Genomic DNA, 57,671 nt, shown 5'->3' on the forward strand with positions numbered 1-57,671 from the left:
AGGCAGCGCGCTCATGAGGCCGTCTCGAACGCGCTACAGCCCAATTCTCCGGGAAGCTACAACATCGAATACCGGACCGTCGGCATCGAGGATGGCGTCGAGCGCTGGATCGCCGCAACGGGCCACACGATCTTTTCCAATGGTCAGGCCACACGATTCATCGGGACTGTGCTCGATATCTCCGTCCAAAAGAAGACCGAACGTCATCTGCGAATCCTCAACGATACGGGAGCATCGGTCGCCCGCGAACGCGATCTCGACAAGATCGTCCAGATCGTGACCGATGCCGGCGTCGAGCTGACGAGTGCCCAGTTCGGAGCGTTCTTTTATAACGTCCTGTCGGCGGACGGCGGCAGCTACATGCTGTATTCGCTGTCCGGCGTGCCGCGATCCGCTTTCGAAAACTTCCCGATGCCGCGCGCCACCGCCGTGTTCGAGCCGACGTTCAAAGGCACGGGCGTGGTGAGGTCGGACGACATCCTGCAAGACCCGCGCTATGGCAAGAATGCGCCGCGGAAAGGCATGCCCGAGGGCCATCTTCCGGTCCGGTCATACCTGGCGGTCCCCGTGGTCTCGCGCAGCGGCGAAGTGCTCGGTGGGCTTTTCTTCGGTCATGCGGAGGTCGGTCGATTCCACGAAGAGCACGAGGCCGCATTGCTCGGCATTGCCGGCCACGCCGCGACCGCGATCGACAACGCCCGGCTGCTGACCAGGCTCGAAGCGCTCAATGCCGAGCTGGAGCAACGTGTCGCCGACGAGATCGCCGAGCGCATGAAGGCCGAGGAGCAATTGCGGCAATCGCAGAAGATGGAAGCCGTCGGGCAATTGACCGGAGGGATCGCCCACGACTTCAACAACATGCTGGCCGTCATCCTCGGCAGCTTGAATCTCGCCAAACGGCGGCTCGGCAAGGGCGAGCTCGACATTGACCGCTTCCTCGAGAGCGCCATGGATGGTGCGAACCGCGCCGCCACCTTGACGCAAAGGTTGCTGGCGTTCTCGCGACAGCAGCCTCTTGCGCCCGAGGTCGTGGACATCAACAAGATGGTCGGTGAAATGAGTGAGCTGCTCGAGCGCTCGCTCGGCGAGCTCGTCCGTCTCGAGACGGTGCTGGCGGCCGGCCTATGGCGCGTCAAGGCAGACCCCGCGCAGCTCGAAAGCGCTCTCGTCAATCTTGCGGTCAATGCACGCGATGCCATGCCGAAGGGGGGCAGGCTGACGATCGAAACCGCCAACGCCTCGATAGACCCAAAATATGCCCGCGAATACGCGCTGCAGCCCGGGCAGTACGTTCTCGTTGCGGTGACGGACAACGGCACGGGCATTGCGGCGGACGTGCTGGGAAAGGTCTTCGATCCGTTCTTCACGACCAAGATCGTCGGCAAGGGGACTGGCCTTGGCCTCAGCCAGGTCTACGGCTTCGTGCGGCAGTCCGGCGGCCATGTCAAAATCTATTCGGAGGTGGATGTCGGTACGACCGTGAAGATCTATCTTCCACGCTTCGCGGGCGAGGAGCCTGTCTCAACTCCGTCGCACGGCGTACCACATCCCGGTGCAAGTCTGCAGAGCGAGACCATCCTCGTCGTCGAGGACGACGAGCGGGTCCGCGGCATCTCCTCCGAAAGCCTGCGCGAGCTTGGTTATACCGTCGTCGAGGCCGCCAGCGCCCGGGAGGCGATCGGCAAAATCGAAGGCGGCTTCGTTCCGGATCTGCTGTTCACGGACGTCGTCATGCCCGACATGACCGGTGCCGAACTCGCGGCCGAACTGTCGAGACGATACCCGGATCTGAAAGTGCTGTTCACCACCGGCTACACGCGCAACGCGATCGTCCACAATGGCGTGCTCGATGCCGGCAAGCATTTGCTGTCCAAGCCCTTTGCGATCGAAGACCTGGCCGCCAAGGTCCGCTCGCTGCTCGACGAGGGGTGAATGAATGTTGCGCGTTGAATCGCCCCGCGGGGCGATGTCCGACCTCATTTCAAGGCGAGGGAGCGGGCCGAGGGTTTGTGCTGACGGTCAGTTGGGGGGCGGGCGTCCAAGGGCTCTCGGGCCAATGAGGTGCCTGCCAGGGAGCCGCTTTCCCAGGCGTCGTCGGCCAGGAGCTTGTCGGGCCCGGCGTCGGCAATGCGCAGGATGCCTTGAGCCGAGCCCATTGTGACGGCAGGCCCGCCAGGTCGAGCTCGAATGTCATGATGTCCGTCTTGTCGTCCGCGATCGGCGTGCTTTCGCGGACATGCAGGGAGCGGGAGGCCAGTATCGCCTTGATCATGTCGGCATCGATGTTGCCGCGCCAGACCTCGTACTTGCCGGTCCGCAGCGGAGCTCCTCCGGCGGTCTTCTCTTTGTCGGCATCCGCCGCGATCAGGATCGTGCTCTTGCCGGCGGCCGCTTCGTCGACCTCGGCCACAAATGTCAGCGGCGCGCCCTTGCTGCTTTCGCAAGACAGCCGCAGCTCCATCGTTCGGAACGCGGAGCCGTTCGCCTTCTTTGCCGTGGCGATCTTGCGGACGAACGGCCGGGCCTCCTTCTCCAGCGACCAGTTCGTCTCAGCGAGCGGTCGCGTGTCAATGCCGAAACCGTACAGCTCGGATCGCGTCAGCACGTGCAGGCTTTCGAACTTCACCGTTCGGACGAGGGAGTCGAGCTCGCGGCTAATTCCCATCGCCGCGATGAACGCGGCGCGATCGCGATCGGCCGCCAGGAGCCGGCGACGCCTGTATTCTGCGACCGCCGCCGGATCGGGCCGTCCGTCGAAGGCGAGCACCAGCCTGGAGTTATGGACCGCCATTGTGGCGTCGGGGGCGACCTCGCGCGATGCCGCCCCGAGAAACAGGTATGCGCAGGCCGAGTTGCACATGGCACGGTTCGTGGCGAGTTCGGCCTTGACCTCGCCGCTCGCGTTCTTGAGCTTCAGGCAAGCGGCGTCTCGCTGCGTGCCCGCGGCGCAGGCGGTCGCGATCGTCCGGCCAACCCTGGCAACCGCCTTGCGGCTGCGCAGCAACCGCGCGATCGCGTAAGACTGCTCGACGTTGCCGCCTGGCGAATGGAGATAGATCGGACGCTGCAGGTCCTTGACGGCGGCGAGGAAGCGGCGAATGCGCAGCGCAGCCTCCCGATCGATCTCGCCCTCGATGGCGATCCAGCGATCGCAGCCCGGGCCGCATGCGTCGGCTGGCCCCTTGGCGAGATAGATCGTCAGCCTGGAGGCGAATCCTGCTTTCTCGGTCGGCGTTGCTTCGGCACGCAAAGTGCCGGGAAGCAAGAGCGAGGCAAGGAGCAGGATGCGAGCGAGCATGGATCGACTGCGCGAAAGGAAAGTTTGACCGGACGCTATACGATGACTGGCGCGGTCACAACTTGCGCTCGCCATGCGCATTTACTCGGACAACGGCCGGCAATGCTGCGTCCGAGAACGCTCTGGTACTGGCGGCGCGGCCCGGGCGGCGAGGGGGGACGTTCGCTCGGATCAGAGGTTCGCGCGTGAAGCTCCGCTTGTCGGGAGAATGCCGGTGGGGGCGAGCATGAGCGAGGCGCGGTGCTCTCAGCGAGGCAGCAGAAGGGATGATCGTCTGAACGCGCGCGGGCGAGCGTGCGATTGATGCGAGCGCGAATGTGATGAAAGCGAGCGAAAACATGGCGACAATTTGGATGCGGAACTCGAGCGTGTCTTTCGATTCTCCCATCACGCGAATGTGCGCGCGACGATGTTGCGCGCGCATGCAGTTTGTCTCGCCTCGGCGACATTGAAAGTGCTGAAGACCCTTGTTTCAAAGGGTTTCCGCGCACGTGCCGATAAACATTTGTTAGTGAGCAAGGTCCTTTCGATCGCACCTGTTGCCTCGTGGTTACAGCAATTCCGTCGATCGCTGTTATGACGACACCACGGCCGGGGGGCCCACTGAAGAAACTGGAACGGGAATCAAATGAAGAAGAATTTGTTGCTTGCAGCTGTCAGCCTCGTCGCGCTCAGCGCGGCTGCGCCGGCACTTGCGGCAGATCTCGCGGCACGGCCCTACACCAAAGCACCGCCGGCGGCGATCGCTGCGGTGTACGACTGGAGCGGCTTCTACATCGGTATCAACGGCGGCGGCGGTTCGGCTGACACGTCGTGGGATCTGGTCGGCTTCGGTCCGGAAGGCTCCCACAACTCGACCGGCGGCACCGTCGGTGGCCAGATCGGTTACCGCTTTCAGTCCGGCCAGTTCGTGTTCGGTCTCGAGGGCCAGGGCAACTGGGCCGACTTCTCGGGTGACAACATCAGCGGCCTCACCGGACTCCGGAATCGTACGCGGGTCGACGCGTTCGGTCTGATCACGGGTCAGGTTGGCTACGCCTGGAACAACGTCCTGCTCTACGCGAAGGGCGGTGCGGCGGTCGTCAGCAACAAGTACGACGTCTACAGCGTCGTGACGGGTGCGAATCTCGACCGGGCCGACGAGACCCGCTGGGGTGCCACGGTTGGCGCGGGCCTCGAGTTTGGTTTTGCTCCGAACTGGACGGTCGGCGTCGAGTACAACCACATCTTCCTCGGCGACCACAACGTCACCTTCGCCAGTGGCGCTGTCGAACGCATCGGGCAGGACATCGACATGGGTCTCGTCCGCCTGAACTACAAGTTCGGCGGCCCGATGATCGGCCGTTACTGAGACTGACCGCTCCACGTGAGCGGCTGACGAAAGCCCCGGCCTCGGCCGGGGCTTTTTTGCTGTTTGTCTTCAGCGAGTTAACCATCTCCTTTCGGCGGCTTCCGGATCGCTTGACTCCATAGAACGAAATGAGAACAATGTTCTTCATACGTTCCAACAAGGGAGCAGGCCATGTTCAGGGTTTTCGTGGAAGAAGCCGCCGCACTGGCGTCCATCACGCTGTTCGTCGGGATGATCGCGATCTGGGCCCAGGTCATTCCGCAGCTCTAGGCCGGCTTTCTCCGACCTCTTGGGGAAAAGCGGGACGACGCGCCCAAGCGGCCGCTCCGGCGTGGACTCTCAAGCTGTGAGACCCCACCATTGAGAGGCGAGTCGGCCGCGAGTGCATGATGCCTTGAGGCGCCGACGACCGCTCCATCTCATCTGCAAGAGGCCGTCACGCGACCATGCCGAGCGCCGGATTTGTCCACCTTCACGTTCACTCGGCCTATTCGCTGCTCAAGGGCTCGATCAAGATCGCCAAGCTCGCCGAGCTTGCCAAGAAAGACCACCAGCCGGCGCTGGCGCTGACCGACACCGACAATCTGTTCGGCGCGCTGGAGTTCTCCGACAAGATGGCGGGCTCCGGCATCCAGCCGATCGTCGGCTGCGAGCTCGCCATCGATTTCGGCGATCAGGATCCCAACGCGCGCAACGCGATGGGGCCGTCGCGCGTGGTGCTGCTCGCCGCGCAGGAACGCGGTTATCGCAGCCTGATGCGGCTGAACTCGCGCGCGTTTCTGGAATCTCCGGACAGCCATGCTCCGTTCATCAAGTTTGACTGGCTCGAAGGCGAGACCGAGGGCCTGATCGCGCTGACGGGCGGGCCGGACGGGCCGATCTCGCTGGCGCTCGCCGGCGGCATGGCCGAACTCGCCGGCGCGCGGTGCGAGCGTCTGGCTGCTCTGTTCGGCGACCGTCTCTACATCGAATTGCAGCGCCACAACGCCGAGAAGGAGCGGCGCGTCGAAGGCGGCCTGATCGACATCGCCTACGCCAAGGGACTGCCGCTGGTTGCGACCAACGAGCCGTATTTCGCGACCACTGACGATTACGAAGCGCATGATGCGCTGCTCTGCATCGCCGGCGGCCGGCTGATCGCCGAGACCGACCGTGTGCAGCTGACACCGGATCATCGCTTCAAGACGCGCGCCGAGATGGCGGTGCTGTTCGCCGACATTCCGGAGGCGCTGGCCTCGACGGTGGAGATCGCCGAGCGCTGCTCGTTCCGGCCGATGACGCGCAAGCCGATCCTGCCGTTCTTCACCGTCGGCGCCGCGGCGAGCTCGGACGCCGCCGCGGTCGAGGCGGCCGAGCTGAAGCGGCAGGCGGAGGAGGGGCTCGCCAACCGTCTGCGCGTGCACGGCCTCTCTCAGGGCACGACGGAAGAAGACTATAACAAGCGCCTGGCGTTCGAGCTCGACGTCATCATGCGCATGAAGTACGCGGGCTACTTCCTGATCGTGTCCGACTTCATCAAATGGGCCAAGGCTCACGGCATTCCGGTCGGGCCGGGCCGCGGCTCCGGTGCGGGCTCGCTGGTGGCGTGGGCGCTCACCATCACCGACCTCGACCCGATCAGGTTCGGCCTGCTGTTCGAGCGCTTCCTCAATCCGGAACGCGTCTCGATGCCGGACTTCGACATCGACTTCTGCCAGGACCGCCGCGGCGAGGTGATCAGTTACGTGCAGCAGCGCTACGGCCGCGACCAGGTCGCGCAGATCATCACCTTCGGTACGCTGCAGGCGCGCGGCGTGCTGCGCGACGTCGGCCGCGTGCTGCAGATGCCCTATGGCCAGGTCGACAAGCTGACCAAGCTGGTGCCGCAGAATCCGGCGGCGCCGGTGACGCTGGCGGCCGCGATCGAGAGCGAGCCGAAGCTGCAGGCGTTCCGCGACGAGGATCCCGTGGTGGCGCGCGCCTTCGACATCGCCCAGCGTCTCGAAGGCCTGACCCGCCACGCCTCGACCCACGCGGCCGGCATCGTGATCGGCGATCGCCCCTTGAGCGAGCTCGTGCCGCTCTACCGCGATCCCAAATCCGACATGCCGGTGACCCAGTTCAACATGAAATGGGTCGAGCCGGCGGGCCTCGTCAAGTTCGACTTCCTCGGCCTGAAGACGCTCACCGTGCTCGACGTCGCCTGCAAGCTGCTCAAGCCGCGCGGCATCGATATCGATCTCGCCACGCTGCCGATCGACGACGCCGAGAGCTACCAGATGCTGGCGCGGGGCGAGGTGGTCGGCGTGTTCCAGGTTGAAAGCCAGGGCATGCGGCGGGCGCTGATCGACATGCGCCCCGACCGTTTCGAGGACATCATCGCGCTGGTCGCGCTCTATCGGCCGGGCCCGATGGCGAACATCCCGACCTATTGCGCGCGCAAGCACGGCGACGAGGAGCCGGAATATCTGCATCCCGTGCTGGAGCCGATCCTGAAGGAGACCTTCGGCGTCATCATCTACCAGGAGCAGGTGATGCAGATCGCGCAGGTGATGTCGGGCTATTCGCTCGGCGACGCCGACCTGTTGCGCCGCGCCATGGGCAAGAAGATCCGCGCCGAGATGGACAAGCAGCGCGACATCTTCGTCGCGGGCGCGGTGAAGAACGGCGTGCCGAAGGGGCAGGCCGAGACCATCTTCGAGCTGCTCGCGAAATTCGCCGACTACGGCTTCAACAAGAGCCACGCGGCGGCTTACGCGCTGGTGTCCTACCACACCGCCTACATGAAGGCGCATTATCCAGTGGAGTTCATCGCCGCGTCCATGACGCTCGATCTGAACAACACCGACAAGCTCTCCGAATTCCGCTCCGAGGCGCAGCGGCTCGGCATCAAGGTCGAGCCGCCGAACATCAACCGATCGGGCGCGACCTTCGAGGTCGGCGAGAACACGATCTACTACGCGCTCGCCGCGCTCAAGGGCGTCGGCATCCAGGCGATCGAGCAGATCATCGCGGAGCGCACCCGGGGCGGCCTGTTCACCTCGCTCGCGGATTTCGCCGCGCGCGTCTCGCCGCGCGCGATCAACAAGCGCATCATCGAAAGTCTCGCCGCCGCCGGCGCCTTCGATACGCTCGAGCCGAACCGGGCGCGCGTCTTTGCCGGTGCGGACGCGATCCTCGCCGCCTGCCAGCGCGCGCATGAAGCTGCGACCATCGGCCAGAACGACATGTTCGGCATGTCGGCGGATGCGCCGACCATCATGCTGCCGCAGGTCGAGCCGTGGCTGCCGGCCGAGCGGCTGCGCCGCGAATACGACGCGATCGGCTTCTTCCTGTCGGGGCATCCGCTCGACGATTACGCGACCGTGCTGAAGCGGCTGCGGGTGCAGAGCTGGGCCGAGTTCTCGCGCGCGGTGAAGACCGGCGCCACCGCCGGCAAGGTCGCCGCGACCGTGGTCTCGCGCATGGAGCGGCGTACCAAGACCGGCAACAAGATGGGCATCATGGGGCTGTCCGATCCCACCGGCCATTTCGAGGCGGTGCTGTTCTCGGAAGGCCTTGCGCAATATCGAGACGTGCTGGAGCCGGGCGCGGCCGTGCTGCTGCAATTAGGGGCCGAGCTTCAGGGCGAGGACGTCCGCGCCCGCGTGCTGCATGCCGAGCCGCTCGATGACGCCGCGGCGAAGACGCAGAAGGGGCTGCGCATCTTCCTGCGCGACACCAAGCCGCTGGACTCGATCGCCAAGCGGCTCGCCGGGCCCGAGATGGCGGCCGCCAACGGCGGCGTGCCGAAGGTCGGCAGTCCCGGCATCGCACCGCGCGGAAACGGCGACGGCGAGGTCTCGCTGGTGCTGATGCTCGACCTCGAGACCGAGGTGGAAATGAAGCTGCCCGGCCGCTTCAAGGTCTCGCCGCAGATCGCTGGCGCGATCAAGGCGGTGGCGGGCGTGGTCGACGTGCAGCAGCTCTGACATTGCGCGCATCGCTGCAAACCAAAGCTTAACTATTTGGCTCGCACCTGGTTTCAAAGTTGCGCCAGCGCAGCTATCAGTTGTCGTCTCGGCAATCTCGTTCGGACCGGAAACCACGGAAGAAAAACACCATGTGCGACCAATGCTCTGACGACCTGCATCAGCCGGTTACTCCCTCCCGGCGCGCCATGATGCTGTTGGCCGGTTCAGCATTTGCGTCCGCCGCCATTGGCGGCTCCGCGTTGGCCAAAGAGGCGAAGGCGCCGCCGAAGCCGCACAACGTGTTGTCGCCCGATGCGGCGCTGAAGCGGCTGATGGAAGGCAATGCGCGCTATGTCTCGGGCGTGTCGCGCCGCCACGACTTCAAGCACGAGCGCGAGGCGCTGGTCGGCGGCCAGAATCCCTACGCGGCCGTTCTGAGCTGCGCGGATTCCCGCATCGCGCCCGAATATGCCTTCGACAGCGGACGCGGCGACCTGTTCGTGTGCCGCGTTGCCGGAAATTTTGCCGGCGATGAGACCGTAGCGAGCATGGAGTACACTGTCGCGGTGCTCGGAACGCCCCTGATCCTGGTGCTCGGGCACGACAATTGCGGCGCCGTCGATGCGACGATCAAGTCGCTAAAGGACGACAAGCCGCTGCCGGGACACATCCCCTCGCTGGTCGCTGCGATCGCGCCGGCGGTGAAGGCGGCGGCGCAGCAGAGCGGCAATGCGCTCGACAACGCCATCCGCCAGAACGTCATGAACAACGTCGCCAAGCTGAAATCGGCCGCCCCGATCCTCAACGCGGCAGTCGAGCAGGGCAAGCTCAAGGTGGTCGGCGGCATCTATCGGCTGAGCACCGGGACCGTCGAGTTGCTCGCCCAGGGCTGAGAGCATCGGGCGTGGGATGGTCGCGCCTCTTCCAGGGAGAGGCCGGCCGGCGGATTATCCCGTTGACGCTCGACACAGTGGTCGCCGGATGCTGTTGCAACCAAGTGGTGTTTCCCACTAGGATGCTTCCGGGGAATTTCTGGGGGCGTGATGTTGCTGCGTGGACTGGTACTGTTCGTGGCCGCCTTGTTGCTGTGCGGCTGCGAAACCGCAAGGAGCGGGCTCGACTATGCGGCAGCAGAGCGAAAGATCGGCCCACCGAAAGCAGGGCAAGCACGTGTGGTCGTCCTGCGCGAAAAGGGCTTCGGCGGGATCGGCGATCCCGACTGGGCATTCAGCATCGATGGAATACCGGTCAAAGGTCTGAAGACAGGGACATACGTCTATGTCGATCGGCCCGCAGGGCAACATCAATTCGTGGCGGAAGAGGCAGCGCTCGGCGTCACGCGCGTGGACTTCACCGCGCGATCGGGCCAGACCTTGTTCTTCGTTGCGCGCTACAGCGAGCGAAAAAACGCGATGATCGCAAATTCGAGTACGGGATTGCTCGGCTGGGGCCTCACGCTCGCGATCACCTCTGGGTACAAAAATCAGGGGCCGCTGGATTTCATGCCGCTGGAGGAGCAGGCTGCGCGGACGACGGTTGCAGAGCTCCGACTGGCCGAATAGGCGAGCGGGAGGCGTTTGTTGGTTTCGGCATCGCGGCATGGCGTGAATTGAGGGCCAAAGGCGGGAAGCCCACCTCGTCTTGCATCTTACGCTGGGCTCGCGCAGGCAGCGGCGCGGCCATGTCGTCGCCTCAATCCGGTCATCTCGTTCAAGTGCCATTCAGCTCGCCGCGCGCCTGATACGCGGTGGCCACCTCAACGACAAAAGCGGGCACAGCCATGCGCGGGACGCTCAAAGTCTTTCTCTGCCTTCTCCTGCCGATGGTGGCCCTTGCCGCGGGCACGCCGCATCAGGCCCGCGCCCAGCAGCAGGAGAAGCGCATCGCGCTCGTGGTCGGCAACGGCGCCTATGCCAAATCGCCGCTGGCGACCACCGCGAACGATGCCGGCTTGATCGCGCAGACGCTCCAGGCGGCCGGCTTCGACGTGGTCGGCGCGCGCGATCTCGACGGCGACACGCTGCGCAAGAGCTTGCGCGATTTCATCCAGAAGGCCCAGGCGTCGGGCCCGGGCACCGTCGCGATGATCTATCTCGCCGGCTACGGCGTGCAGCTCGCCGGTGAGAACTATTTCATCCCGGTCGATTCCAACATCAGCCGCGACACCGACATACCGACCGAGGCCCTGCGCATCAGCGACTATGCGCGCCAGCTCGCATCGATTCCGCTCAAGGCCAATATCGTCGTGCTCGACGCAGCCCGTGCGCAGCCCTTCATCGAGGGCGGTCAGCCGATCGCGAGCGGTCTGGCGCTGGTCGAGCCCGAGGCGAACATGCTGATCGCCTTCAATGCCGCGCCCGGCACGGTGGCGCCGGAGGAGCCGGGGCCCTACGGCATCTACGCGCAGTCGCTCGCCGAGATGATCCGCACCGGCGGCTTGCCGCTGCCCGAGGTGTTCGAGCGCGTCCGCCTGCGCGTCAACGAGGCCTCCAAGGGTGCGCAGGTGCCCTGGAACGAGCAGAAGATCTCGGCGCCATTCTCGTTCTTCGAGCGCGCGCCCGATGCGCCGCCGGCGGCTGCGCCCGACCAGGTCGCCGCGATCCGGAGCAAGCCGATCCGCGATCTCGGCGTGCAGGACGCCTATGCCGCCGCGCTCGAGCGCGACACGCTGGCGGCCTATGAGGAGTTTCTCGCGGCCTATCCGAATGATCCGCTTGCCAAGCGCGTGATGGCGATCGTTGCCGCGCGCCGCGAAGCCATCACCTGGCGGCGGACTTACCGGACGGACACGCCGGAGGCCTATTGGTCGTATCTGCGCCGCTATCCGCGCGGGCCGCATGCGGCGGATGCGCGGCGCCGCCTTGCGATCCTCACCGCGCCGCCCGAGCCGCCGCCGACCTTCGCGATGATCGACTACGACGTGCCGCCACCGCCGCCGGAGGAGGTGGTCTATGTCGATCGCCCGGTGCTGTATTTCAGCGATCCCGATTTCGGTTTCGCGCCGCCACCGCCACCACCGGTCTATTATCTGCCGCCGCCGCCGCCTGATTTCGTCGTGTTGCCGCCGCCGCTGCCGGTGGTCGGCCTGTTCGTGCTGCCGCAGCCGGTGTTCGTGCCGATCCCGGTGTTCGTGAGGCCGCCGGTCTATGTCGCGCCGCCACCGAACAACATCATCTACCAGAACATCCACAATACCACGGTCATCAACACCGTCATCAACCGCCCACCGGCGCCGCCGCCGGCCACGGGGCCGGCGCTCGGATCTGGGATCGGACCTGGCAATCTGGCGCCGGCGGTTGCCGGCCGCGCCACGCCGGCAGGACCGGCCGTGCCGCAGGCGGTCGTTCAGCGCGCCGCCCTGATCCAGCAGGGCAAGGCGCCGATGCCGCCGAGCGCGACCATCCAGCCGACGGCGAGGCCCGGTATCGCGACACCAGCTCCTGCCAATGTCGCGCCTGGCACGACAGCGCCGCCGCCCGCCGGCGCCAAGCTGCCGCAGGCCAATACTGTACCGCCGCCGGGAGCTCCCGGCAGCCCGCCGGCCGGAGCGCCGCCCGCGACGGGCACCCCCAGCGGCACACCAAGTCCGACCGCAAACGCTCCCGCCGGCAGCGCCGCTACAACCCCGCAAGCGCTGGCCCCGACCAAGCCGCCGCCGGCCAATACGCTGCCGGTGCCGGGATCTTCGGGCAGCCCAGCGGCCGGAGCGCCGCCCGCGACGGGGACGCCCGGCGGCACGCCCAGTCCGAGCGCGAATGCTCCCACCGGCAACGCCGCAGCAACCCCGCAAGCGCTGGCCCCGACCAAGCTGCCGCCGGCCAATACGCTGCCCGTGCCCGGCACCCCCGGCGGGCCGCCGCCGGCCAGGGCAGGGGCTGTGCCCGGGACCGTCCCATCCCCTGGCAAGCCCGCCGCGACCGCCACGGCGCCGAGCGGCAACGTTCCGCCGGCGCAGCCGAACGCGGCAACGACGCCCAATCACCCGCCGGCTTCCGGAACCGCGGCGAGCCCGTCCGCGGCCCTGCCCAGGCCGCCGGGGGCAACGACCCAGCCTGCGCCTGACCTGCGCGGCAGGCCGGGCGGGCCCCAGCCGGGCGCTTTGCCCCCGCCGAGCGCGGCTACCGGCAAGCCCGCGGCCCCGACTGCAGTCAAACCCGCGGCACCTCCGCCTCCGCCTGTAGCGGCGCGGACACCGTCCGGAGTTCAGGATCATCGGCCCGCGCCAGCGCCACCGCAGGCCGCCAGGCCCGCCGCTCCGCCGCCGCCTCCTCAGGCCCTGGCAAGGCCGACGCCGCCGCCTCCGCCGCGCGTTGCGCCACCTCCGCCGCCGCGAGCGGCGCCTCCGCCCGTGGCCGTGGCGCGGCCGGCGCCACCGCCACCTGTTGCCCGGCCGGCGCCGCCTCCGCCAGCGATGGCGCGGCCGGCACCACCGCCGCCGCCGGTTGCGCGGCCAGCGCCGCCGCCGCCACCACCTCCGGTCACCCGACCGGCGCCGCCGCCGATGGCCGCCGCGCCGCATCCGGCGCCGCATGCTCCTCCGCGGCCGGCCGGCCCGCCACCGAAGAGCTGCCCCCCGGGCCAGCCCAGGTGTTAGGAGGCGCAAGGGGCAGGGATGCGGGATGCGACAGCAGCCTAGAGGCGTCCCCGAAGGCCGTTATTTCCTTGCTTCTGGCCGAAATGGCGCTATATAGCGCGCCATCTCACACGGAAACATGGCTCACAAGGCCGTCCGGTGGCAACCGGGGCGAGAACGCTCCGTTTTGCTCACACGTTTCCGGAGGAACCAACCGGAGAATTAGAATCATGGCACTGCCCGATTTCACTATGCGTCAGCTGCTCGAAGCTGGCGTGCACTTTGGTCACCAGTCTCACCGCTGGAATCCGAAAATGGCTCCGTTCATTTTCGGCACCCGCAACAACATCCACATCGTCGACCTCGCCCAGACCGTGCCGATGCTGCACCAGGCCCTCCAGGCCGTCAGCGACACAGTGGCCAAGGGCGGCCGCATCCTGTTCGTCGGCACCAAGCGCCAGGCGCAGGACGGCGTTGCCGACGCGGCCAAGCGCTGCGCGCAGTATTTCGTCAATTCGCGCTGGCTCGGCGGTACGCTGACCAACTGGAAGACGATCTCGGCCTCGATCAAGCGCCTGCGTCACCTCGACGACGTGCTCTCGGGCGGCGAAGCCAATTCCTACACGAAGAAGGAGCGCCTGACGCTGCAGCGCGAGCGCGACAAGCTCGACCGCTCGCTCGGCGGCATCAAGGACATGGGCGGTCTGCCCGACCTGATCTTCGTGATCGACACCAACAAGGAAGACATCGCGATCCAGGAAGCCCAGCGGCTCAACATCCCGGTCGCTGCGATCGTCGACACCAATTCGGACCCGAAGGGCATCACCTATGTGGTGCCGGGCAATGACGACGCCGGCCGCGCCATCTCGCTGTACTGCGATCTCGTCGCGCGTGCGGCGATCGACGGCATCTCGCGCGCGCAGGGCGATTCGGGCATCGACATCGGCGCTTCGGCCCAGCCGGTCGCCGAAGAGCTGCCGGCGGCGTCCTCGAGCGGCTTCCAGGGCCTTGCGGGTCCTCGCGGCACTGCCGACGACCTCAAGAAGCTCCCGGGCGTGTCGGGTGCGATCGAGAAGAAGTTCAACGATCTCGGCATCTTCCACTATTGGCAGCTCGCCGAGCTCGACCACGACACCGCGCATACGATCGGCGAGGAAGTCGGTCTGCCGAGCCGCGCGGATGCCTGGGTGGCCAAGGCCAAGGCGCTGACCGCGGAAGCGGAATAGTCAAAAAGAGCGATGGGTTGGCCGGATAGGGTCCGGCCACCATTTCAGTTGACGCGAATTCCTGAGATGGACCGCGGCGGGGCGATTCGATGCCGCGCCGCGGCAAACCGGCAGGCACAAAGGATTTTCAACGATGGCAACGATCACAGCTGCGATGGTCAAGGACCTGCGCGAATCGACCGGCGCGGGCATGATGGACTGCAAGGCCGCGCTCACCGAAAACGACGGCAACATGGAAGCGGCGCAGGACTGGCTGCGCAAGAAGGGCCTGTCCAAGGCCGCCAAGAAGTCGGGCCGCGTCGCGGCCGAGGGTCTGATCGGCGCGCTCACCAAGGGCACCAAGGGCGTCGTGGTCGAGGTCAACTCCGAGACCGACTTCGTTGCGCGCAACGGCCAGTTCCAGGGCCTCGTCAAGATGATCGCCCAGGTCGCGTTCGACGTCGGTGCCGACGTCGAGAAGATCAAGGCCGCCAAGGTCGGCGACGTCACGATCGAAACCGCCATCAATGATGCGATCGCCACCATCGGCGAGAACATGACGCTTCGCCGCGCCGCCCAGCTCGAGGTGAGCCAGGGCGTGGTCTCGCACTACGTCCACGGTGCCGTCATTGACGGCGCCGGCAAGATGGGCGTGATCGTGGCGCTGGAATCGCCGGGCAAGGCCGATGAGCTCGCAGCGCTCGGCCGTCAGATCGCGATGCACGTTGCGGCCGCCAACCCGCTGGCGCTCGATCCGTCCGGCCTCGATCCGGCCGTGGTCAAGCGCGAGAAGGACGTGCTGGCCGACAAGTACCGTCAGCAGGGCAAGCCCGAGAACGTGATCGAGAAGATCGTCGAGTCCGGCCTCAAGACCTACTACAAGGAAGTCTGCCTGCTCGAGCAGGCCTTCATCCACGACAGCGGCAAGTCGGTGGCGCAGGCGGTGAAGGAGGCCGAGGGCAAGGTCGGCGGCGCTGTGAAAATCGCGGGCTTTGTGCGCTATGCTCTCGGCGAGGGAATCGAGAAGCAGGAAAGCGACTTCGCGGCCGAGGTCGCCGCGGCCAGCGGCAAGAAGTAAGCGCCGGAAGTTCCTTCCGGCGTGCCGCCGGAAGCGGCGCCCGGACAAGGAAAGTGCTCATGACTGATCCGGTCTATCGTCGCGTCGTGATCAAGCTGTCCGGCGAATATCTCGCGGGACAGCAAGGCTTTGGCATCGATCAGCCGACCATCGACCGGGTTGCGGACGATCTGATCGCCGCCCGCAAGCTCGGTACCGAGGTCGCGGTCGTGATCGGCGGCGGCAACATGGTCCGCGGCGTCGAGGTCTCATCCCGCGGGGTGTCGCGCACCACCGGCGACACCATGGGCATGCTCGCCACCATGATGAATTGCCTCGCGCTGGAAGCGGCGATCGAGCGCAAGGGAACGCCGGCCCGGACGCTGTCGGCCTTCGTCATGCCCGAGATTTCCGAGCTGTTTACCCGCACTGCGGCACACAAATACCTGGCCGAAGGCCGGATCGTGCTGCTCGGCGGCGGGACCGGCAACCCGTTCTTCACCACCGACACGACCGCGGTACTGCGGGCCGCCGAGATCGGCGCGCAGGCGGTCCTGAAGGCGACGAATGTCGACGGGGTCTACTCGGCCGATCCGAAGAAGGATCCGTCCGCGACGCGGTTCGACCGCCTGACGCATTCGCAGGCGATCGAGGGCGGTTACAAGGTGATGGATGCGACCGCCTTCGCGCTTGCCCGCGAGACGTCGCTGCCTATCATCGTATTCTCGATCGCGGAGCCGGGCTCGATCGGCGCGATTCTGCGTGGCGTCGGCCACGGAACCATCGTCGCCGGCTGACGGCTCAGCTGACGCGCCGAAAGGACGGTGCGGAGCGGTCGCCGGGATTTTGAAGGAGAAACGTGATGGCCACGGGTAATTTCGATCTCAACGAAGTGAAGCGCCGCATGCAGGGCGCCGTCGCCTCGCTCAAGCACGAGCTCGGCGGCCTGCGCACGGGACGCGCCTCCGCCTCGATGCTCGATCCGGTGCAGGTCGAGGCTTATGGCAGTCACATGCCGCTCAATCAGCTCGCCACCGTCAGCGTGCCGGAGCCGCGGCTGATCTCGGTGCAGGTCTGGGACAAGTCGATGGTCAAGGCCGTCGAGAAGGCGATCGTCGATTCCAATCTCGGCCTGTCGCCCGCGACCGAGGGCCAGGTGCTGCGCCTGCGCATTCCCGAGCTCAACGAGGAGCGCCGCAAGGAGCTGGTGAAGGTCGCGCACAAATATGCCGAAGCCGCCAAGGTCGCCGCGCGCCATGTCCGCCGCGACGGGCTCGACGTGCTCAAGAAGCTCGAGAAGAATCACGAGATGTCGGAGGACGACCAGAAGCGTCACGCCGACGAGGTGCAGAAGGCGACCGACGGCACCATCGCCGAGATCGACCAGTTGCTGGCCGCCAAGGAAAAAGAAATCCTCACCGTTTAAGGCACCGCCTTCATGTCCAACGCCGCCGCGCCCGCAACGGAAGGACCCGACAGGTCCGAGGCGCCTGCACATGTCGCCATCATCATGGACGGCAACGGGCGTTGGGCGGCCGCGCGCGGTCTGCCGCGTGCGGAAGGGCATCGCCGCGGCGTCGACGCGCTGCGCCGCGTGGTACGTGCCTCGCACGAGCTCGGCATCCGCTATCTCACCATCTTCTCGTTCTCTTCGGAGAACTGGTCGCGCCCGGCGAGCGAGATCGGCGACCTGTTCGGCTTGCTGCGGCGCTTCATCCGCAACGACCTGGCGAGCCTGCATCGCGACGGCGTCAAGGTCCGCATCATCGGCGAGCGCGAGGGGCTTGAGAGCGACATCTGCGCCTTGCTGAACGAGGCCGAGGAGCTGACGCGCGACAACACGCGCCTGACGCTGGTCGTCGCCTTCAACTACGGTTCGCGGCAGGAGATCGCGAAGGCGGCGCAGAAGCTGGCCCGCGAGGTCGCGGAGGGCAGGCGGGATCCTGCCACGATCGACGCCGAGACGCTTGGCGCGCATCTCGACGCGCCCGACATTCCGGACCCCGATCTCATCATCCGCACCAGCGGCGAGCAGCGCCTGTCCAACTTTCTGATGTGGCAGGCCGCCTATAGCGAGCTCGTGTTCGTGCCGATCCATTGGCCCGACTTCGACAAGGCGGCGTTGGAAAGCGCGATCGCCGAATTTGCCAGGCGCGAGCGTCGTTTCGGCGGCCTGGTTGCGAAGACCGCCTCGTGAACGAACCCGATCCTGCATCGGCGGGCGCCAAGCCTGCCCCGAGCAATCTGGTGATGCGGGTCCTCGCAGCGCTGGTGCTGGCGCCGCTGGCCATCGCGATCGCCTATGCCGGCGGCTGGTTGTGGGCGCTTCTCGTCACCCTGGTCTCGATCGGGCTGTTCGCGGAATGGCTGATGGTCGTGGGCGCAGCATCGGCCGCGCTGACCGGGGCAGGGACGGTCGTGATCGCCATGATGGGAGCCTCCGTCGCTTTCGGCGCGCTCAAGACCTCCGTCGTCACCGGCCTCATCGGCGGTGCCATCGTGACGCTGATCGCCCGGGGCAAGTTCTTGTGGGCGGCGAGCGGGTTTGCCTATGCGGCGGCGGCGCTACTGGCCTCGATCCTGGTGCGCAAGGATCTCGTCAACGGCTTCTCCGCGCTGATGTTCGTGCTGCTCGTGGTGTGGGCGACCGACATCGGCGGCTATTTCGCCGGACGCAGCATCGGCGGCCCGAAATTATGGCCGCGCGTGAGCCCGAAAAAGACCTGGGCCGGCGGGCTCGGCGGCTTTGCGGCGAGCCTTGCGGTCGCGGCCGGCTTCGCCGCCTGCGGGATCGGAAAGCTGGTTCCGCTGCTGCTTGTCGGCGCCGTCCTGTCGGTGGTGTCGCAGCTCGGCGATCTCTTCGAATCCGCCGTGAAGCGGCGCTTCGGTGTCAAGGATTCCAGTCACTTAATTCCCGGCCATGGCGGGCTTATGGACCGCCTGGACGGTTTTGTCGCCGCCATCCTGGCGGCCTGGTTTATCGGCTTTTTCCGCCATGGTGTGCATAGCGCCGGAAGCGGTCTTATGGTTTGGTGAGGATATGAGCGCGGTTCCCTTGCGTAACAACAGGCTTGCTGCGTCCGACATTCGCAGCGTCACGGTCCTCGGTGCCACCGGCTCGATCGGCGACAGCACGATGGATCTCTTGCGCGCCTCGCCCGAGCGCTACCGTGTCGAGGCGCTGACGGCGAACGGCAATGTCGCAGCGCTCGCCAAGCTCGCCAAGGAATTCAACGCACGCTATGTCGCGATCGCCGACACCTCCAAGCTCGCCGAGCTCAAGGCTGCGCTCGCGGGCACCAGCACCGAATGCGGCGCCGGCGAAAGCGCGGTGATCGAAGCCGGCGCGCGTCCGGCCGACTGGGTGATGGCGGCGGTCAGCGGCGCTGCCGGCCTGAAGCCGGCGCTGGCCGCGGTCGATCGCGGCGCGCATGTCGCGCTCGCCAACAAAGAGTGCCTGGTCTGCGCCGGCGACTTCTTCATGCAGCGCGCGGCAAAAGCCGGCGCCTGCATCCTGCCGGCCGATTCCGAGCACAACGCGCTGTTTCAGGCGCTGAGCTCAGGCAATCGCGACGAGCTCGTCCGCGTCATCATCACCGCCTCCGGCGGCCCGTTCCGGACCTGGAAGCCCTCAGACATCGAGCAGGCGACGCTCGAGCAGGCCCTGAAGCATCCGAACTGGAGCATGGGCCAGAAGATCACGATCGATTCGGCCTCCATGATGAACAAGGGGCTCGAGGTGATCGAGGCGTCCTATCTGTTCGCGCTCTCGCCGGACGAGATCGACGTGCTGGTTCATCCGCAGTCGATCATCCACGGCATGGTCGAGTTTTCCGACCGCTCGGTGGTGGCCCAGCTCGGTGCGCCCGACATGAGGACGCCGATCGCCCATTGCCTCGGCTGGCCCGACCGAATCAAGGGCCCGGCGGCGAAGCTCGACCTTGCCAAGATCGGCCAGCTAACCTTCGAAGCGCCGGACTTCGAGCGCTTCCCCGGACTGCGGCTGGCTTACGAATCGCTCCGGACCGGGAAGGGCGCGACCACCGTCTACAATGCCGCCAACGAGGTCGCCGTCGCCGCCTTCATCGCCGGCAAGATCCGGTTCGGCGCGATTGCCCGGCTGGTCGAGGCGACCCTCGAGGATTGGATCAAAGGCGGCAACCAGGCGCCCCTGACCTCCGCAGACGATGCAATCTCTGTTGACCATGTTGCGCGAAATAGGGCTGCCGCCCTATTGCCTCAAATTGCCTTAAAGGCATCCTAGTTGGTTCGGGACCAGGGCCTTGCGGCGCTGGGTGAGGGAATTCGATGATCGACTTTTTCGTCCATAGTTTCAATACGTTGAGCCATGGGCTCCTCGGCTACGCGGTTCCCTTCCTGTTCGTCCTGACCATTGTCGTGTTCTTCCACGAGCTCGGCCATTTCCTGGTCGCGCGCTGGGCGGGCGTACGCGTGTTAACCTTTTCGCTCGGCTTCGGCCCCGAGCTGGTCGGCTTCAACGACCGCCGTGGCACCCGCTGGAAGATCTCGGCGATCCCGCTCGGCGGCTACGTCAAGTTCTTCGGCGACGAGAGCGAGGCCTCGACCCCGTCGGCCCAGACGCTGGCGGCTATGTCGGCCGAGGAGCGCGCCGGCAGCTTCCACCACAAGAAGGTCGGTCCCCGGGCGGCGATCGTCGCGGCCGGACCAATCGCCAATTTCATCCTGGGCGCGCTGATCTTCGCCGGAATGGCGCTCTATTACGGCAAGCCGAGCACGATCGCCCGGGTCGACGGCGTCGTCGCCAACGGCGCGGCCGCTGCCGCCGGCTTCAAGGTGGGCGACGTCGTCATCCAGATCGACGGCAAGCCGATCGAGAGCTTTGCCGACATGCAGCGAATCGTTGCGATGAACGCCGGTTCGGCTCTTACCTTCCAGGTGAAGCGTGACGGCGCCGTCGTCTCGCTGACCGCGACCCCGGCGCTGCTGGAGCGCAAGGACCCCTTCGGCAACAGCCATCGTCTCGGCGTTCTCGGCATCGAGCATAAGTCGCAGGCCGGGGAGGCCTCGACCACCCCGGTCGGCGTAGGTGAAGCGCTCAAGATCGGCGTCGAGCAGGTCTGGTTCATCATCACCAGCACCTTCAAGTTCCTGGGCTCGCTGTTCGCCGGCCAGGGCAATCCGAACGAGGTCAGCGGCGTCCTGGGAATCGCGAAAATGTCGGGGCAGGCGGCCAGCGCCGGGTTCCAGTTCGTGATCAATCTCTGCGCGGTGCTGTCGGTGTCGATCGGCCTTTTGAACCTGTTCCCGATCCCGCTGCTCGATGGCGGCCACCTGATGTTCTATGCGGCCGAGGTGGTCCGGGGCCGGCCTTTGTCCGAGCGGACCCAGGAAATGGGGTTCCGAATCGGGCTTGGCCTGGTGCTGATGTTGATGGTGTTTGCGACCTACAACGACATCCTGCGGATGGCAGCTTCCTGATAGGGGCTTTTTTGTGGCGTTGCTGTTGAGCAACGTCTTGGAATGAAATTGAAATTACGGCGCTTTCGGCCGTTTGCGGCGTCGGCGAAATTGGCTACAAGCGGCCTGAACTTGGGGAATCTCCGGACCGGCGTTGGGGTTGGGTCTGGCAGGGAATGATAAGGGCGCGTTGCGCGATGAAGTTTGGACTGCGACTCCGGGGGGGCTTGCTCGCGACCCTGATCTTGTTCGGCGCGCCGGTGGTTGCCCCGGTTGGGGCTGTTTTCGTGTCTTCGTCTGCGCTCGCCCAGACCGTTCAGTCGATTTCCGTCGAAGGGAATCGCCGCGTCGAGGTGGAAACGATCCGCTCCTATTTCAAGCCGGGTCCCGGCGGCCGGCTGGATCAGGCCGCCATCGACGACGGCCTCAAGGCGTTGATCGAGACCGGCCTGTTCCAGGACGTCAGGATCAACCGCGGTTCCGGCGGCCAGCTCATCGTCTCCGTGGTGGAAAACCCGGTGATCGGCCGTATCGCCTTCGAGGGCAACAAGAAGATCAAGGACGAGCAGCTGACCGCTGAAGTCCAGTCCAAGGCCCGCGGCACCTTCTCCCGCGCCATGGTGCAGTCGGACACGCTTCGTATCGCCGAAATTTATCGCCGCTCCGGCCGCTACGACGTGCGCGTCACGCCCGAGATCATCGAGCAGCCCAACAACCGCGTCGACCTCATCTTCACGGTCGAGGAGGGCGTCAAGACCGGCGTCCGGTCGATCGAGTTCGTCGGCAACAATGCCTTCTCGTCCTACCGCCTCCGCGACGTGATCAAGACGCGCGAGACGAATCTGCTGAGCTTCCTCGGCAGCGGTGACGTCTACGATCCCGACCGCGTCGAAGCCGATCGCGACCTGATCCGCCGATTCTACCTCAAGAACGGCTTCGCCGACGTGCAGGTCGTCGCGGCGCTGACCGAATACGATCCGGAGAAAAAGGGCTTCAACGTCACCTTCAAGATCGAGGAAGGTCAGCAATACCGCGTCGGCGCGGTGGATTTCCGCAGCAGCATTCCGAACTTCGATCCGAGCTCGATGCGCGCCTATTCGCGCCTCAATGTCGGCTCGCTCTACAACGTCGAATTGGTCGAGAAGTCGGTCGAGGAGATGCAGATCGAAGCCTCCCGCCGCGGCTATGCCTTCGCCGTGGTCCGGCCCGGCGGCGACCGCAACTTCGAAGCGCACACCGTGTCTGTCGTGTTCAACATCGACGAGGGCCCGCGCACCTATATCGAGCGCATCAACCTGCGCGGCAACACCCGCACGCGCGACTACGTGATCCGCCGCGAGTTCGACATCTCGGAAGGCGACGCCTACAACCGCGCGCTGGTCGACCGTGCCGAGCGGCGCCTGAAGAACCTCGACTATTTCAAGAGCGTGAAGATCACGACCGAGCCGGGCTCGTCGAGCGACCGCGTCATCCTGATCGTCGACATGGAAGAAAAATCGACCGGCGACTTCTCGGTCTCGGGCGGTTACTCCACCACCGACGGCGCGCTGGCCGAAGTCTCGATCTCCGAGCGCAACCTGCTCGGTCGCGGCCTGTTCGCCAAGGCCGCGGTGACCTATGGCCAGTATGCGCGCGGCTACTCGCTGTCGTTTGTCGAGCCGTACCTGCTCGACTACCGCGTCGCGCTCGGCCTCGACCTCTATCAGCGTGAGCAGAAGTCCAACAGCTACATCTCCTACGGCACCAAGACGCTCGGCTTCTCGCCGCGCCTCGGCTTCTCCTTGCGTGAAGATCTCTCGCTCCAGGTGCGCTACTCGATCTATCAGCAGGAAATCACCCTGCCGTCGTATCTGGCGAACTGTAATAACGTCCTTGGTTCGTCTACCTTCAACCCCAGCCCGGCCTTCGCCGCGTCTCAGACGCCGCCGATTGATCTGTCGTCGACCAGCGGGCTCGGCTGCTACAACGATGGCGAAGCCTCGCTGCCGGTGCGCAAGGAGCTCGCCGGCGGCAAGACGCTGACCTCGGCGCTCGGCTACACGCTGACCTACAACACGCTGGACAACAACAAGAACCCGACCGACGGTCTGCTCGTCGACTTCCGGCAGGACTTCGCCGGCGTCGGCGGCGACGTCTCCTACCTGAAGTCGGTCGTCGACGCGAAGTACTACACTCCGCTGGTGTCCGACATCGTCGGCCTCGTCCGCCTGCAAGGCGGCATGCTGAACAAGATCGGCACCGATCTGCGCATGCTCGACCACTTCCAGATGGGCCCGAACCTCGTCCGCGGCTTTTCCCCGAACGGCATCGGTCCGCGCGACTTGAACCCGTTCGGTACGCAGGATGCGCTCGGCGGCACCAAGTATTGGGGTGCTTCGTTCGAATTGCAGATGCCGTTCTGGTTCCTGCCGAAGGAAGTGGGTCTGAAGGGCGCGGTCTATGCCGACGCCGGCGGCCTCTACGACTACAGGGGACCGACGAGCTGGACCACCACCAACGAAGTCAACGCGCCGGGCTGTATCCCGTCGACCATCAATCCCTCGAGCACGGGGACCTGCACCGGTCTCGTCTATGACGACAGCAAGGTCGTCCGCTCGTCGGTCGGTGTCGGCGTGATCTGGCAGTCGCCGTTCGGACCGCTGCGCTTCGACTACGCCGTGCCGCTCAGCAAGGGCAGGTATGACCGCACGCAGGAGTTCCGGTTCGGCGGCGGCACCACGTTCTAATTCGATCAGCACGGCACGATCCGGATCACCGGAGCCGGTTTCCGAAAGGGATCGTGCCGATCCAAGACATGAGGCATGATGCGGCCTGACCGCTTCATGCCGAAGCCGGACCGCGACGGGGTGGAATGGCGCAGCCGACCTTCTTCACAAAGCCGCCTGCCGCAGCGTTGGCCGACATCGCCACGCTGACCAAGGCGCAGCTGGTCGATCCCGCGAGGGGCGGCCACGTCATCACGGGCCTTGCTTCGCTCGACGAAGCGGGCCCGATGCATCTGGCGTTCTTCGACAACCTCAAATACGCCGATCAGCTCAGGGCGACCAAGGCGGGGGCCTGTCTGGTCAGTCCGCGCTTCGAGGCCGAGGTGCCCGAACATGTGGCCGTGCTGCGGGTGGCGCAGCCATTCCGCGCCTTCGTCCGGATCGCGCGGGAATGGCACGCCGACGCGCTGCGGCCGCAATCCTGGGTCGGCAACGACGGTATCGCGCCATCGGCCATCATCGATCCCACGGCCCGGCTCGAGGACGGTGTGGTCGTCGACCCCCTGGCTGTGATCGGCCCGGACGTCGAGATCGGCAGCGGCACCGTGATCGGCGTCGGGGCGGTGATCGGTCCCGGCGTCAAGATCGGCCGGGATTGCAATGTTGGCGCCCGGACTGCGATCCAGTGCGCCCTGATCGGCAACAACGTGCTGATCCATCCCGGCTGCTCGATCGGCCAGGACGGCTACGGCTTCATCTTCTTCGGCCCGGAGGGCCATCTGAAGGTGCCGCAGACCGGGCGCGTGCTGATTCAGAACGACGTCGAGGTCGGGGCCAACACCACGATCGACCGGGGGTCCTTGCGTGACACCGTGATCGGCGAGGGGACCAAAATCGACAATCAGGTCCAGATCGGCCACAATGTGACGATCGGCCGGCACTGCCTGCTCGCGGCGCAGATCGGCCTCGCCGGCAGCCTGACCATCGGCGACAACGTGGCGCTCGGAGCGAAGGTTGGCATCAACAATCACCTCAAGATCGGCGACGGGGCGCAGGTGACGGCGATGAGCGCGGTCAAGGACGACATCCCGCCGGGCGGCCGCTGGGGCGGGCACTTCGCCAAGCCGACCAAGCAATGGTTCAAGGAGATCATCGCGGTGGAGCGGCTGGTACGCGACAGTAAGGCCGATCCGAAGGACGAGGGACGGGAATGACGGCGGAATCACCTGTTAAGTTCGAGCTGGTGGACATCAACGCGATCCTCCAGACACTGCCGCACCGCTTTCCGATGCTGCTGATCGACCGCGTGATCAACATCCGCGCCGATTACAGCGGCATCGGCATCAAGAACGTCACCTTCAACGAGCCGGCGTTCCAGGGGCATTTCCCCGAGCGTCCGGTCTATCCCGGCGTCATGATGATCGAGGCGATGGCGCAGACCGCGGGCGTGATCGGCATCAAGTCGGTCGAGGGCACCGAGAAGCCGCGGGCGGTCTATTTCCTCACCATCGACAAGTGCAAGTTTCGCAAGCCGGTGCTGCCGGGCGATACGATCGAGTATCACATGCGCTCGCTCGGCCGCCGCAAGACCATGTGGTGGTTTCACGGCGATGCAAAGGTCAACGGTCAGGTCGTCGCCGAAGCCGACGTCGGCGCCATGTTGACCGATTGAGCGGCACTGGGCTCAGGTGCAATCGTAGCGGCTGCCGGCCGCCTCCCGCCTGATAGTCCGGTTGAAGAACTGGCCCATGGAGGGCGCGCCGAGGAGGCGCTCGACGGTGTCGGACGTCACGCCGCAATAGCGGTGATAGGCGCCGTTGCTCGCGACGATCAGGTCCTGCTGCGCGCGATCGTAACAGACCCGCTGAAGCACCGTGCTGCGGGTGATGTCCCGGCACTCGAATGTCTGGAGATCGACCAGGCGGTGTTCGCCGGTCTCGACCGCCTCCGACACGATCGGAGTATCCGCGAGCTGCGCCAGCAGAAGGATCAGGGCCCTGACCACGATCGTTGAAGCTCCACATGAACCTGACGACGGGACGGGAAGGCCGCCTCATCCGGCACTTGAAACACGGCGAGATGATACGTCACTGGACAGATCGGGCATAGTCGCGCTAACCAGCCGAAAACCGAGCGACTTCAATACATAACCCGACCTTCTTGACGAGTAAGATTGGCTTGATGAGCAAGATTGATCCCACCGCGCGGATCGCGGACGGCGCCGTGATCGGCGAGGGCACCGAGATCGGACCCTATTGCATCATCGGCCCGAACGTCGTCATCGGCGTGAACTGCAAGCTGATCGGGCACGTGCACATCACGGCGCAAACCACGATCGGCGATGGCTGCACCATCTATCCGTTCGCTTCGCTGGGCACGCCGCCGCAATCGCTCAGCTATCGTGGCGAGCTGACACAGCTCAGGATCGGCTCGGGCTGCACCATCCGCGAATCCGTCACCATGAACGCGGGTACCGTCGCTGGCGGGGGCGTCACCTCGGTTGGCGACCGCGGCTATTTCATGAACTGCAGCCACGTCGGCCACGACTGCCATGTCGGCAACGACGTGATCTTCGCGACCTCGGCAACGCTCGGCGGCCATTGTGAGATCGGCGACTTCGTCTTCATCGGCGGGCTGTCCGCCGTGCATCAGTTCACCCGCATCGGACCGCAGGTCATGGTCGGCGGCGTGTGTGGCGTGCGCGACGACATCATTCCGTTCGGTCTCGTCAACGGCCAATATGCCGTGCTCGAAGGCCTCAATCTGATCGGCATGAAGCGTCGCAAGTTCACCAAGCAGCGGCTTGCCACCGTGCGTGCGTTCTACCAGAAGCTATTCCATGGCGCCGGCACCTTCGCCGAGCGGCTGGAGGCGGCGCGGCCGCTCGCGGGCGAGGACCCCGCGATTGCCGAAATCCTCGACTTCATCGGCAAGGGCAAGCGCCCGCTCTGTCTTCCCGCCATCGCGAAGTGATCTTGGAGTGACCTTGGGATGGCCGCGGGCATGACATCGGCGGCTTTGCAGGTTTCGTCACCGGTCGGCATCGTCGCCGGCGGCGGCGCCATGCCGTTCGCGGTCGCCGAGTCGCTCGCCGCACACGGCATCACGCCGGTGCTGTTTCCGCTGCGCGGGGCCTGCGATCCCCAGCGGGTGGAGAAGTACCGGCATCGCTGGATCTCGGTCGGCCAGCTCGGACGCGCGATGCGGCTGTTCCGCGAGGAGGGCTGCCGCGACCTGATCTTCATCGGCACATTGGTGCGGCCTTCGCTGTCCGAGATCCGGTTCGACTTCACGACGCTGCGCCTGCTCGGCAACGTCATCCGCGCCTTCCGCGGCGGCGACGATCATCTGCTGTCGGGTGTCGGCCGCATCCTCGAGCAGGACGGCTTCCGGATGGTCGGCATCAAGGACGTCGCGCCGGATCTCCTGATGCCCGAGGGCTGCATCAGCCGCGCCTGGCCGAGCGATGCCAGCAAGGCCGACATCGCGCGCGGCCGGGCGGTGCTGACCGCACTCGGCCCGTTCGACATCGGCCAAGCCGTGGTCGTGATCGATGGCCACGTGGTGGCGGTCGAGGACATCGAGGGCACCGACGCGCTGCTCGCCCGCGTCGCGCGGCTGCGCGAGGAGGGCCGCATCCGCGCCGCTACCGGACGCGGCGTGCTGGTGAAGGCGCCGAAGAGCGGCCAGGACCTGCGCTTCGACCTGCCGACGATCGGCCCGCGCACCATCGAGGGCGTCGCGGCCGCCGGCCTTGCCGGCATCGCCGTCATCGCGGGCAACACCATCGCCGCCGAGCCGCAGGCGATGATCGCTCTTGCCGATGCCAAATATCTCTTCGTCATCGGCCTGCCCGCGTGATGTCGCGTGATCCCAAGCGCAAGATCTTCCTGATCGCGACGGAGGAATCCGGCGACAGGCTCGGCAGCGCCTTGATGAAGGTGCTGCGCCAGCGTCTCGGCGACGGCGTGCAGTTCGTCGGCGTCGGCGGCCGCACCATGGCGCGCGAGGGCCTGGAATCGCTGTTTCCGATCGAGGAGCTGTCGATCGTCGGGTTTGCCGCGGTGGTGCAGCAATTGCCGAAGATCCTGCGGTTGATCCGGCAGACTGCCGACGCAGTGACCGAGGCCGCGCCCGACGTGCTCGTCATCATCGACAGCCCCGACTTCACCCATCGCGTCGCCCGCCGCGTGCGCGCGCGCAATCCCGCGATCCCAATCGTCGACTACGTCTCGCCGCAGCTCTGGGCATGGCGGCCAGGACGGGCGCGGACCATGCTCGGCTATGTCGACCACGTGCTCGGCCTGCTGCCGTTCGAGCCCGAGGAATACCGCAAGCTCGGCGGGCCGCCCTGCAGCTATGTCGGCCATCCCCTGATCGAGCAATTGGGCTCGCTGCGGCCGAGTGCGGAGGAGCAGGCGCGCCGCGACAGTGAGCCGCCGGTGCTGCTGGTGCTGCCCGGCAGCCGCCGCAGCGAGGTGGGGCATCATCTCGACGTGTTCGGCGCAACGCTCGGCCGCTTAAGGGGTGAGGGCTGTGCGTTCGAACTGATGCTGCCGACCATGCCGCATCTCGAAGCCACCATCCGCGAAGGCATCGCGAGCTGGCCGGTCAAGCCTCAGATCGTGATCGGCGAGAACGAGCGGCGTGCGGCTTTCCGCATCGCTCACGCCGCGCTGGCGAAATCCGGCACGGTGACGCTCGAGCTCGCGCTGTCGGGCATTCCGATGGTGACGGCCTATCGCGTCGGCGCGATCGAGGCGTTCATCCTGCGACGCGCGATCCGTGTCTCCTCGGTGATCCTTGCCAATCTCGTGATCGGCAAGGATGTCATTCCCGAGTATTTGCAGGAGGAATGCACGCCGGGGAAGCTGGCGCCGGCGCTTCGGGACGTGCTGACGGAGTCTCCGCTGCGCCGGCAGCAGGTCGAGGCCTTCGCCAGGCTCGATCAGATCATGTCGACCGGCAACACATCGCCGAGCGTGCTCGCCGCCGACATCGTGCTCGCAACGATGCGCCAGGGCCGGCGAACGAGCTAGGGTGTTTCATAAAAGTCTGCTTGAGCCGCCCCCTCCAAAGCGTGAGCGGCCCTTCAAAGACCGACGCCAGGAAACGCAACAGCGAAGGCGTGAGTTACGCTAAAGCGACGTGGATCACCCCTGTTGCGAAGGCAGACTAAAGTGAAACACGGCCCCCCGTGGTTCATTCGCACCAGTCCAAAGTCGTCCTCCGTGCGCCTCGATGATCGATTGGCAAATCGACAAGCCCATGCCGGTCCCGTCCGGCTTGGTTGTGTAGAAGGGCTCGAACAGGCGGTCAACGATTGCGACGTCAAGCCCAGGTCCGGTATCCCGTACGGCGACAACAACGAGATTTGAAGCATCTGCAGCCGTTCTGATCCTCAGCTCTCGTCCGCCAACGTCGACACAGTTCATTGCCTCGATCGCGTTGAGGATCAAATTGAGAACCACCTGTTGCAGCTGAACGCGATAGCCCTTCACGAGCGGCAAGCCCGGAGCGAGGTCGGTCTGGATCGAGACATCATGTTTGAGCAGCTCGCTACGGGCGATGGTGATCACGTCCAGGATTGCACTATTGACATCGACGCTCTCCTTCGGCGCCGGAGCTTTCTTGATCAAGGAACGGATCCAACTGATGATCTCGCCGCCTCGCTTGGCTTCTGTGACGATGGATACGAGCGCCTGCTGTGCCTTTTCGAAATTCGGAGATTGTGTTCCTAGCCAGTTCAGTGCGGCCTCTGCGTTGCAGAGCACCGCGGTGATTGGTTGGCTTAATTCGTGTGTCACCGACGCCGTGACCTGGCCCATTGCCGCCGCGCGATTGGCGTGTGTTAGTTCAGCCTGCATCTCGCGGAACGTCTCGGCGGCTCGCTTGCGTTCGGTGATGTCGCGGCTCAGACAAATGATTCGTGACTGTCCGACTTCGCAGAACTCGCGCATACGAACTTCGACGGGAAACACAGTACCATCCTTTCGGCAATAGCGCCTCTCGAGCGTAGCGATGCCGCCGGCCTTGAGACGCTCGCGGTTGCGACGCCAAGTCGCTTCATCCATCTCCAGATCGAACAAGGCTGCAGTTGCCCCAACCAGTTCGGTCCGGCTGTAGCCGAAACTTTCGCAGGCATTCCGATTCACATCGAGAACGCGACCATCTTCACTGTGCAGCATGAACGTATCGGTCGCGTGGTCCACGAAAGTACGGAAACGGGCCTCGCTCTCGATCAGCGCCTGTTCGGCGCGCTTGCGCTCCGTGATGTGGCGCCCCACACCTCGGTAACCCACGAAGTTCCCTGTCTTGTCAAAGATGGGCAGCCCAGAGACGGAAATATAGCGCTTGCCGCCGTCGGGCATCGGCCGCGCGAGCTCGAAATCGCGAAACGGGAGGTGAGCGTCGAGTATCTCCCGGTGCTTGCGCCAGCCATCTGCGTCAGGCTCTAGATACGGGACCTCCCATCGAGTCCTGCCGATCTCGGAGACCGGCGGCTCGGGAAGCGTCTCGGCGAACTCCTGGCGGATGAAGCGATGCTCCGCGTCCGTTTCCCAGTACACGTCGAAGGAGAATTGCACCAGCGTGCGAAAGCGCTCCTCGCTCTCGCGCAGTGCCTCCTCGGGGCGCTTGCATTCATTCGAGTCGAGCGCGACCGAGGGCACTTCAATCGCATGTTGCATGATCATCTCTTGCTTACGCGTGATGGATCAATCGACAGATTTCTCGTGCCGGATCGCATCCCCCCGGAGTCGGTCAAGATCGATCGGGAATATGCCTTTGGCGACTATACTTCCGTATACAGGGCTTCTCTATAGCGACGTGGCTGTGACGACCCCGAGCCGAAACAACGCGAGCTAAAACCCGGTTCCCTCAACGCATGCGTGTGAGGTGGGCCCTGTTTTCTTGTCTCGCGGGCGGAAGAGCGGGCGAACGAGCTAAGGCGCGTACTCATGAACCTCCGAACCGTCGAGGCGGGCCTGACATGGACGGGAGGGCAAGGAGGTTCGTGGCGAGCTCTTAACCAGTGTTTCTGACCGCCTCAGCCAGAATGGCGTAAAGCTGCTGCCGGCTGAATTCCTTTGGCAGCTCCCTCTCTGCTGTACTCGGCGACACCCTCCGCGCGATGGGACGGGCGCAGGAGGCCGACGACGGCCTCAGCTTCGGGGCCGGCCTTATCTGGGGCTGCGCTGTGGGCGGCTTGTGGCCGCGCTTCAGGCCCAGACGGTTCAGCATACCGCATACCGCAGTTACGACTGCAGCCGAGATGGCGCGCAATCTGCGCCGCGCTCTGTCCCGCGGACCAGAGCCTTTTGAGAAGCGCTATGTCTTTCGCATCCCAGCCCATGAGAGATAGTATAACGCCGCCTGCCAGACACCGGCTAGTCTAGTCTTCGTCCGGCTCGCGCACGACCGCCGGTTCGTCGGCATCATCTTCCTCATCCTCGTCTTCGTCCTCCTCGTCTTCATCGGGATCCCTGGGTGGCATCACGATGCGCATCCGTATGAGCAGTTTCCTGGCTGTGGTGGAAAATGCTTCGGAGGTGTGTTGCTTCATGGCATTGTGCTCCTCGAAAAATGGGCGCAGTCGCCAGATTCTTGGCCGGCATATGCCGGTGCCGGGGCGCGACCGCCGCAAACGCGATGCGGGTCGGGTAGACTGCATGATCAGCGGGCGGCAGGCCCCTGCAACAGACAGCACTCTAGACTACTTGATCCCCGAGGATCCATTAGGCTCTATGTTTACCAAAACCTCGCCGGCAGCGATTTCAGGAACTCCAAGTTCGAGGTCGGGTAGACTGGCTTGAACAAATGCCAGTATCTTGGCGTTCGCTGCGTTGGCGCTTTCGCGGTCGTCAAATATCATCACCGCGATACCGACACCGTCGCCCGCATCCAGCACATGGTAAGATTTGAATCCCTGCGATTGTCTTAGGATCTCACCAACGCCGCTCTTGGCGCGACGAGCGGCGTCCGCGACCGAACGAACCTTGCTGTACTTGCGAATGACCATGTACATGGGGGCACCACGCGCCATACGCTCCTGCGCATCAAAGCACTTCGGTCCCGCTCGGACTAGTGCCAACTTCCGGGATGGGCCACAGCGTCCGGCTGGCGGACCGCAACGCGCCTGTCCAATGAGCCGTCCTCGCCCGAAGGGGCGAGGTGCTGAGGCTCAGGAGCCCTCGAACTTGAACGATACGTTGAGCTTGGCGCGATAGGCCTCAACTTTTCCCTGGTCATCCAGTTGCATGTCGAGCTTGACGACCTCTGCAATGCGAAGATCTCGGAGAGATTTAGCAGCTTGCTCGACTGCGTTAGCGGCCGCCTTCTCCCATGAGTCGCTGCTGGTACCGACCAGTTCAATGACCTTGTAGACGCTATCGGGCATGTTCGTCCTCCTAATCGGTAGGAGCAGGAAGTCTAGCACTGGGATCTCGACGCTGATACGTCTCGGGGGTGCCGCGGAAAGGGTCCGATTGGCTGTCGCTTTTCTCATCGATCCAAAGAAGAACTCGGGTCGTCCTGTCGGAGATTACGCTCGCATTTTCAGCCCGGACGAACGCGGACCTTCGCGCTCTCCGGCTTCCCAGTATAATTTTGCGCGCCTAAGTCGTCATTGCCGCCAAGGTTCCGATCCATGAAGCGATGGCACCGCGTAAGCATCAGCAGCTTGGTGATTGCCCTGAGTCTGGTGTGTGCCGGGGCCCTGGTGGTCAATCAATCGCACGTGCCATCAGAGGCCATAGCGTCATCGGTCACACGTACTCCGGAGCTTATTGAGCGTGCGTGGCACCTGCCCGTGGCAGCAACATTTGAACGACACGTTGATTGGCAGTCAAATGGCTCTCGCTGCGGACCCGCCGCTGTTGCAAATGCGTATCGGTCCCTTGGCGAGGCGGCAAGGACGGAAGGCAAGGTGCTGGCCGGGACGTGGAGTTGCTGGACAGGCGTATGCATCATGGGGCTCACGCTTGATGAACTGGCCAACGTCGCCCAGTCCAACACCAGCCGGAAAGTTACGGTCTTGCGCGATCTCAGCGAAAACCAGTTTCTGGAGCATCTCCGTCGCTCCAACGATCCGCGACGACGCTACATCGTGAATTTCGATCGCGCGCATATTTTTGGTGCTGGTAGTGGACACCATTCCCCAATCGGGGGCTATTTCGAAGCCGAAGACCTCGTTTTCGTGCTCGATGTCAATTTCGATTTCCAGCCGTGGCTAGTCGAACGGAAGCGGCTGTTCGACGCTGTAAATACGTTTGACGGCGATAAGAAGAGGGGACTGCTGTTCATAGAGTAACATCCCGCTCCATGTCGCCTCGTGACCCTTAGCCCGATCATTTGAGGCAGTTGGGATGTCGTCTATCGGCGGTGGACAGAACGCGGGGGACCGTCTTGGCCTCGACCGGCGCTTGTGTGCCCTATGACGGCCGCCACTTGCCGCCGGGGTCTCGCTGAGCGCGACATACTGACCCCGGGAGGACATTTGGGCGGCAACCAAGCGGACGACACGCTAACCCGGGACCGCATGCGGCCCGTGAACTGGCCACTTCCGGCGCCCGCGCAACTCGCCGTAGACGCAGCGCAGGCCGAGTGTTCTATTTCGGAGTGCCGGTCTGGCTACCCGAACCCGTGGTCTGCTCACTTCCCGGCCGGCCCGGAGGATGCGCCGAAGCGGCCGGCTTGTCCTGATCGGCCACGTATCCGGACTCTCCGGAGTTGCGGGTCTTGATCCCTTTGTCCGCATCGCGCTGCATCTGCTCGTTGGGCTGGCCGGCCTTGAGCTCCCGGTCCACGTCGCGCTTCATCTCCTCCTTGGTTTGCTCACTGGGTGCGGCCTTTTGCTGTTGGGCCGTTGCTTGGAAGGTCATTGCGCTTCCGGCAACTACAATCAATGCGAGAATTGCTGTTCGCATGCTTCTCCTCCACGGCTTGCTCCGGCCCCTAAACGCGCGAACCTCCCAAGGTTTCCTAGTTCCAACCACTATTGTCGAACGTCACGTAGGACTAAGCAAAGGGCACTCGAACGGTCTTATGCGCACCAAGCCTAGGCGAGTCCGCCATCGACCCTGAAACACTGGCTGGTGATGCGCTGGCTTTCGTCGGAGGCGAGGAACAGTGCCATATTGGCAATGTCTTCGGGCGTTACCGCATCGGGCACCGCCTGGCGCGAGCGTATCTCGGCGATGACCCGATCGTCCGGATACCACAGCCTGCGCTGGCGCTCGGTGATCACCATGCCCGGCGCGATCGCGTTGACGCGAATGCGGTCGGGGCCGACGGAGCGCGCCAGCGAGTTGGTGAAGCCGACGATCGCCGCTTTCGCCGCGGCATAGACCGGCAGCGCCGGCGCGCCGCGCATCCAGGCGATCGAGGACATGTTGATGATCGAGCCGCCGCCGCGCGCCTGCATCTGCGGAACCACCGCTTGCGCCGCGAAGAAGACGTGCTTGAGATTGACGCCGATCATCCAGTCGAACTCGGCCGGCGTCACCTCGGCGAGAACCTGACGCTGATCGTTGGCGGCGTTGTTGACGAGTGAGCCACGAGAGCCTTCGTGGGGCGCGGCGAACGCATCGTTCCACGATGGCGCCACAGCTGTCAGGCGGCCCATTGGAACCAAGACGACCGGCACGCAATTGGGATGCAATTCTTCAGGGAGGCGCTTTCCGTGCCGTAAGCGTCGATTCCAGGAGAGCGTTCAGGAACCCTATCAAAGAACTCCAAGCGAGGCGCCAATGTCTGACGTCGTAGCAACGTCGCCCATGCAGTACCTTGACAGAGCGACCCGGGCTTTGCAGGCAATCGGAATTGCGCCGCCCCAGGCCATAGAGGCTCCAATTGCCGGGTTGCTGGAGAAAATTACCACTCTCGATGAGGATCGGATCGTCATCATCGCTCGCACTCTGGGCCAGACCAGCGTCTTCAACGAGGTCGTCCGCGAGCAGGTTCAGGCGATGGAGATCGGCGAACGTTACCGTCAGATCACCGAATCCTTCAACTCCATTCGCGACGACACCAAGAAAATGGTCGACCAGCTGGAAGACCAGAAGATCGATCTTTTCGAACGCATCAACAACGTCTGGATGAAGCTGTCTCGCGGAGATGTGGCCGATCGCTTCGATGAGATCAGGCAAGTTTATCTGGACGTCACACGCTCAACGAAGGACCAGATCCAGCGCGAGCAAGTCATCCTCGACGCCTACCGCGACTTCCGCGGCGCGCTCAAACATGCCGAGGTCATGGCGTTGGAGGTGCTCAAGATCGCCGAGCAGAGGCTGGAGGGCGCTCAAGCCGAGTTGCAGAAGGCGTCCGATGCCGTGGCCAACTTCACAGGACAGGAGGTCTCTGAACGCGCGCGGCTCGAACTTGCCCGGGACGAGCAACTTCGGCGCACCCAGGACGAGGAGAAACGCTACCAGATCGCCAAGGACCTCTCGGACAACCTGACGATTGGCTACAACACCTCTGAGGTCGTCATGGCGCGGCTGATGCAGATGACCAACGCCAAGGAGCGCGTCTACGCGCAAGCCGTAACCTTCTTCTCGACCAACGATTCCGTCTTCACGGCTCTGAAAGCCTCGTTCACGGGCATGTTCGGCCTCAATGAGTCGACACAGACCCTGAATGAAATGAAGGAGGGCGTGTCCCGCAGTCTCGAAGTGCTCGCCGAAATTGGCGATCAGGTCGGAGAAGCGGCGATCAGGGCGGGCTATGGCCCGACGATCCGCGCAGATGCGGTCAAGAAGCTCGTCGACTCCGTGATCACATTTCAGGAGCGCTCCCAGGAAATCATTGGGGAAATGCGACAACTTGCGACCCGGAACTCGGCTGAGATCCGTGACGCTGTCGAGGAGGGCAAGCGCCGCATCGCTCGTCTCGTAGCGGAGGGACAGGCATTGCCGGCCAATGGCTGATCAAGCTGCATCGATCGGGCAGGAGCCATCGAAGGCTCCGTCGAGCCTCAATGACGTGATGCTCGCGATGGACGTCGTCGACACGCTGCGCCACCAGGAGAATCTCGTCAGTCGAGAGCTGGGCGAAGAGCAGCGGGACGCCCAGCTCCTTAAGCGATTGCGCGAGATCTATCGCGGACAAGGTATCGAAGTGCCTGACCGGATCCTGGTCGAGGGGGTGCAGGCCCTCAAGGAACAGCGCTTCGTCTACACTCCGCCTCCTGCCAGCTTCGCCCGCACGATCGCGCACGCCTGGGTCAATCGTGGTAGCATCGGTCGCCGTGTACTGTCTTTGCTGGCGCTGCTGGCGTTCGGCTGGGGCGCCTACCATTTCGGCGTAGTCGAGCCCGCACAACGACGGGCAGCGCAGGAGCAGGCCCAAGCGGAGCGGACCAGGGTCGATCTGGCCGAGAAGCTGCCGGCGGCCTTGGAGCAGAAGTATGAGGACCTTCTGCGGGAGGCGAAGGTGCCAGCAGCGCGGGAGAGGGCCGATAGCCTTCTTGCGGACGGAAAGGCCGCCATTGCCCGCGGCGATGCCGACGGCGCACGGCAGGCTGTCAACGATCTCGACGTGCTGCGCACGGAGCTGCGCCGCGAATATGTTCTGCGCATCGTTTCACGACCAGGCGAGGCGACTGGTGTCTGGCGCATCCCGCAACGCAATCCGACCAGCCGCAACTATTATTTGATCGTTGAACCGGTCACGCCCGACGGGCGTGTTCTGAAGCTGCCCGTGACGAGCGAAGAGGACGGCCGCACCGTAGAGGTCTCGAAATGGGGCGTGCGTGTGAGCGAGGCGACGGCCATGCAAGTGCAGCGAGACAAGAACGACGACGGGATCGTGCAGCAAAGCAGTCTCGGCGAGAAGCACCGCGGCCAGCTCGAGGTGGATTACAAGTTGCCGGTTCTTGGCGGGGCGATCACGCAATGGTAAGGCCATGATATCCGGAAGACAGGCGCTTGCCGAGATCGAACGGTTCATTCAGAAGGCTCGCCAGCAGGAGGCGCAGGTTGAGCGAGCCTATACGAAGGCCACTGAAGAAGTGGGCCGCCTCCGCCTGCAACGCACGGAAGCGTTCCGCGAGCTCGCACGGCTGAAGCTCGACGCAATCAGACAGAACCAAGTCGTCGGCGAACTGGATAGCGCGGAGCGCGAGGCCATCAGCCTGCTACAAAGCCGTCAGCAAGCCTTGCAGCAATTGACCGAGCGGCGGCACGAAGCCGAGCAACAGGTGCGGCAAGCGGAGGCCGAGCGGCAAGCCGCCTTGGATGATCTGCAACGGGCCTTGGCTGACGCGGAGACGATTCGTAAGAGCGTCGAGGCCAAGATCAGCACCAACGCCGAGTGGATTTCTGTGCGGGCGCGAGTTGACGAGATCGCCGCCGGACAAGCCCAGCAAGCCGAGAAGAAGGCCATACAGGCGGAAGCCGACCGCGAGGAGAAGCGCCGTCCCTACGAAGCCGATCCTCTGTTCATGTACCTGTGGCGTCGGAAGTTCGGGACCGCCGCCTACCGAGCGAACCCGTTCACCCGCTACATGGACCGGCTGGTGAGCGGCGTAGTCCGGTTTGACCAGGCTCGGGCCAATTACGCCCTTCTCAACGAAATCCCTGAGCGGCTGCGGGACCACTCCAGGACGATTATCGCGAAGCTGCAGGAGGAACGATCCAACCTGAAGGTCTTGGAACGCAAGGCGCTCGTGGAGGCAGGTTCCGAGGCCGCTGAAGCTGAAGTCGCAAAGGCACGCGATGTCGTCACGCACCGCGAAGCCCAGCTCGCCAAGGCGCGCGAGGCTCTCGCTGCTCAGGACCGAACTTATGACGCATCGATCCTCGAGGGGGACGCCCCCTACCGTGATGCGGTCGAGCTGCTGGCAGCCGCCGACCAGCGCGAAGACCTGCACAGACTCTACGAGGAGGCTACTCGCACGCCTACCCCCAAGGACGAGGAGATCGTGCGCCGCATTCAGTCTACAGATAAGTTGATGAATTCAGCGCTTCGCCAGGCAGTCGAGACTCACAAGAAGCTCAAGGAGCTTGCTCAGCGCCGCGCGACAGTCGAACAACAATGGGAGCAACTAAGGCATCAAGGCTACGACACGCCTTACGGGACGTTCGGCAATGAGGCATCGCTCGGAAACGTGCTTGGAGGTATCCTGACCGGCGCTGTTGGAGGTGCGATACTGGGGCAGGTTTTACGTGATGGCTTCCACCATGGGCCCAGCCCATGGGACTCGGGCTTTGGCGGAGGGTTGCCGATCCCCCCCCCGGATGGTTTCGGGACCGGAGGGTCGTTTGGGGACGGCGACTTCAGGACGGGCGGATCATTCTGATCATCTTTCAAGGCGCGAAACGGGCACCTCTTAGCCGAGTCCCGCGTCAACCCGAAAACACTGGCTGGTGATGCGCTGGCTTTCGTCCGATGCGAGGAACAGTGCCATATTGGCAATGTCTTCGGGCGTTACCGCATCGGGCACCGCCTGGCGCGAACGTATCTCGGCGATGACCCGATCGTCCGGATACCACAGCCTGCGCTGGCGCTCGGTGATCACCATGCCCGGCGCGATCGCGTTGACGCGAATGCGGTCGGGGCCGACGGAGCGCGCCAGCGAGTTGGTGAAGCCGACGATCGCCGCTTTCGCCGCGGCGTAGACCGGCAGTGCCGGCGCGCCGCGCATCCAGGCGATCGACGACATGTTGATGATCGAGCCGCCGCCGCGCGCCTGCATCTGCGGAACCACCGCTTGCGCCGCGAAGAAGACGTGCTTGAGATTGACGCCGATCATCCAGTCGAACTCGGCCGGCGTGACCTCGGCGAGAGCCTGGCGCTGATCGTTGGCGGCGTTGTTGACGAGAACGGCGGCGTCGCCAAGCGAGCGGCGGGCCTCTGCCATCGCGCTGCGCAGGGCATCGATGTCGAGGAGATCGCAGGGCACGAACAGCGGCGCGGGCCCGGACGGGGCCGCGATCTCCCGCACCAGGGCTTCGCCGGCGTCCTTATCGATGTCGAAGAAGGCGACCCGCGCGCCTTGGCCCGCGAAGGCCCGGACGAAGGCGGCGCCGATGCCGCTGGCGCCTCCGGTGATCAGCACCACGCGGCCGGCAAGGCTGGAATAGGTCGTCTTCGTCATGCGATTAGGCGCTCCGTCTCGGGGTCGAACAGGCAAATGCGGCGAGTGTCGAGCGCGAAGGCGGCGGACGTGCCGGGCGCGGGGCGGATATCCGGCGAGACTCGCGCCATCGCGGGCTCGCCGCCGAGCCGCAGGAGCACCATGGTCTCGGCACCGGTCGGCTCGACCAGCTCCACCGGCGCCTCGACGAGGACAGGCGCTTCGCTGGAAAACGTGCGGCTGCCCTCGGCAATGCATTCCGGCCTGATTCCGAACAGCACCTTGCGCCCGACAAAGGGTGCTGCGGCGTCATATCCCCTGAGGCGCAGACGAAGCTCGTCGGGCCGTCCTGCGCCGATCACGACGACCGGCCCGTCATTTTCGGCCTCGAGCCGCGCCGGCATGGTGTTCATCGGCGGCGAGCCCATGAAGCGTGCGACGAACAGATTGGCGGGATAGCGGTACACGGTGTCGGGATCGGCGAATTGCTGCACGCTGCCCTGATGCATCACGGCGATCCGCGTCGCCATCGTCATCGCCTCGATCTGGTCGTGGGTGACATAGACGATGGTGGCGCCGATGCGCTGATGCAGGCGCTTGATCTCCATCCGCATCTCGACTCGCAGCTTGGCATCGAGATTGGAGAGCGGCTCGTCGAACAGGAAGAGCAGGGGATTGCGCACCAGCGCGCGCCCCATCGCCACCCGCTGGCGCTGGCCGCCGGACAATTGCGAGGGCTTGCGGCCGAGCAGCGGCTCGATCTGGAGCAGTTTTGCGACATTGGCGACCGCAGCGTCCTGCTCGGTCTTGGGAATGTGGCGGCATTCCATGCCGAAGGTGATGTTCTGGCGCACGGTCATCGAGGGATAGAGCGCGTAGGATTGGAACACCATGGCGATGTCGCGGTCCTTCGGCGCGACGTCGTTGACGACGCGGCCGCCGATTTCGATCGTTCCCGCGCTCGGGCGGTCCAGCCCGGCGACGATGTTGAGCAGCGTGGATTTGCCGCAGCCGGACGGTCCGACCAGCACGGTGAACTCGCCGCTCTCGATGTCGAGCGCGATGTCCTTCAGCACCTCCAGATTGGCGTAGCGCTTGGACAGGGCGCGAATGCTCAGTGCTGCCATGACAACTCCATCATTTCACGGCCCCGGCAGTCAGGCCGCGGACGAAGTACTTGCCGCCGAGAAGGTAGATCAACAGCGTGGGCAGCGCGGCGATGATCACCGCTGCGCTCTGCACGCCATGCTGCGGGATATCGGCGATTGCGGCGGACAGCGCGATGAGAGCTGCGGTGACGGGTTGCTGCTGGCCGGTGGTGAACGTCACGCCATAGAGGAACTCGTTCCAGATGTGGGTGAACTGCCAGATCACCGTGACGATCAAGATCGGCCCGGAGAGCGGCAGGATGATGCGCCAGAAGATGCGGAAGAAGCCGGCGCCGTCGATCCGCGCGGCCCTGATCAATTCATGGGGAACGGCGACGTAATAGTTGCGGCAGAACAGCGTGGTGAAGGAGAGCCCCTGAATGGTGTGAATCAGCACGAGGCCGGTCAGCGTGTTGATGAGGCCGACGTCCCGCAGCACGATGGTCCAGGGCAACAGACGCATCTGCTGGGGGAGGAACAGGCCAAGCGTCACGATGCCATAGATCCAGTTGTCGCCGCGAAAACGCCAGAGCGACACGGCGTAACCGGCGATTGCGCCGAGCAGGGTCGAGATGATCGTCGCCGGTATCGTGACGAGCGCGGAATTCAGCATGTAGGGCCGGATGCCGGCGCAGGTTTCGGCGACGCAGAAACCGCTCCAGGCCCTCGCGTAGTTGCTCCAGGCCCATTGTTGCGGCCAGCCGATCATCGAGGCCTGCGCGATCTCCTCGTTGCTGCGGAGCGAGTTCAGGACGACCACAACCAATGGCGCGAGATAGGCGGCCGCGACCAGCGACACGACGAGATAGATCAGAAGCCGGCTCGGCGCGAAGGTGCGCTCACGCATGGGTGGCCCGCCGTCGACGGAGATAACGCCAGGCTGCATAGGGCAGCAGCACCGCGAGCAGAATGAGCAGCATGAGCACCGCCGCTGCCGCGCCGCGGCCGAGCTGGCTGCGTTGGAACATGAGGTCGTAGACGACGAGCGCCGGCAGCTGGGTCGCGATTCCAGGCCCGCCATTGGTCAGCGCGCGGACGAGATCGAAGGCCGAGATCGCAAATTGCAGCTGGACTACGACCACGGTGATCGTGATCGGCCAGAGTGTGGGCAAGACGACGCGACGGTAGATTCGGATCGGCCCGGCGCCGTCGATCTGCGCCGCCTTGATGATGTCGGCGTCGACGGATCTGAGACCGGCGAGAAAGAGCGCCATGGCGAAGCCGGAGGATTGCCAGATCGCGGCGATGACGATGGTCCAGATCGCCATGTCGCGGTCGACCAGCCAGTCGAACCTGAAGGATGTCCAGCCGAGGTCGTGAACGAGCTTCTGGATGCCGATGCCGGGATTGAGCAGCCAGCTCCAGACCGTGCCGGTGACCACGAAGGACACGGCCAGGGGGTAGAGGAAGATGGAGCGCAGCACGTTCTCGCCGCGAATGCGCTGATCGAGCAGGATCGCGAGCAGGAGACCGGTCACCAGGCTCAGCAGCACGAAAGCACTGCCGAACAGCAGCAGATTGTCGAAGGCGATCTGCCAGTTCCGGCTCGCCAGGACCGCCGAGTAGTTGCGCAGACCCACCCAGCCAGTGACAGGAACCAGGGTGGAGGGGGTGAACGAGATCCAGATCGTCCAGAGCGAAAACGTCACCAGATGCGCCGCGGACAGGAGCAGCGGCACCCAGATCATCAGATATTCGGGCAGCCGGCGCACCCAGTCGGGCGTCGCCGGCCGCGCTGCTGTTGCGACCACGTCGGTCAACGCGCACCCTCGACGGCATCGGCAAGACGAGTGACCGCCTGCTCCGGCTTGATCGTCTTGTTCTTCACGTACTCGGTGAGCACGTCGATCATCGCGGCGGTCAGGCCGTTTTGCTGCGCCATGTTGTGGGCAAGGCTGAGGACGGCCTGATTGTTGGCGACCGCGTCCTTCAGCGCGGCTGCGGTCCGCCGTTGGCCGTCCGACCAGCCTTCGCCGGAGAGGTCGACATCGGTGCGCACCGGAATCGATCCGGTGATCTGCGAATACATGGTCTGGATCGCCGGATCCATGACGAGCTGGGCCATCAGCATCTGGCCGGCCTGCAAGTCAGGCTCCTTGCGCTGCCAGAAGATGAAGGCATCGGCATTCAAGAGGAAGACCGGCTTGCCGTTGTCGCTGGGCCCGGGCGCGATGATGAAATCGTCGAACTTGAACCCGGCGTTGCGCAACACGCCCTGGGCCCATCCGCCCTGGATCATCATGCCCATGTCGCCATCGATGAAGCGCTTCAGATTGGTGGCATAGGGCTGTGCGCCAACATTGGGGTCGCACCAGTCGGCGATCTTGCGGGTTTGTGCGAAGGCAGCCTTGATCTCGGGCCCCTCCAGCGCCTTCTTGTCGAGGTTCATGATCGCCGCGCGATATGCGGTCGGGCTGATGCCGGCGAAGGAGGCCTCGAATTTTTGCCCGTCATCGGGACGGGTGCCGCCATTGGCGAGTGGGTAGTTCATTCCGGCCGACTTCATCTTGTCGGCAAGTTCGTTGAAGTCAGCCCAGGTGACGGGGATCTTGTCGGCCTTAGCCTTGTCCATCCCGCGCTTGGAGAGGAACAGCATGTTGGTGCTGTAGATCTGGAGCGGCAGGGCGATCCACTTGCCTCCCGGCTTGTGCAATTTCGCAAGGTCCGGCGCGACCACCTTCTCATAGCCGGCGGCGGCGACAATGCTGTCGAGATCCACGGTCGGAGCAATCTTCGACCAAGCCGCGATCTCGGGCCCCTTGAGCTGCGAACAGGCCGGCGGATCGCCGGCAATGATCTGGGCCCGCAGCTTGTTCATCATCTCCGTGGTGAAGCCTGGGACGGGCGAGTGCTGCCAGACGCCCCCTTTCTCCTCGAATTTCTTACCGAGCGCCGTAATGGCGGCCCCATCGCTGCCCGCCGACCATTGCGAGATTGCGGTCAGTCGCGGCTTGGCCGCGCCTTGCGCGCGGGCAAGGTGCGGAAATGCGAGCGCGGCAGCAGATCCAGCGAGCAGACGACGCCTTGTTGTTGTGATCGGCATGGCAGTTCCTCCCGGTGTGAAATCTTTCGCCCTTGCGGGCCGTTCAGGCTCAGCGCATGTCAGGCCGCCTCCGTCGATGCCGCGGGCATGCCGCCACGGCTGGCGAGACAGAAGGCGGCAAAGGCGAGCGCAGCCTGCGGGTCGTTGCCCGTCGACGGCGGCACGAAGGCGAGGGAGACCTGTGCCAATTTGCGTCCGCCCAGCAGGCAGGCGTCGATGCCATCGACCAGTGCTTTCCGATCCTCTTCAGCGAGAAGCGACGGCCAGCCGCTGATCGCAACGCCGCCGCACGGCTTGACGTTCAGCGTATTGCCGATCGCAAGGCCGAGCCGGAACAGCCGCCGGCGCAACTCCTGCCGCACGCGCGCTGAGATCGGGACCGTGTTGACCCATTCGTTGCCGAGCTGGAGCAGCTCGGTCTCGGAAACGCCGAGAAGCGCGGCCAGCGCGGGAATCGACGTATAGGCCTCGACGCAGCCGTGATGTCCGCAGCGGCAGCGCGGTCCGTCAGGCCCGAACACCATGTGGCCGAGCTCGATCGGCTGCAGAGCATCGGCCTCGGCCGGATCATCCATCCAGGCGCCGGCGACGCCGTGGCTGACGAGCACGAACAGATGCGTGTCGTTGAACGGGTAGTTTTCCGTGCGGCAGCGGTGAAAGGTGGCATGCGCGACGACCGAATTGGTGAATTCGAGCGGCACGCCCGCGAACATCGCGCCGAACATGTCGCTGATGCGAGCGACGTCGCAGGGAATGATCGGATTGGCCGATATGCTGAGACGGCCGAGGCCGGGAATCGAGACGCCGATCTGCGAGAGGGTGATCCGGCGGCGTCGCGTCCAGTCGCGCAACAACGTCATCGCTTCGCGAAATGCCCGGCCGACGGTCTCGACGTCAGGCGTCTTCGGGAGCGGCACGCGCTCGGTGTAGTGCAGTTCACCCGACAGGCCGCCGACCCCGACGCTGAGCCGCTGCGCCGTCAGCTCGAAGGCTGCCAGCGCCACCGCGCCGTCGAGCGACACGAGACCGGTCGGGCCGCCGACATAAGGGGCAGGGCGCCGCACTTCCTCGATCAGGCCCTCGGCCTTCAGGTCAAGCAGGATGCGCGACAGGCTCGCTTCCGATAGACGCACGGCCTTGGCCAGCGGCGGACGAAACGAGCCGCCCGACTGAAGCAGATGAGTCAAAATGGCAGCGCGCGTCTGCCGCCGACTTCTCGGCTGCTCCGGCATTTCCATCCCTGTCGTCATTCTTACTTAGAGTAAGAATGCGCGCGGAGCATTTCGGCTGTCAAGGCGCTTGCCGCCGTGAGCACGGACTTGTTGTTGTGCGTGGCAGCAAACCGGCCGATGGCGTACCCACCACCGGCGGCTCATTTAGGGGGCGCGGCGAAGCGACGTCAGCAATCGATGAGGATGAGCGCGCAATGATGCGATCTCGTCACGCACCTCAGATCGTGAACGTCTTCGCGATCGCCGCGGCCGTCTCCTTCTGGGCAAAATAGTTGGTGTGGTGCACGTGGGGGTTCGTGCCGAAATCATGGACGATCGTCACCTGGCGCCCGTCCGCGACTTCGGACATCGACGAAGTATCGACGACCAGGTCGTTTTCGGACTCGAAGATGATGTCGGCGCCGAGGTCGCCGAGACGCTGCATCGGCTTGGAGAATATCCTGAGGAAATTCCAACCGATCTCCGTCGGCTCGAAATTCGATTTGATCGCGAAGTACTGGATGGGCTGGGCGCCAAACTCGCCGCTCCCGGTATTCATGCGCAGGCGTCGAATCTCCTCATTGTTGCCGGTGCGTGATTGCGCATCGAGCCCGGGAACGAGAGCCAAGGCGGCATCGAATATCGGTGTCTTGGCGGCGAGATTGGTGACGGTGCTGAACACCCGCAGCAATCCGCTCGCCGCAAGGAAGAAGGGGTTGGCGGCGGCGAGATCCGCGCCCGCCCGCAAGACGTCTGCGATGTTCGTCAAGAGATCGAGCGTGCTGCGGAGACGTGGGGCAGCCGCCAGGCTGGTGCCGCCCAGGGGCGAGCCGACGAAGATCACCCGGCGCTTCAGTGCGGGCTCGCAAAATCCTTCGCACAGCCACCGGGCCACCAGTCCGCCGCGGCTGTGGCAGACGATGTCGAGCTCCTTCGGCGCAGGTCGCAACAATGCAGCCAGATCGAAAGCATTCATCACCGGGCTCACGCTGAGGGTGGGGTGGTCGTAGGCGATCACCAGGTCGTATTTCGCCTCCGCTCCCGTCAGCAGCTGCTGCCCCTCGGGAACTTTCGCCAGTCCGTTCTTGATGAGAGCCGCAGATCCGCTGAACGTCCCGTGGATCAACAGCAATACGCGCTTTCCCGCAACATCGGCGAGGTCGGCCAGTGTCAGCGGCTGGAGTTGGCCCTGTACCAACCGCCTGAGGCCCGTCGACGGTTTGACCGCATAAGACGCATCAGGAGTCAGCGTCCTGTCGAGCTTGAGGAGCGCATCATAGACCTGCGACGTGTCGAGAGTCTCAAAGGCGTACTGCTTTACGATCTGTCCCGTCGGGAGCGCGGCGCGCGATCCGGCGCGACTGGACATCATCGGAATGGCGGCGCCGAGGCGCCATCTCAGGATCCCGCCGTCGCGCACGAGTGAAATGATCTGCTGATCCGGCAGCCGTTCCGTGGATCCGTCGGCGGGCGCTGGCGCCGATAGGTCGGCCGGTAGGATTGCGGCCGCATGCCGTCCGTGAGCCGATCGAGCGGCCGGACGCCTTCAATTTCCGGCATCGACGCGAGCCAATCGTCGAAAGAAAGGAGCGTAGTCATGCGGGCTCCGTGTTTTGTCGCGGGGCGCTAGCCGAGCCGGTCCAGCAGGGGAAGTGGGGTGACGCTTTCGCCGCGGGCGGATTGAATGTCGATCATTGCGTCGAAGCTGTGCGGATGCAGATTGCTCGCGCCCCGTTCCAGGGCCTGGAAGAAGCCCTTCCGCGCGGTCACGAAGGTACTCTCGAACGGTACGAGCTCGCCTTTCTGCACGTAGCTCAGGAGCTCGGCGAGATTGTCGGTACCGGTGAACATCCAGCTCTCAGTCTGGCCTTTGGTATTGGCCGACTGCCCCGTCGTGAAGCCGTCCTGACTACGGCCGATCTGCCCGGGCATCTGCTGTTCGCTCTGGTCGAATCGAAAGCTTTTCATGCGCCACCAGGCCTTGTTGCTTCTCCAGTAGGCCGGAAACGCGTGTCCCGTAATCAGGAACACCGACGAATAGATGCCCACGAACTCCAGGCACGATGCGAACAGAAGCGCAAGATCGATGCAGGTGGCTGCATTGCCCTTGAATATCTCCGTCGGCGTTCGAAGCCGCTGCGACTGGCTGGTGTAGGACGGCGGCGGATTGATGTAGCTGACGGGCAGATCGTGCTGAAGGGCCGCCCAGATCGCCTGAACCTGAGGATCGACCACGTTGGGAGAATTGGAATCGTCCTCAACCACTTGCTGGTAGCCGTCGAAGCCTGCAGAGCAATCATCGAGCAATGTTTGCAGATAACGCTGGGCACAGGCGACGACCTTCAACACCGTCGGGTCTCGGGGCAGAACGAAGCTGGGCAGCCAGCGATGATCCTCGCCGTCGTCCCGCCACTCGTCTGCCGGAAGCACGGTCACGCGCTCGCTGGACTCGCGCAAGATCCGGTCGCCGCATTGGACCTTGATATAGAGGTTGCTCCTCAAGCTCTCGCTGGTCTGCCGCAGCATGCCCGCGACGAGAGGGAGCCGGATCTTGTCGAGAAGATTGAGTGTGGCGTCTTCCTCCGGCAGTTCCTCTGAGAAGCGGCAGCGGCATGATTCCGTACCGACTTCCAGCACCACTTCGACTTGAAGCAGATCGAGCGGACCTGCCTTGGTTTTGTGGACCGTGAAGATACTGAACGGCGAGCGGTCGTTGTGAAGCAGCGAGTAGTTCAAACTCGCGCTCGAGGTCTTACGCATCCGACCGGGAACGGATTTGTCCTGGACCAAAGTGATGTCCAGCCTGAGGTCCTTGTAGGTTGCCCTGTGCTTCGCGGCTCTTCTCGACTGCGCGGAGCGGGCCGCGATCGTTCCAGCCTGAGAGCTGTCGAGGAGCGAAACTTGGCTCCAGAGTGCTACTCCCGAGCGCTGCTCGTTGTCGCCGCCGGGCTGGGACATCCACTGTTGCCGGGCACGAAGGAAAGCGTCCTTGACGTTCCAATCCTGCGTCAAGGTCCGATAAAAGACGCTGAAGAACAGCATGGCGTCGGCATCGGTGATGGTGTCGACGAAACCGATTGCGTGCCTGGCGCCTTGCGCGGTGGCAAGAGGAGCAAGGCTCTGCGCGCTGTAGCAACTGCTGATTGCCACCAGCAGGGGTTTCTGCGCGCCGGCTGTGACGATCGAGGCCAGGTCGACCGAACCGACGGCGTCGTAGGCTTGAGTGCTTCCTTGGGAGCTTCCCTGCGGGCTTGCGCGGAGGACAAAGCCGTCCTCTTCGTTGGTCGCCTGGTCGATGAGCTTTTGCTCGACCAGAGACATCGGGTCTACGCCCACGAGATGCACGATCGAAGGGGAAAGCGCTTCGATCCTCGCGCGAAGGCCTTGACGGTCTGGATCCCGGATGATTTCGGTCCGGACCTCTTTCAGCGCGCTGCTGACCATCTCGATCTCTCGCGCGAATTCGTAGAGCGCGCGCAGTTTTCCGGGTCCGCTGTCGACCGCGAGCGCCGTCAAGGGTGCCAGCTGGTGATGATATGGCGATCCAACTACCAGATGGCGGACGACCGCAAATTCGCTTGGCTCGCTGCGATAGGGGGCGGTGGCCAACCACAGCGCGCTCTCCCAGGGGAACAGTCTTGCCGACCGCCCGACCTCCTCCGCAATGTAAGGGATTCCGACTTCAACAAGTTTGGCGGCCGCCATATCCTTGATCCGCGAAAGGATCTGGTCTTCGTCGAAATTGCGAGCGTGATCCTTTATCAGCTGCTGAAGCTCCCGGCTGAGATCGTCGCGTGTCGAACGGACGATCCGTCTCCGGTTGGCGATCACGTAGCGCCAGCGCTGGACAGAGGGGTAGAATGCCCGATCGTCAATCGGAATGACGATCTCGTCCATGCCCTTGCTGCCTCCATAGCGGATTCGCACCACGTACTCCCCGGACTGCTCTTCGACCGCGGGCACGGGCGGTAAATCCTGGCCGGTGTCGTTGGCCGTCGCGTCCGTCGTGCGGCGCCGCCGCGCTCGCGCCTTGGCGGCGGGCCTCTTGGCTTTCCGGCGGCCGGCCTTCGCTCGTGGGGACGCTACAGTCTTCGCGGACATGACCGGTCTCCGGGCTTCGCGAGCACGGATGCAGCATGCCAGAAAACTCGCGTAGATTGAAAGGAAATCATGCCGGCCATCCGGACGGCACGCAAAATGAAAACGGCGTCACCCGTGGGGTGACGCCGTTTCGCAGGACGATAAATCCGGACTTACTTGCGATCGCCGATCGGAACGTAATCGCGCTTTGCGACGCCGGTGTAGAGCTGGCGGGGGCGGCCGATCTTCTGCTGGGGATCCTCGATCATCTCGCTCCACTGGCTGATCCAGCCGACGGTGCGGGCGACCGCGAACAGCACGGTGAACATCGAGACCGGGAAGCCCATCGCCTTCAGCGTGATGCCCGAATAGAAATCGACGTTCGGGTAGAGCTTGCGGTCGATGAAGTACTGGTCGCTGAGCGCGATCTTCTCGAGCTCCATCGCCACCTTCAGCATCGGATCGTCGCCATGGCCGGTCTCCTTGAGCACGGCATGACACATCTTCTGCATGATCTTGGCGCGCGGATCGTAGTTCTTGTAGACCCGGTGGCCGAAGCCCATCAGGCGGACTTCGGAGTTCTTGTCCTTCACCTTGGCGATGAACTCGGGGATCTTGTCGACCGTGCCGATCTGATAAAGCATGTTCAGCGCGGCCTCGTTGGCACCGCCATGGGCCGGGCCCCAGAGGCAGGCGATGCCGGCCGCGATGCAGGCGAACGGGTTGGCGCCCGAGGAGCCGGCGATGCGCACCGTCGAGGTCGAGGCGTTCTGCTCGTGATCGGCGTGCAGGATGAAGATCTTCTCCAGCGCGTCGGCGAGCACCGGGCTAACCTTGTAGTCCTCGCAGGGCACCGCGAAGCACATGTTCAGGAAGTTCTCGGCAAAGCCGAGCGAGTTCTTCGGATAAATGAAGGGCTGGCCGACGGTGTACTTGTAGGCCATCGCAGCCAGCGTCGGGATCTTCGCGATCATGCGCATGGAGGCGATCATGCGCTGCTTCGGATCGTTGATGTCGGTGGAGTCGTGATAAAAGGCGGCGAGCGCGCCGACGGCCGCAACCATGATCGCCATCGGATGGGCGTCGCGGCGGAAGCCCTGGAAGAAGCGGGCCATCTGCTCGTGCACCATCGTGTGATGGGTCACGCGGTAGTCGAAATCCTTCTTCTGCGCGGCGGTCGGCAGGTTGCCGTAGAGCAGGAGGTAGCAGGTCTCCAGGAAGTCGCCGTGCTCGGCGAGCTGCTCGATCGGGTAGCCGCGGTATTCCAGCACGCCCGCGTCGCCGTCGATATAGGTGATCTTGGACTGGCAGCTCGCGGTCGAGGTAAAGCCCGGATCGTAGGTGAACAGGCCGGACTGGCCGTAGAGCTTGCCGATATCGATGACGTCAGGCCCGACGCTGCCGCTGAGTATCGGAAGATCGAAATTCTTGTTTCCGACCGTCAGCGTCGCGGTCTTTGGGCTTTCTTTTGCGTCCATCAGAGGTCCCCGATGTGTGGTGAGACGGGCCGGAGCCGGAGACCCCCAGGGCGACCATAGGGGCAGGCCGGATGTTCCAGAATGTGGGGGAGATGGGTATATTATTGCTATGTGCGCTGCAAGATCGCCGCACGCATGGTCGACTTACGTTGTAGCCTGATCCCTAAGCCGGCCGAGGCTTTCCTGGCGCCCCAGCACGTCCAAAACCTCAAATATACCAGGGGACGTCGTCCGTCCGGTGAGCGCCGCCCGAAGCGGCTGGGCGACAGCGCCGAGCTTGAGACTATTTTCCTCGGCGAAGGCGCGCAGCGCGGCCTCGGTGCTGGCGCCGCTCCACGTCTCGACTTTCTCCAGCGCGGAATGTAGCTGGCCGATCAGCTTGCGGTTCTCGGGCGTCAGCAGCGCCTGCGCCTTTGGATCCGGTGCCAGCGGCCGGTCGGCGAAGATGAAATGGGCGCCGTCGATCAGCTCGATCAAGGTCTTGGCGCGCTCCTTGAGGGCCGGCATGGCCTTGAGCAACTGCGCGCGCGTGGTGTCGTTTAACTTGGCCTTGATCTCGTCGCGGCTCGGCACGATGTGGTCGAGCACGTCCTCGAGCATCTTCACGAGCGATTGATCGTCCGCGTGGCGGATGTAGTGGCCGTTGAGGTTTTCCAGCTTGGCGAAATCGAAGCGGGCGGCGGCGCGGCCGACGCTGCCGAGATCGAACGCGTCGATCATCTCCTCGGTCGAGAAGATCTCCTGGTCGCCGTGGCTCCAGCCGAGCCGGACGAGATAGTTGCGCAGCGCAGCCGGCAGGTACCCCATCGCGCGATAGGCATCGACGCCGAGCGCGCCATGCCGCTTGGACAATTTCGAGCCGTCCGGGCCGTGGATCAGCGGGATATGGGACATGCTGGGCAGCGCCCAGCCCATCGCATCGTAGATCTGCTTCTGGCGCGCGGCGTTGATCAGGTGGTCGTCGCCGCGGATCACATGGGTGACGCCCATGTCGTGGTCGTCGACCACCACGGCGAGCATGTAAGTCGGGTTGCCGTCGCCGCGCAGCAGGACGAGATCGTCGAGGTTCTCGTTCTGCCAGACCACGCGGCCCTGCACCTGGTCCTCGATCACGGTCTCCCCGGTCTGCGGCGCGCGCAGGCGGATGGTGGGCTTGACGTCGCTCGGAGCCGTCGCCGGGTCGCGGTCGCGCCACATGCCGTCATAGAGGCGGGTGCGCCCCTCGCTGCGCGCCTTCTCGCGCATGGCGGCAAGCTCCTCGGCGGTGGCGTAGCAGCGATAGGCCTTGCCGTCGGCCAGCAGCTGCTCGGCGACCTCGCGGTGCCGGGCGGCGCGGCCGAACTGGTAGATGACCTCGCCGTCCCAGCCGAGCTCGAGCCACTTCAACCCGTCGAGGATGGCGCCGATCGCCGCCTCCGTGGAGCGTTCCCGGTCGGTGTCCTCGATCCGCAGCAGCATCTTGCCGCCGTGCTTCTTGGCATAGAGCCAGTTGAACAGCGCCGTGCGGGCGCCCCCGATATGGAGGAAGCCGGTCGGCGAGGGAGCGAAGCGCGTGACGACGGAATCGGACATTCTTGGCAGGGCCTATGCATTGGAGGCGGTGGTGTATAGCAGGAACGGGACATAACTAAAGGGCGACTGCGGACCCGGCAGGCCTTGCTTATGCTCTTGGCGCGGCCACGCGAATTTGGCAGAAGGACCGCTGATTTCCCTACAGGATTTTCGTAATGACAGAACCGGTGGCAGCTGAGGTTGGGCGCGATTTCATTCGTGACATCATCCAGGCCGACCTCGATCAGGGCAAATATAAGGAGATCGTGACCCGGTTCCCGCCGGAGCCGAACGGCTACTTGCATATCGGCCACGCCAAGTCGATCGCACTCAACTTCGGCGTCGCCCAGGAGTTTCCGGGCCGCTGCCACCTGCGCTTCGACGACACCAACCCGGTCAAGGAAGAGCAGGAATATATCGATTCAATCCAGGCCGACGTGCGCTGGCTCGGCTTCGACTGGGGCAAGAACTTGTTCTTCGCCTCGGACTATTTCGACCGCCTGTACGAATGGGCGGAGCAGCTGATCCGCGACGGCCTCGCTTATGTCGACGACCAGACCCAGGAGGAGATCCGCCTCTCGCGCGGCACGTTGACCGAGCCCGGCAAGAATTCGCCGTTCCGCGAACGCTCCGTGGAGGAGAACCTCGACCTGTTCCGCCGCATGAAGGCGGGCGAATTCCCCAACGGCGCGCGCGTGCTGCGGGCCAAGATCGACATGGCCGCGGGCAACATCAATCTGCGCGACCCCGTGCTGTACCGCATCCTGCATGCGCACCATCCGCGCACCGGCAACGCATGGTGCATCTATCCGAGCTACGACTATGCCCACGGCCAGTCGGATGCCATCGAAGGCATCACGCATTCGATCTGCACGCTGGAGTTCGAGGACCACCGGCCGCTCTACGACTGGTTCATCGAGAAGCTGCCGGTGCCCTCACAGCCGCATCAGTACGAATTCGCGCGGCTGAACCTGACCTACACGCTATTGTCCAAGCGCGTGCTGACGCAGCTCGTCCGCGACGGCCATGTCGCGGGCTGGGACGATCCGCGCATGCCGACCATGGCGGGCATGCGCCGGCGCGGCGTGCCGCCGGCCGCGCTGCGCGAGTTCGTCAAGCGCATCGGCGTCGCCAAGGCCAACAGCGTCGTCGATGTCGGCATGCTGGAGTTCTGCATCCGCGAGGAGCTGAACCGCACGGCGCAGCGGCGCATGGCGGTCTTGAAGCCGCTCAAGGTGGTGATCGAGAATTATCCGGAAGGGCAGACCGAGGAGCTCGAGGCGATCAATCATCCCGACGATCCCTCGGCAGGCACGCGGAAGATCACGTTCGGCCGCGAGCTCTATATCGAGCAGGACGACTTCATGGAGAACCCGCCGAAGAAGTTCTTCCGCCTGTCGCCTGGCAACGAGGTGCGGCTGCGCTATGCCTATTTCGTCAAGTGCACCGGCGTGATTAAGAACGACAAGGGTGAGGTGGTGGAGCTGCGCTGCACCTATGATCCTGCGACCAAGGGCGGCAATGCGCCGGACGGCCGCAAGGTCAAGGCGACCATGCACTGGCTGCCGGCAGCGGCCTCCAAGCCGGCGGAGATCCGCATCTACAACCAGCTGTTCGCTAATCCGAGCCCGGATGCCTCAAACTTCGCGGCCGATCTCAACCCGAACTCGCTGGAGATCCTCGCCGATGCGCGGGTCGAGGCATCCGTTGCGGAGAGCAATTCGACCGAGCCGATGCAGTTCGAGCGTCAGGGCTATTTCGTGCGCGACAAGGACTCGACGCCCGGCAAGCCGGTGTTCTCGCGCACCATCGGCCTGCGCGACACGTTCGCGAAGGAAGTCGCCAAGGGTTGAGAAGGGCTGAGCAGGACATGAGCAGCGAAGCCGACGCCATCGTTTCCGCCATCATCGCGAAATGGTGCGCCGGCTTCGCGACGCTCGATGCAGCCGCGCTGTCGTCGCTCTATGCGAGGAACGCGTTCTTCTTCGGTTCGAACCCGAAGCTCTATCGCGGCCGAGATGGCGTCGCCGACTATTTCAACGGCCTGCCGCGCTGGGGGAGGCCGAGCGCGACCTTCTCCGACGTGCACGCCGCGCAGGCCGGCCCTGATCTGATCAACATGGCCGCGACCATCACGTTCGATCTCGCGGGCGAGCGGGATGATCTCGTCGTCAAGATGAGCTGGGTCATCATCCGCGAGGACGGCGACTGGAAGATCGTCAATCACCACGCCTCGTCGCAGGCGCCGCTGATCTGAGCAGGACTCTCTTCACCAGTTTGTCATTCCGGGATGGCCCGAAGGGCCAGGCCCGGAATCCATAACCCCAGTTCGTGGTTATGGATTCCGGGCTCGCGCCAAGTGGCGCGCCCCGGAATGACGGAAGGATACGAACCGGAGTTCTCTCCGAGGGTTGAGGTGACTCCAAAGGGCACCATCATTTCATCGACAAGGGCGTTGTTGCCGATGTCGAAGGACACAAGGTGAGGCTGTCTGCCAAGGCGGACGTCGCCGTGACGATGAAAGAGGAAAAGTAAGCCGGTCCACGCCTGTTCCTGATCTGTACCGCTATTCGCGCAGCCGCACGGTCCGGTAGCCTCTGCAGCCGTCGCGTATCGTAAGGTGCAGGGGAATGGCGGAGCCGGGCCGGCCAGGACGGTCCCAGGGAGTTGCCGGGACGTGGCCGGTCGGCCGCGCCGCCCCGGCCGGCGGCTTGGCGCCAGCGGGCCTCGGCATCTGGCCGGCGATCGTCGACACGCTGCGCCAATGGGCGCGGGCCGAGGCCGGGCCTGGCCGGTTGTTGCCGTGGGTGCCGGTCGCCTTCGGCGGCGGCATCGCGCTTTATTTCGCCGCCGATCATGAGCCGGTGCTGTGGGTGGTTGCCGCCACAGCCATCGCGCTGATGCTCGGCGCGTTGCTGCTGCGGCGAAGTCGGCTGTTTGCGCCTGCTATCATGCTCGCGGCGGTCGCGGCTGGTTTTGCCGTGGCGACCTGGAAGACCGCGCGTATCGCGCACACCGTTTTGGCAAAACCGCTCTATTCGGTGTCGCTGTCGGGCTTCGTGGAAGCGCGCGACATCCGCGAGCGCACCGATCGCTTCGTGCTGCGCGTCAGCGCGATAGAGGCGCAGCGCAGCGACGTCAAGCTCGAGCGCGTCCGCCTCTCGGTGCGCAAGGGCACGGCGCCGGAGGTCGGCAGCTTCGTGCAATTGAAGGCGCGGCTGATGCCGCCGATCTCACCGGTGCGCCCCGGCAGCTACGATTTCTCGCGCGACATGTTCTTCCAGGGCATCGGCGCCTCCGGCTTCGTGATGGGCGCGATCACGGCGTCCTCGCCGCCGGATGGCGGCGGCCTGCGGCTGCGCTATGCCGCCTTCATGCAGGGCCTGCGCGACGCGATCGATGCGCGCATCCGCGCAACGCTCGAAGGCGACAACCGCGCGATTGCGACGGCGCTGCTCACGGGGCGGCGCGATGCGATCACCGCGCCCGTGAACGATGCCATGTTCGTCTCGGGACTCGGCCATGTGCTGTCGATCTCCGGCTATCACATGGCGGTCGTCGCCGGCGTCGTCTTCTTCGCGGTGCGCGCGCTGCTGGCCTTGATCCCGGGGCTGGCGGCCGGCTTTGCCATCAAGAAGTGGTCGGCGGCGGCGGCGCTGGTCGCGGCCGCGTTTTACCTTCTGCTGTCGGGCGCGGAGGTCGCGACGCAAAGATCTTTCTTCATGACGGCGGTGGTGCTGATCGCCGTGATGGTCGACCGCCGCGCCATCACCTTCCGCACGCTGGCGGTGGCGGCGCTGATCGTGCTCGCGGTCGCGCCGGAGGCGTTGGTGCATCCGAGCTTCCAGATGTCGTTTGCGGCAACGCTCGGGCTGGTGGCGCTGGTGCAGATCGGCATGCCGAACCTGCTCGCCTCGCCCGATCATTCCGCGACGGCGCGGATCGCGCTGTGGGGCGGCCGCGAGATCGCGATGCTGTTCCTGGCCTCGCTGATCGCGGGGCTCGCGACCACGCCATACGCCGCCTTCCACTTCCATCGCGTGACGCCATACGGCGTGCTCGCCAATCTCGGCGCCATGCCGGTGGTCTCGGCGCTGGTGATGCCGGCCGGGCTGCTCGGACTGCTCGCTGCGCCCTTCGGGCTCGACGGCGTGTTCTGGTGGTTGATGGGGATCGGCATCGAGTGGATGGTCCTGGTCGCGCGCTGGGTGGCGGCCCTGCCGGGCGCCGTCGGCCGCATTCCCGCCTTCGGCATCGCGCCGCTGATCGCGGCGAGCCTCGGGCTCATCGTGATGGGCCTGTTGCGCACGCCCTTGCGCTGGTCCGGCGCCCTGGTGCTGCTGGCAGCGATCCTCTGGGGGCTGTCGGTACGGCAGCCGGATATCCTGATTGCCGGGGACGGCGCGAGCGTCGCGGTCCGGGGCGGGGATGGGCGCTTGCAGGTGATCCGCGCCGGCAAGGACAGCTTCCTGCTGAAGGAGTGGTTGGCTGCCGATGCCGATCCGCGCGATGCCGGCAACGCCTCGTTGGCGAGCGGGGTGTCGTGTGACGAGTCCGGCTGCGTGGCGCCGCTCGCGGACGGACGGCTGATCGCGTTGGCGACGCGCATCGACGCGCTGGCTGATGATTGCAGCCGCGCCGCGCTGGTGGTGACGGCGCGGCCCGCGCCGTCCGATTGCGCGGCGATGGTGGTCGATCGGGCGCGTCTTGCCAGTCAGGGCGCACTGGCTCTGACGCGAAGCGGAGAGGGTTTTTCGGTGCAGGCGGTGAGAGCGAGAGGGGCAAGCCGTCCCTGGCTGCCTGCCGGCGCCGGCGAGGGGGATTTCGACGGCAGCCTGGTGCCGAAGGCGGCCGTGCCCCGCAGCCGGGACGCAACGCCATCCGAGGCCGACTTGCAGGCCGACGATTGACGCGGATCACAAATACCAGGCCAGCACGGCGTCAAGCCTTCCGTTGCCGATGACCGGCAGGGCCACCATTCGGCTCAGCCCGGCTGCGCAGGCTTCGGAGCCGGCGATCGAGCCGTCACGGGTGAGATCGTCGTTGAGGGCGGGCATGCCGGCGGCCCAGGCGCCGCCGATGCTGCCTTCGCCCCTGGCGATGGACTGCGCCGCATAGCGTGCGGCGAGGTCGGTCTGTGCGCTGCAATCGCCGGCGCGAAAGACCAGCGCCGAACGGTCCTCGTTCAGGACCCAGATCTCGAAGCGTCGTGCAATCGGCGTTGCCTGCGCGGACAGGAATGTCAGAACCCAGGTCTGGTCGGTACCGGTTCCGTAGGGCACGCCGACGCCGAGATTGATCCCGACCTTGGCGGCGTCCTCCCAGCGCAAGAAGCTCTTGGCGTCGTGCAAGTCCTTGATGATCAGTGGCAGGCCCGCCTTCCAGGTGCGTCCGGGCAGGCCGAAGCCGCGCGGAAATCTGGTGTGGCGGGAGTTGAATTCGAACATGTCCGCGGTGCCGTAATAGCCATCGACGAGCCCCATCTCATGCGAGAGATCAGGATCGTTGTGCCAGAGTTCGATCGCGCCGACGTGCGCCTCGTCGTCGCCGCAGAACAGCACCAGCACGGCTTGCAGGAATTCGCCCGCGAACACCGGCACCGCCACGCCGCAGGTGAGGCCGGCCGCAGCGGCCTGATCGGTCCGCTTGAAATAGGAGTTGGCGAATTTCGTGAGGATGACGGGGTGGCCACAGGCCCAGGCCTTGCCTGGAAGTCCCTCGTCATATCCGAAGTGCAGCTCTTCGCTGACGGCCTTGAACGCGGACAGCCCTTCGTCGTAGAGGCCGCCGCCGAATTCCAGCCGCATGCGCGTCCGGTCGGGTACCCAGAGTTCAACGACGCGAATGAAGGTCTTCATCGAGCCTGTCCGCCGCCTCAAGCCACTGCAGCATCGGTCATTTGGCTGCGGAGCGAACGTTCAAAATTCAGGCAGGACGGCCCAAACTTCATGCGGCGACGAGGCGCGGCGGCGGGCTCGCCGATCGAATGTCCTGAAACAAAAACCCACCGGGCTCGCCGGCCTCGGCCGGCGACGGCAATTTCAATCCCGGGCTCGGCCTTTCGGCCGAAGGGCGTCAGCCGATCGGCAGGCGCGTGATCGTGGGCCGCGTGTCGGCGACGGTCTGCGGCTTGTGCTCGCGCTCGGGGGCCGGCTGCGTCACCGGCAATTGCAGCACGGTCGCGCGCTGGCCTTCGACGAGCTGCGTCACCAGCACATATTTGCCGTCGGGAAATTCGATCGCGTCATGATGGCGATCGGGAATGTGCGGGTCGATCTTGCCGAACTTGCCGACGCGAGAGTTCACGGTGCGCGTCCAGATCCAGCGGTTGTCGTAGCGGACGTCGTCGGCGAAAGCGAGCTCCGTTCCCGGCAGCAGACAGACCGCGACGGAGGGATCGGCTTCAGAAGCGAAGCCGCGCGTCGAGGTGCCGCGGAAGGTTGTCGTGACGATCGTCTCGCCGACTACGGCGGGGCGCGTCGCGACGGCATGCAAGCTGTAGTCACACATCGGGTGCTCCTCAT

General features: G+C 64.7%; 46 protein-coding genes and 2 pseudogenes (1 of these 48 running past the window's edge). 28 read left to right on the top strand and 20 right to left on the bottom strand.

Annotation, left to right across the window (positions count from 1 at the left end):
- A protein-coding gene (locus ABIA40_RS10125; protein WP_404540881.1) for a GAF domain-containing protein crosses the window boundary here: on the top strand, positions 1–1,932 show its 3' portion. 1,218 nt of this gene lie to the left of the window's left edge; the window shows 1,932 of its 3,150 coding nt (coding positions 1,219–3,150); its start codon lies off the left edge, out of view; its stop codon occupies positions 1,930–1,932.
- A gap of 49 nt (positions 1,933–1,981) precedes the next feature.
- Here the strand turns inward: ABIA40_RS10125 and ABIA40_RS10130 are convergent, their stop codons facing one another.
- Positions 1,982–3,298 (bottom strand): hypothetical protein, encoded by a 1,317-nt coding sequence (locus tag ABIA40_RS10130; protein ID WP_404540883.1) that lies wholly within the window; start codon positions 3,296–3,298, stop codon positions 1,982–1,984.
- A gap of 628 nt (positions 3,299–3,926) precedes the next feature.
- Between ABIA40_RS10130 and ABIA40_RS10135 the strand changes: the two genes are divergently transcribed.
- The 16 genes from ABIA40_RS10135 (at position 3,927) to fabZ (ending at position 25,232) form a co-directional block, all read left to right on the top strand.
- A complete protein-coding gene (locus tag ABIA40_RS10135) occupies positions 3,927–4,649 on the top strand; it encodes an outer membrane protein (RefSeq protein WP_271537996.1) in 723 nt (240 codons plus the stop codon).
- A 446-nt stretch (positions 4,650–5,095) separates the two neighbouring features.
- Positions 5,096–8,599, top strand: a complete 3,504-nt coding sequence (gene dnaE / locus ABIA40_RS10140) for a DNA polymerase III subunit alpha (protein WP_404540885.1) — start codon at positions 5,096–5,098, stop codon at positions 8,597–8,599.
- A gap of 131 nt (positions 8,600–8,730) precedes the next feature.
- Positions 8,731–9,474, top strand: a complete 744-nt coding sequence (locus ABIA40_RS10145) for a carbonic anhydrase (RefSeq protein ID WP_404540887.1) — start codon at positions 8,731–8,733, stop codon at positions 9,472–9,474.
- A gap of 150 nt (positions 9,475–9,624) precedes the next feature.
- On the top strand, positions 9,625–10,143 hold the full coding sequence (locus ABIA40_RS10150) for a hypothetical protein (RefSeq protein WP_275499779.1): 519 nt from the start codon (positions 9,625–9,627) through the stop codon (positions 10,141–10,143).
- A 218-nt stretch (positions 10,144–10,361) separates the two neighbouring features.
- On the top strand, positions 10,362–13,175 hold the full coding sequence (locus tag ABIA40_RS10155; protein WP_404540888.1) for a caspase family protein: 2,814 nt from the start codon (positions 10,362–10,364) through the stop codon (positions 13,173–13,175).
- Between the two features lie 209 nt (positions 13,176–13,384).
- Positions 13,385–14,380: a 30S ribosomal protein S2 gene (locus ABIA40_RS10160; protein ID WP_157283591.1), complete on the top strand. Its 996-nt coding sequence runs from the start codon at positions 13,385–13,387 to the stop codon at positions 14,378–14,380.
- Between the two features lie 133 nt (positions 14,381–14,513).
- Positions 14,514–15,437: a translation elongation factor Ts gene (gene tsf, locus ABIA40_RS10165; protein ID WP_157283592.1), complete on the top strand. Its 924-nt coding sequence runs from the start codon at positions 14,514–14,516 to the stop codon at positions 15,435–15,437.
- A 59-nt stretch (positions 15,438–15,496) separates the two neighbouring features.
- Complete coding sequence (gene pyrH / locus ABIA40_RS10170; RefSeq protein ID WP_271537663.1) at positions 15,497–16,213, top strand: UMP kinase; 717 nt, start codon at positions 15,497–15,499, stop codon at positions 16,211–16,213.
- A 65-nt stretch (positions 16,214–16,278) separates the two neighbouring features.
- Positions 16,279–16,842 carry a ribosome recycling factor gene (frr, locus tag ABIA40_RS10175; RefSeq protein ID WP_025036556.1) on the top strand — a complete coding sequence of 188 codons (564 nt, stop codon included), beginning with the start codon at positions 16,279–16,281 and terminating at the stop codon, positions 16,840–16,842.
- A 12-nt stretch (positions 16,843–16,854) separates the two neighbouring features.
- Positions 16,855–17,613 carry an isoprenyl transferase gene (locus ABIA40_RS10180; RefSeq protein ID WP_036010029.1) on the top strand — a complete coding sequence of 253 codons (759 nt, stop codon included), beginning with the start codon at positions 16,855–16,857 and terminating at the stop codon, positions 17,611–17,613.
- Entirely contained in the window at positions 17,610–18,452 is an 843-nt protein-coding gene (locus ABIA40_RS10185) for a phosphatidate cytidylyltransferase (RefSeq protein ID WP_404540891.1), read from the top strand. The genes ABIA40_RS10180 and ABIA40_RS10185 overlap by 4 nt, the downstream gene beginning before the upstream one ends.
- A 4-nt stretch (positions 18,453–18,456) precedes the next feature.
- The gene (gene dxr / locus ABIA40_RS10190) at positions 18,457–19,680 is read left to right on the top strand and encodes a 1-deoxy-D-xylulose-5-phosphate reductoisomerase (protein ID WP_404540893.1); all 1,224 of its coding nucleotides are present in this window, start codon (positions 18,457–18,459) and stop codon (positions 19,678–19,680) included.
- Between the two features lie 44 nt (positions 19,681–19,724).
- Complete coding sequence (gene rseP, locus ABIA40_RS10195) at positions 19,725–20,876, top strand: RIP metalloprotease RseP (RefSeq protein WP_157283596.1); 1,152 nt, start codon at positions 19,725–19,727, stop codon at positions 20,874–20,876.
- A 176-nt stretch (positions 20,877–21,052) separates the two neighbouring features.
- On the top strand, positions 21,053–23,581 hold the full coding sequence (gene bamA / locus ABIA40_RS10200; RefSeq protein WP_404540895.1) for an outer membrane protein assembly factor BamA: 2,529 nt from the start codon (positions 21,053–21,055) through the stop codon (positions 23,579–23,581).
- Between the two features lie 125 nt (positions 23,582–23,706).
- Positions 23,707–24,774, top strand: a complete 1,068-nt coding sequence (lpxD, locus tag ABIA40_RS10205) for a UDP-3-O-(3-hydroxymyristoyl)glucosamine N-acyltransferase (protein WP_275499769.1) — start codon at positions 23,707–23,709, stop codon at positions 24,772–24,774.
- The gene (gene fabZ, locus ABIA40_RS10210) at positions 24,771–25,232 is read left to right on the top strand and encodes a 3-hydroxyacyl-ACP dehydratase FabZ (RefSeq protein WP_036010015.1); all 462 of its coding nucleotides are present in this window, start codon (positions 24,771–24,773) and stop codon (positions 25,230–25,232) included. The genes lpxD and fabZ overlap by 4 nt, the downstream gene beginning before the upstream one ends.
- A 12-nt stretch (positions 25,233–25,244) precedes the next feature.
- Here the strand turns inward: fabZ and ABIA40_RS10215 are convergent, their stop codons facing one another.
- Positions 25,245–25,565 (bottom strand): KTSC domain-containing protein, encoded by a 321-nt coding sequence (locus ABIA40_RS10215; RefSeq protein ID WP_404540898.1) that lies wholly within the window; start codon positions 25,563–25,565, stop codon positions 25,245–25,247.
- Positions 25,566–25,741: 176 nt separating this feature from the next.
- Here ABIA40_RS10215 and lpxA point away from each other — a divergent pair, with 176 nt between their 5' ends.
- Genes lpxA through lpxB form a run of 3 tightly spaced genes read left to right on the top strand, consistent with a single transcriptional unit; the run spans position 25,742 to position 28,599 of the window.
- Positions 25,742–26,533: an acyl-ACP--UDP-N-acetylglucosamine O-acyltransferase gene (gene lpxA / locus ABIA40_RS10220; RefSeq protein ID WP_404540900.1), complete on the top strand. Its 792-nt coding sequence runs from the start codon at positions 25,742–25,744 to the stop codon at positions 26,531–26,533.
- A 30-nt stretch (positions 26,534–26,563) separates the two neighbouring features.
- The gene (locus ABIA40_RS10225) at positions 26,564–27,421 is read left to right on the top strand and encodes an LpxI family protein (RefSeq protein WP_404540901.1); all 858 of its coding nucleotides are present in this window, start codon (positions 26,564–26,566) and stop codon (positions 27,419–27,421) included.
- Entirely contained in the window at positions 27,421–28,599 is a 1,179-nt protein-coding gene (lpxB, locus tag ABIA40_RS10230) for a lipid-A-disaccharide synthase (RefSeq protein WP_404540902.1), read from the top strand. The genes ABIA40_RS10225 and lpxB overlap by 1 nt, the downstream gene beginning before the upstream one ends.
- Before the next feature lie 114 nt (positions 28,600–28,713).
- Here the strand turns inward: lpxB and ABIA40_RS10235 are convergent, their stop codons facing one another.
- From ABIA40_RS10235 to ABIA40_RS10250, 4 genes are all read right to left on the bottom strand, one after another.
- Positions 28,714–30,249 (bottom strand): PAS domain S-box protein, encoded by a 1,536-nt coding sequence (locus ABIA40_RS10235; protein WP_404540904.1) that lies wholly within the window; start codon positions 30,247–30,249, stop codon positions 28,714–28,716.
- Positions 30,250–30,953: 704 nt separating this feature from the next.
- Positions 30,954–31,124 carry a hypothetical protein gene (locus ABIA40_RS10240; RefSeq protein WP_193760664.1) on the bottom strand — a complete coding sequence of 57 codons (171 nt, stop codon included), beginning with the start codon at positions 31,122–31,124 and terminating at the stop codon, positions 30,954–30,956.
- A gap of 150 nt (positions 31,125–31,274) precedes the next feature.
- Positions 31,275–31,586: a hypothetical protein gene (locus tag ABIA40_RS10245; protein ID WP_036009997.1), complete on the bottom strand. Its 312-nt coding sequence runs from the start codon at positions 31,584–31,586 to the stop codon at positions 31,275–31,277.
- A 156-nt stretch (positions 31,587–31,742) separates the two neighbouring features.
- Positions 31,743–31,958 carry a dodecin family protein gene (locus ABIA40_RS10250; RefSeq protein ID WP_036010047.1) on the bottom strand — a complete coding sequence of 72 codons (216 nt, stop codon included), beginning with the start codon at positions 31,956–31,958 and terminating at the stop codon, positions 31,743–31,745.
- A 249-nt stretch (positions 31,959–32,207) separates the two neighbouring features.
- On the opposite strand from ABIA40_RS10250, the gene ABIA40_RS10255 reads away from it, so the two are divergent.
- Positions 32,208–32,870 (top strand): phytochelatin synthase family protein, encoded by a 663-nt coding sequence (locus tag ABIA40_RS10255; RefSeq protein WP_275510023.1) that lies wholly within the window; start codon positions 32,208–32,210, stop codon positions 32,868–32,870.
- A gap of 298 nt (positions 32,871–33,168) precedes the next feature.
- Here the strand turns inward: ABIA40_RS10255 and ABIA40_RS10260 are convergent, their stop codons facing one another.
- Both ABIA40_RS10260 and ABIA40_RS10265 read right to left on the bottom strand, forming a co-directional pair.
- The gene (locus ABIA40_RS10260) at positions 33,169–33,486 is read right to left on the bottom strand and encodes a hypothetical protein (RefSeq protein WP_225124099.1); all 318 of its coding nucleotides are present in this window, start codon (positions 33,484–33,486) and stop codon (positions 33,169–33,171) included.
- Positions 33,487–33,617: 131 nt separating this feature from the next.
- Positions 33,618–34,124: pseudogene (locus ABIA40_RS10265) on the bottom strand (SDR family NAD(P)-dependent oxidoreductase); the annotation flags it as partial.
- A 184-nt stretch (positions 34,125–34,308) separates the two neighbouring features.
- Here ABIA40_RS10265 and ABIA40_RS10270 point away from each other — a divergent pair.
- The 3 genes from ABIA40_RS10270 to ABIA40_RS10280 are packed head-to-tail and all read left to right on the top strand — an operon-like array spanning position 34,309 to position 37,859.
- Positions 34,309–35,487, top strand: coding sequence for a cell surface protein (locus tag ABIA40_RS10270; protein WP_157283605.1), 1,179 nt, complete (start codon positions 34,309–34,311; stop codon positions 35,485–35,487).
- The gene (locus ABIA40_RS10275; RefSeq protein WP_271537696.1) at positions 35,480–36,460 is read left to right on the top strand and encodes a DUF6384 family protein; all 981 of its coding nucleotides are present in this window, start codon (positions 35,480–35,482) and stop codon (positions 36,458–36,460) included. Before ABIA40_RS10270 ends, ABIA40_RS10275 begins: the two co-directional genes overlap by 8 nt.
- 4 nt (positions 36,461–36,464) lie before the next feature.
- Entirely contained in the window at positions 36,465–37,859 is a 1,395-nt protein-coding gene (locus ABIA40_RS10280) for a hypothetical protein (RefSeq protein WP_404540908.1), read from the top strand.
- A 30-nt stretch (positions 37,860–37,889) separates the two neighbouring features.
- On the opposite strand, the gene ABIA40_RS10285 is transcribed toward ABIA40_RS10280, so the two are convergent.
- The 10 genes from ABIA40_RS10285 to gltX form a co-directional block, all read right to left on the bottom strand.
- Positions 37,890–38,657, bottom strand: coding sequence for an SDR family NAD(P)-dependent oxidoreductase (locus ABIA40_RS10285; protein WP_271537700.1), 768 nt, complete (start codon positions 38,655–38,657; stop codon positions 37,890–37,892).
- Positions 38,654–39,763, bottom strand: coding sequence for an ABC transporter ATP-binding protein (locus ABIA40_RS10290; protein ID WP_271537702.1), 1,110 nt, complete (start codon positions 39,761–39,763; stop codon positions 38,654–38,656). The genes ABIA40_RS10285 and ABIA40_RS10290 overlap by 4 nt, the downstream gene beginning before the upstream one ends.
- A gap of 10 nt (positions 39,764–39,773) precedes the next feature.
- On the bottom strand, positions 39,774–40,631 hold the full coding sequence (locus ABIA40_RS10295; RefSeq protein ID WP_198399728.1) for a carbohydrate ABC transporter permease: 858 nt from the start codon (positions 40,629–40,631) through the stop codon (positions 39,774–39,776).
- Positions 40,624–41,544 (bottom strand): carbohydrate ABC transporter permease, encoded by a 921-nt coding sequence (locus tag ABIA40_RS10300; RefSeq protein ID WP_198399729.1) that lies wholly within the window; start codon positions 41,542–41,544, stop codon positions 40,624–40,626. Before ABIA40_RS10300 ends, ABIA40_RS10295 begins: the two co-directional genes overlap by 8 nt.
- A complete protein-coding gene (locus tag ABIA40_RS10305) occupies positions 41,541–42,827 on the bottom strand; it encodes an ABC transporter substrate-binding protein (protein WP_157283611.1) in 1,287 nt (428 codons plus the stop codon). The genes ABIA40_RS10300 and ABIA40_RS10305 overlap by 4 nt, the downstream gene beginning before the upstream one ends.
- Before the next feature lie 59 nt (positions 42,828–42,886).
- Positions 42,887–44,065 carry an ROK family transcriptional regulator gene (locus ABIA40_RS10310; protein ID WP_271537986.1) on the bottom strand — a complete coding sequence of 393 codons (1,179 nt, stop codon included), beginning with the start codon at positions 44,063–44,065 and terminating at the stop codon, positions 42,887–42,889.
- 211 nt (positions 44,066–44,276) lie between these two features.
- Entirely contained in the window at positions 44,277–45,458 is a 1,182-nt protein-coding gene (locus ABIA40_RS10315) for a triacylglycerol lipase (protein ID WP_271537707.1), read from the bottom strand.
- A gap of 206 nt (positions 45,459–45,664) precedes the next feature.
- Positions 45,665–48,139: a CHAT domain-containing protein gene (locus tag ABIA40_RS10320; protein ID WP_271537708.1), complete on the bottom strand. Its 2,475-nt coding sequence runs from the start codon at positions 48,137–48,139 to the stop codon at positions 45,665–45,667.
- Positions 48,140–48,291: 152 nt separating this feature from the next.
- Entirely contained in the window at positions 48,292–49,596 is a 1,305-nt protein-coding gene (gltA, locus tag ABIA40_RS10325; protein WP_271537710.1) for a citrate synthase, read from the bottom strand.
- Positions 49,597–49,740: 144 nt separating this feature from the next.
- Positions 49,741–51,168 (bottom strand): glutamate--tRNA ligase, encoded by a 1,428-nt coding sequence (gltX, locus tag ABIA40_RS10330; RefSeq protein ID WP_271537712.1) that lies wholly within the window; start codon positions 51,166–51,168, stop codon positions 49,741–49,743.
- 155 nt (positions 51,169–51,323) lie between these two features.
- Here gltX and ABIA40_RS10335 point away from each other — a divergent pair, with 155 nt between their 5' ends.
- The 4 genes and pseudogenes from ABIA40_RS10335 (at position 51,324) to ABIA40_RS10350 (ending at position 56,057) form a co-directional block, all read left to right on the top strand.
- Positions 51,324–53,000 carry a glutamine--tRNA ligase/YqeY domain fusion protein gene (locus tag ABIA40_RS10335; protein ID WP_271537714.1) on the top strand — a complete coding sequence of 559 codons (1,677 nt, stop codon included), beginning with the start codon at positions 51,324–51,326 and terminating at the stop codon, positions 52,998–53,000.
- Between the two features lie 17 nt (positions 53,001–53,017).
- The gene (locus tag ABIA40_RS10340) at positions 53,018–53,404 is read left to right on the top strand and encodes a nuclear transport factor 2 family protein (protein WP_157283616.1); all 387 of its coding nucleotides are present in this window, start codon (positions 53,018–53,020) and stop codon (positions 53,402–53,404) included.
- Between the two features lie 158 nt (positions 53,405–53,562).
- Positions 53,563–53,682 (top strand): annotated as a pseudogene (locus tag ABIA40_RS10345) (DUF2171 domain-containing protein); the annotation flags it as partial.
- A gap of 95 nt (positions 53,683–53,777) precedes the next feature.
- Complete coding sequence (locus tag ABIA40_RS10350; RefSeq protein WP_404540912.1) at positions 53,778–56,057, top strand: ComEC/Rec2 family competence protein; 2,280 nt, start codon at positions 53,778–53,780, stop codon at positions 56,055–56,057.
- Positions 56,058–56,063: 6 nt separating this feature from the next.
- Here ABIA40_RS10350 and ABIA40_RS10355 read toward each other — a convergent pair whose 3' ends face one another.
- Together ABIA40_RS10355 and ABIA40_RS10360 are read right to left on the bottom strand one after the other, a co-directional pair.
- Positions 56,064–57,005 (bottom strand): GAF domain-containing protein, encoded by a 942-nt coding sequence (locus ABIA40_RS10355; protein WP_404540913.1) that lies wholly within the window; start codon positions 57,003–57,005, stop codon positions 56,064–56,066.
- A 217-nt stretch (positions 57,006–57,222) separates the two neighbouring features.
- Positions 57,223–57,657: a hypothetical protein gene (locus ABIA40_RS10360; RefSeq protein WP_271537723.1), complete on the bottom strand. Its 435-nt coding sequence runs from the start codon at positions 57,655–57,657 to the stop codon at positions 57,223–57,225.
- Between the last annotated feature and the right edge of the window lie 14 nt (positions 57,658–57,671).

The sequence above is a fragment of the Bradyrhizobium sp. USDA 223 genome, from assembly GCF_044909005.1.
Taxonomy (GTDB): domain Bacteria; phylum Pseudomonadota; class Alphaproteobacteria; order Rhizobiales; family Xanthobacteraceae; genus Bradyrhizobium; species Bradyrhizobium yuanmingense.

Coding starts and splice junctions, on each gene's coding strand:
- ABIA40_RS10130 (WP_404540883.1), bottom strand. CDS start 3,298: ATGCTCGCTCGCATCCTGCTCCTTGCCTCGCTCTTGCTTCCCGGCACT.
- ABIA40_RS10135 (WP_271537996.1), top strand. CDS start 3,927: ATGAAGAAGAATTTGTTGCTTGCAGCTGTCAGCCTCGTCGCGCTCAGC.
- dnaE (WP_404540885.1), top strand. CDS start 5,096: ATGCCGAGCGCCGGATTTGTCCACCTTCACGTTCACTCGGCCTATTCG.
- ABIA40_RS10145 (WP_404540887.1), top strand. CDS start 8,731: ATGTGCGACCAATGCTCTGACGACCTGCATCAGCCGGTTACTCCCTCC.
- ABIA40_RS10150 (WP_275499779.1), top strand. CDS start 9,625: ATGTTGCTGCGTGGACTGGTACTGTTCGTGGCCGCCTTGTTGCTGTGC.
- ABIA40_RS10155 (WP_404540888.1), top strand. CDS start 10,362: ATGCGCGGGACGCTCAAAGTCTTTCTCTGCCTTCTCCTGCCGATGGTG.
- ABIA40_RS10160 (WP_157283591.1), top strand. CDS start 13,385: ATGGCACTGCCCGATTTCACTATGCGTCAGCTGCTCGAAGCTGGCGTG.
- tsf (WP_157283592.1), top strand. CDS start 14,514: ATGGCAACGATCACAGCTGCGATGGTCAAGGACCTGCGCGAATCGACC.
- pyrH (WP_271537663.1), top strand. CDS start 15,497: ATGACTGATCCGGTCTATCGTCGCGTCGTGATCAAGCTGTCCGGCGAA.
- frr (WP_025036556.1), top strand. CDS start 16,279: ATGGCCACGGGTAATTTCGATCTCAACGAAGTGAAGCGCCGCATGCAG.
- ABIA40_RS10180 (WP_036010029.1), top strand. CDS start 16,855: ATGTCCAACGCCGCCGCGCCCGCAACGGAAGGACCCGACAGGTCCGAG.
- dxr (WP_404540893.1), top strand. CDS start 18,457: ATGAGCGCGGTTCCCTTGCGTAACAACAGGCTTGCTGCGTCCGACATT.
- rseP (WP_157283596.1), top strand. CDS start 19,725: ATGATCGACTTTTTCGTCCATAGTTTCAATACGTTGAGCCATGGGCTC.
- bamA (WP_404540895.1), top strand. CDS start 21,053: ATGAAGTTTGGACTGCGACTCCGGGGGGGCTTGCTCGCGACCCTGATC.
- lpxD (WP_275499769.1), top strand. CDS start 23,707: ATGGCGCAGCCGACCTTCTTCACAAAGCCGCCTGCCGCAGCGTTGGCC.
- fabZ (WP_036010015.1), top strand. CDS start 24,771: ATGACGGCGGAATCACCTGTTAAGTTCGAGCTGGTGGACATCAACGCG.
- lpxA (WP_404540900.1), top strand. CDS start 25,742: ATGAGCAAGATTGATCCCACCGCGCGGATCGCGGACGGCGCCGTGATC.
- ABIA40_RS10225 (WP_404540901.1), top strand. CDS start 26,564: ATGACATCGGCGGCTTTGCAGGTTTCGTCACCGGTCGGCATCGTCGCC.
- lpxB (WP_404540902.1), top strand. CDS start 27,421: ATGTCGCGTGATCCCAAGCGCAAGATCTTCCTGATCGCGACGGAGGAA.
- ABIA40_RS10235 (WP_404540904.1), bottom strand. CDS start 30,249: ATGCAACATGCGATTGAAGTGCCCTCGGTCGCGCTCGACTCGAATGAA.
- ABIA40_RS10240 (WP_193760664.1), bottom strand. CDS start 31,124: ATGAAGCAACACACCTCCGAAGCATTTTCCACCACAGCCAGGAAACTG.
- ABIA40_RS10245 (WP_036009997.1), bottom strand. CDS start 31,586: ATGTACATGGTCATTCGCAAGTACAGCAAGGTTCGTTCGGTCGCGGAC.
- ABIA40_RS10250 (WP_036010047.1), bottom strand. CDS start 31,958: ATGCCCGATAGCGTCTACAAGGTCATTGAACTGGTCGGTACCAGCAGC.
- ABIA40_RS10255 (WP_275510023.1), top strand. CDS start 32,208: ATGAAGCGATGGCACCGCGTAAGCATCAGCAGCTTGGTGATTGCCCTG.
- ABIA40_RS10260 (WP_225124099.1), bottom strand. CDS start 33,486: ATGCGAACAGCAATTCTCGCATTGATTGTAGTTGCCGGAAGCGCAATG.
- ABIA40_RS10270 (WP_157283605.1), top strand. CDS start 34,309: ATGTCTGACGTCGTAGCAACGTCGCCCATGCAGTACCTTGACAGAGCG.
- ABIA40_RS10275 (WP_271537696.1), top strand. CDS start 35,480: ATGGCTGATCAAGCTGCATCGATCGGGCAGGAGCCATCGAAGGCTCCG.
- ABIA40_RS10280 (WP_404540908.1), top strand. CDS start 36,465: ATGATATCCGGAAGACAGGCGCTTGCCGAGATCGAACGGTTCATTCAG.
- ABIA40_RS10285 (WP_271537700.1), bottom strand. CDS start 38,657: ATGACGAAGACGACCTATTCCAGCCTTGCCGGCCGCGTGGTGCTGATC.
- ABIA40_RS10290 (WP_271537702.1), bottom strand. CDS start 39,763: ATGGCAGCACTGAGCATTCGCGCCCTGTCCAAGCGCTACGCCAATCTG.
- ABIA40_RS10295 (WP_198399728.1), bottom strand. CDS start 40,631: ATGCGTGAGCGCACCTTCGCGCCGAGCCGGCTTCTGATCTATCTCGTC.
- ABIA40_RS10305 (WP_157283611.1), bottom strand. CDS start 42,827: ATGCCGATCACAACAACAAGGCGTCGTCTGCTCGCTGGATCTGCTGCC.
- ABIA40_RS10310 (WP_271537986.1), bottom strand. CDS start 44,065: ATGGAAATGCCGGAGCAGCCGAGAAGTCGGCGGCAGACGCGCGCTGCC.
- ABIA40_RS10320 (WP_271537708.1), bottom strand. CDS start 48,139: ATGTCCGCGAAGACTGTAGCGTCCCCACGAGCGAAGGCCGGCCGCCGG.
- gltA (WP_271537710.1), bottom strand. CDS start 49,596: ATGGACGCAAAAGAAAGCCCAAAGACCGCGACGCTGACGGTCGGAAAC.
- gltX (WP_271537712.1), bottom strand. CDS start 51,168: ATGTCCGATTCCGTCGTCACGCGCTTCGCTCCCTCGCCGACCGGCTTC.
- ABIA40_RS10335 (WP_271537714.1), top strand. CDS start 51,324: ATGACAGAACCGGTGGCAGCTGAGGTTGGGCGCGATTTCATTCGTGAC.
- ABIA40_RS10340 (WP_157283616.1), top strand. CDS start 53,018: ATGAGCAGCGAAGCCGACGCCATCGTTTCCGCCATCATCGCGAAATGG.
- ABIA40_RS10350 (WP_404540912.1), top strand. CDS start 53,778: ATGGCGGAGCCGGGCCGGCCAGGACGGTCCCAGGGAGTTGCCGGGACG.
- ABIA40_RS10355 (WP_404540913.1), bottom strand. CDS start 57,005: ATGAAGACCTTCATTCGCGTCGTTGAACTCTGGGTACCCGACCGGACG.
- ABIA40_RS10360 (WP_271537723.1), bottom strand. CDS start 57,657: ATGTGTGACTACAGCTTGCATGCCGTCGCGACGCGCCCCGCCGTAGTC.